This is a genomic window from Ancylobacter crimeensis (assembly GCF_023016805.1).
Classification (GTDB): Bacteria; Pseudomonadota; Alphaproteobacteria; order Rhizobiales; family Xanthobacteraceae; genus Ancylobacter; species Ancylobacter crimeensis.
In genome coordinates this window covers 116,977-173,952 of sequence record NZ_JALKCH010000008.1, presented here as the reverse complement: position 1 = coordinate 173,952, position 56,976 = coordinate 116,977, and the positions used below count along the sequence as shown (strand labels likewise).

General features: G+C 69.6%; 49 protein-coding genes (1 of these 49 only partly in view). 24 read left to right on the top strand and 25 right to left on the bottom strand.

Translation table 11 applies throughout. The features are described 5' to 3' along the window. From pstC to MWN34_RS13845, 3 genes are all read right to left on the bottom strand, one after another. A protein-coding gene (gene pstC / locus MWN34_RS13855) for a phosphate ABC transporter permease subunit PstC (protein WP_425532119.1) crosses the window boundary here: on the bottom strand, positions 1-587 show its 5' portion. 382 nt of this gene lie to the left of the window's left edge; 587 of the gene's 969 nt are visible here — the first part of the coding sequence; the start codon lies at positions 585-587; its stop codon lies off the left edge, out of view. Positions 588-756: 169 nt separating this feature from the next. Beyond that, positions 757-1,803 (bottom strand): phosphate ABC transporter substrate-binding protein PstS, encoded by a 1,047-nt coding sequence (pstS, locus tag MWN34_RS13850; protein ID WP_247029886.1) that lies wholly within the window; start codon positions 1,801-1,803, stop codon positions 757-759. A gap of 135 nt (positions 1,804-1,938) precedes the next feature. Further along, a complete protein-coding gene (locus MWN34_RS13845; protein WP_247029885.1) occupies positions 1,939-3,264 on the bottom strand; it encodes an ATP-binding protein in 1,326 nt (441 codons plus the stop codon). A 278-nt stretch (positions 3,265-3,542) separates the two neighbouring features. Between MWN34_RS13845 and MWN34_RS13840 the strand changes: the two genes are divergently transcribed. Beyond that, positions 3,543-4,232, top strand: a complete 690-nt coding sequence (locus MWN34_RS13840) for a hypothetical protein (RefSeq protein WP_247029884.1) — start codon at positions 3,543-3,545, stop codon at positions 4,230-4,232. A gap of 98 nt (positions 4,233-4,330) precedes the next feature. Here MWN34_RS13840 and MWN34_RS13835 read toward each other — a convergent pair whose 3' ends face one another. Both MWN34_RS13835 and MWN34_RS13830 read right to left on the bottom strand, forming a co-directional pair. Next, positions 4,331-5,500, bottom strand: coding sequence for a putative bifunctional lysylphosphatidylglycerol flippase/synthetase (locus tag MWN34_RS13835; RefSeq protein WP_247029883.1), 1,170 nt, complete (start codon positions 5,498-5,500; stop codon positions 4,331-4,333). A 226-nt stretch (positions 5,501-5,726) separates the two neighbouring features. Continuing rightward, positions 5,727-7,613 (bottom strand): potassium transporter Kup, encoded by a 1,887-nt coding sequence (locus tag MWN34_RS13830; protein ID WP_247029882.1) that lies wholly within the window; start codon positions 7,611-7,613, stop codon positions 5,727-5,729. A gap of 597 nt (positions 7,614-8,210) precedes the next feature. Between MWN34_RS13830 and MWN34_RS13825 the strand changes: the two genes are divergently transcribed. Beyond that, positions 8,211-8,933, top strand: a complete 723-nt coding sequence (locus MWN34_RS13825) for a TetR/AcrR family transcriptional regulator (protein ID WP_247029881.1) — start codon at positions 8,211-8,213, stop codon at positions 8,931-8,933. Between the two features lie 292 nt (positions 8,934-9,225). On the opposite strand, the gene MWN34_RS13820 is transcribed toward MWN34_RS13825, so the two are convergent. After that, positions 9,226-9,765 carry a DUF6101 family protein gene (locus MWN34_RS13820; protein WP_247029880.1) on the bottom strand — a complete coding sequence of 180 codons (540 nt, stop codon included), beginning with the start codon at positions 9,763-9,765 and terminating at the stop codon, positions 9,226-9,228. A 473-nt stretch (positions 9,766-10,238) separates the two neighbouring features. Between MWN34_RS13820 and MWN34_RS13815 the strand changes: the two genes are divergently transcribed. The 5 genes from MWN34_RS13815 to lpxK all read left to right on the top strand — a co-directional run bounded on the left by MWN34_RS13815 (position 10,239) and on the right by lpxK (position 14,633). Continuing rightward, entirely contained in the window at positions 10,239-11,126 is an 888-nt protein-coding gene (locus MWN34_RS13815) for a 3'(2'),5'-bisphosphate nucleotidase CysQ (RefSeq protein WP_247029879.1), read from the top strand. 81 nt (positions 11,127-11,207) lie between these two features. Next, positions 11,208-11,462 carry a DUF4170 domain-containing protein gene (locus MWN34_RS13810; protein ID WP_247029878.1) on the top strand — a complete coding sequence of 85 codons (255 nt, stop codon included), beginning with the start codon at positions 11,208-11,210 and terminating at the stop codon, positions 11,460-11,462. 15 nt (positions 11,463-11,477) lie between these two features. Further along, the gene (locus MWN34_RS13805; RefSeq protein WP_247029877.1) at positions 11,478-12,215 is read left to right on the top strand and encodes a lysophospholipid acyltransferase family protein; all 738 of its coding nucleotides are present in this window, start codon (positions 11,478-11,480) and stop codon (positions 12,213-12,215) included. Beyond that, entirely contained in the window at positions 12,208-13,530 is a 1,323-nt protein-coding gene (locus MWN34_RS13800; RefSeq protein ID WP_247029876.1) for a 3-deoxy-D-manno-octulosonic acid transferase, read from the top strand. The genes MWN34_RS13805 and MWN34_RS13800 overlap by 8 nt, the downstream gene beginning before the upstream one ends. 101 nt (positions 13,531-13,631) lie before the next feature. Continuing rightward, positions 13,632-14,633, top strand: coding sequence for a tetraacyldisaccharide 4'-kinase (gene lpxK, locus MWN34_RS13795; protein WP_247029875.1), 1,002 nt, complete (start codon positions 13,632-13,634; stop codon positions 14,631-14,633). A 15-nt stretch (positions 14,634-14,648) separates the two neighbouring features. On the opposite strand, the gene MWN34_RS13790 is transcribed toward lpxK, so the two are convergent. Both MWN34_RS13790 and xseA read right to left on the bottom strand, forming a co-directional pair. Continuing rightward, a complete protein-coding gene (locus MWN34_RS13790; RefSeq protein WP_247029874.1) occupies positions 14,649-14,873 on the bottom strand; it encodes a DUF2093 domain-containing protein in 225 nt (74 codons plus the stop codon). Between the two features lie 82 nt (positions 14,874-14,955). Beyond that, positions 14,956-16,578, bottom strand: coding sequence for an exodeoxyribonuclease VII large subunit (gene xseA, locus MWN34_RS13785; RefSeq protein ID WP_247029873.1), 1,623 nt, complete (start codon positions 16,576-16,578; stop codon positions 14,956-14,958). A 137-nt stretch (positions 16,579-16,715) separates the two neighbouring features. Between xseA and mutS the strand changes: the two genes are divergently transcribed. From mutS to MWN34_RS13770, 3 genes are read left to right on the top strand one after another with little or no spacing between them, the layout of a single operon-like run. Further along, entirely contained in the window at positions 16,716-19,529 is a 2,814-nt protein-coding gene (gene mutS / locus MWN34_RS13780; protein ID WP_425532113.1) for a DNA mismatch repair protein MutS, read from the top strand. 49 nt (positions 19,530-19,578) lie between these two features. Continuing rightward, positions 19,579-19,824, top strand: coding sequence for a type II toxin-antitoxin system Phd/YefM family antitoxin (locus MWN34_RS13775; protein WP_247029872.1), 246 nt, complete (start codon positions 19,579-19,581; stop codon positions 19,822-19,824). After that, entirely contained in the window at positions 19,814-20,095 is a 282-nt protein-coding gene (locus MWN34_RS13770) for a type II toxin-antitoxin system RelE family toxin (RefSeq protein ID WP_247029871.1), read from the top strand. The genes MWN34_RS13775 and MWN34_RS13770 overlap by 11 nt, the downstream gene beginning before the upstream one ends. Positions 20,096-20,637: 542 nt before the next feature. Here MWN34_RS13770 and ppdK read toward each other — a convergent pair. Further along, complete coding sequence (gene ppdK, locus MWN34_RS13765) at positions 20,638-23,316, bottom strand: pyruvate, phosphate dikinase (RefSeq protein WP_247029870.1); 2,679 nt, start codon at positions 23,314-23,316, stop codon at positions 20,638-20,640. Between the two features lie 264 nt (positions 23,317-23,580). Between ppdK and MWN34_RS13760 the strand changes: the two genes are divergently transcribed. Then, complete coding sequence (locus MWN34_RS13760) at positions 23,581-23,976, top strand: DoxX family protein (RefSeq protein WP_247029869.1); 396 nt, start codon at positions 23,581-23,583, stop codon at positions 23,974-23,976. A 183-nt stretch (positions 23,977-24,159) separates the two neighbouring features. Here MWN34_RS13760 and MWN34_RS13755 read toward each other — a convergent pair whose 3' ends face one another. From MWN34_RS13755 to MWN34_RS13685, 15 genes are all read right to left on the bottom strand, one after another. Beyond that, positions 24,160-24,318, bottom strand: coding sequence for a DUF3096 domain-containing protein (locus MWN34_RS13755; RefSeq protein WP_247029868.1), 159 nt, complete (start codon positions 24,316-24,318; stop codon positions 24,160-24,162). 301 nt (positions 24,319-24,619) lie between these two features. Beyond that, on the bottom strand, positions 24,620-26,875 hold the full coding sequence (gene glyS, locus MWN34_RS13750) for a glycine--tRNA ligase subunit beta (RefSeq protein ID WP_247029867.1): 2,256 nt from the start codon (positions 26,873-26,875) through the stop codon (positions 24,620-24,622). A gap of 99 nt (positions 26,876-26,974) precedes the next feature. Then, positions 26,975-28,207 carry an NAD(P)/FAD-dependent oxidoreductase gene (locus MWN34_RS13745; protein WP_247029866.1) on the bottom strand — a complete coding sequence of 411 codons (1,233 nt, stop codon included), beginning with the start codon at positions 28,205-28,207 and terminating at the stop codon, positions 26,975-26,977. A 107-nt stretch (positions 28,208-28,314) separates the two neighbouring features. Beyond that, positions 28,315-29,274: a glycine--tRNA ligase subunit alpha gene (locus tag MWN34_RS13740; protein ID WP_247029865.1), complete on the bottom strand. Its 960-nt coding sequence runs from the start codon at positions 29,272-29,274 to the stop codon at positions 28,315-28,317. Positions 29,275-29,577: 303 nt separating this feature from the next. Next, complete coding sequence (locus tag MWN34_RS13735) at positions 29,578-30,057, bottom strand: glutathione peroxidase (protein ID WP_247029864.1); 480 nt, start codon at positions 30,055-30,057, stop codon at positions 29,578-29,580. A 632-nt stretch (positions 30,058-30,689) separates the two neighbouring features. Next, entirely contained in the window at positions 30,690-32,372 is a 1,683-nt protein-coding gene (locus MWN34_RS13730) for an ABC transporter ATP-binding protein (RefSeq protein ID WP_425532118.1), read from the bottom strand. A gap of 32 nt (positions 32,373-32,404) precedes the next feature. Further along, positions 32,405-33,349, bottom strand: coding sequence for an acetamidase/formamidase family protein (locus tag MWN34_RS13725; RefSeq protein WP_247029863.1), 945 nt, complete (start codon positions 33,347-33,349; stop codon positions 32,405-32,407). A gap of 129 nt (positions 33,350-33,478) precedes the next feature. After that, positions 33,479-35,017, bottom strand: a complete 1,539-nt coding sequence (locus MWN34_RS13720) for an ABC transporter substrate-binding protein (protein ID WP_425532117.1) — start codon at positions 35,015-35,017, stop codon at positions 33,479-33,481. A gap of 173 nt (positions 35,018-35,190) precedes the next feature. Then, positions 35,191-36,111 (bottom strand): ABC transporter permease, encoded by a 921-nt coding sequence (locus MWN34_RS13715; protein WP_247029861.1) that lies wholly within the window; start codon positions 36,109-36,111, stop codon positions 35,191-35,193. A gap of 4 nt (positions 36,112-36,115) precedes the next feature. Next, entirely contained in the window at positions 36,116-36,958 is an 843-nt protein-coding gene (locus MWN34_RS13710; protein WP_247029860.1) for an ABC transporter permease, read from the bottom strand. Positions 36,959-36,963: 5 nt separating this feature from the next. Further along, on the bottom strand, positions 36,964-37,557 hold the full coding sequence (locus MWN34_RS13705; RefSeq protein ID WP_247029859.1) for an ANTAR domain-containing response regulator: 594 nt from the start codon (positions 37,555-37,557) through the stop codon (positions 36,964-36,966). Continuing rightward, positions 37,554-38,714 carry a transporter substrate-binding protein gene (locus tag MWN34_RS13700; RefSeq protein WP_247029858.1) on the bottom strand — a complete coding sequence of 387 codons (1,161 nt, stop codon included), beginning with the start codon at positions 38,712-38,714 and terminating at the stop codon, positions 37,554-37,556. Before MWN34_RS13700 ends, MWN34_RS13705 begins: the two co-directional genes overlap by 4 nt. A gap of 245 nt (positions 38,715-38,959) precedes the next feature. After that, positions 38,960-39,610, bottom strand: coding sequence for a response regulator transcription factor (locus MWN34_RS13695; protein WP_247029857.1), 651 nt, complete (start codon positions 39,608-39,610; stop codon positions 38,960-38,962). Further along, complete coding sequence (locus MWN34_RS13690; protein ID WP_247029856.1) at positions 39,607-41,238, bottom strand: LapD/MoxY N-terminal periplasmic domain-containing protein; 1,632 nt, start codon at positions 41,236-41,238, stop codon at positions 39,607-39,609. Before MWN34_RS13690 ends, MWN34_RS13695 begins: the two co-directional genes overlap by 4 nt. Beyond that, a complete protein-coding gene (locus MWN34_RS13685; RefSeq protein ID WP_247029855.1) occupies positions 41,235-41,954 on the bottom strand; it encodes a hypothetical protein in 720 nt (239 codons plus the stop codon). The genes MWN34_RS13690 and MWN34_RS13685 overlap by 4 nt, the downstream gene beginning before the upstream one ends. Positions 41,955-42,445: 491 nt before the next feature. On the opposite strand from MWN34_RS13685, the gene MWN34_RS13680 reads away from it, so the two are divergent. From MWN34_RS13680 to MWN34_RS13625, 12 genes are all read left to right on the top strand, one after another. Next, a complete protein-coding gene (locus tag MWN34_RS13680) occupies positions 42,446-44,350 on the top strand; it encodes a methanol/ethanol family PQQ-dependent dehydrogenase (protein WP_247029854.1) in 1,905 nt (634 codons plus the stop codon). A gap of 271 nt (positions 44,351-44,621) precedes the next feature. Continuing rightward, positions 44,622-45,524: a methanol oxidation system protein MoxJ gene (gene moxJ, locus MWN34_RS13675; RefSeq protein ID WP_425532116.1), complete on the top strand. Its 903-nt coding sequence runs from the start codon at positions 44,622-44,624 to the stop codon at positions 45,522-45,524. A gap of 125 nt (positions 45,525-45,649) precedes the next feature. Beyond that, positions 45,650-46,240 carry a cytochrome c(L), periplasmic gene (moxG, locus tag MWN34_RS13670; RefSeq protein WP_247029852.1) on the top strand — a complete coding sequence of 197 codons (591 nt, stop codon included), beginning with the start codon at positions 45,650-45,652 and terminating at the stop codon, positions 46,238-46,240. Between the two features lie 142 nt (positions 46,241-46,382). Further along, positions 46,383-46,697: a methanol dehydrogenase [cytochrome c] subunit gene (locus tag MWN34_RS13665; RefSeq protein WP_247029851.1), complete on the top strand. Its 315-nt coding sequence runs from the start codon at positions 46,383-46,385 to the stop codon at positions 46,695-46,697. A 678-nt stretch (positions 46,698-47,375) separates the two neighbouring features. Continuing rightward, positions 47,376-48,473, top strand: a complete 1,098-nt coding sequence (locus MWN34_RS13660; RefSeq protein ID WP_247029850.1) for an AAA family ATPase — start codon at positions 47,376-47,378, stop codon at positions 48,471-48,473. After that, positions 48,470-49,438 (top strand): DUF58 domain-containing protein, encoded by a 969-nt coding sequence (locus MWN34_RS13655; RefSeq protein ID WP_247029849.1) that lies wholly within the window; start codon positions 48,470-48,472, stop codon positions 49,436-49,438. The genes MWN34_RS13660 and MWN34_RS13655 overlap by 4 nt, the downstream gene beginning before the upstream one ends. Before the next feature lie 3 nt (positions 49,439-49,441). Then, the gene (locus tag MWN34_RS13650) at positions 49,442-50,479 is read left to right on the top strand and encodes a nonribosomal peptide synthetase MxaA (RefSeq protein WP_247029848.1); all 1,038 of its coding nucleotides are present in this window, start codon (positions 49,442-49,444) and stop codon (positions 50,477-50,479) included. After that, a complete protein-coding gene (locus MWN34_RS13645) occupies positions 50,476-51,573 on the top strand; it encodes a vWA domain-containing protein (protein WP_247029847.1) in 1,098 nt (365 codons plus the stop codon). The genes MWN34_RS13650 and MWN34_RS13645 overlap by 4 nt, the downstream gene beginning before the upstream one ends. Next, positions 51,570-52,196, top strand: coding sequence for a hypothetical protein (locus MWN34_RS13640; protein WP_247029846.1), 627 nt, complete (start codon positions 51,570-51,572; stop codon positions 52,194-52,196). The genes MWN34_RS13645 and MWN34_RS13640 overlap by 4 nt, the downstream gene beginning before the upstream one ends. After that, positions 52,193-53,206, top strand: coding sequence for a VWA domain-containing protein (locus tag MWN34_RS13635; RefSeq protein ID WP_247029845.1), 1,014 nt, complete (start codon positions 52,193-52,195; stop codon positions 53,204-53,206). Before MWN34_RS13640 ends, MWN34_RS13635 begins: the two co-directional genes overlap by 4 nt. A gap of 5 nt (positions 53,207-53,211) precedes the next feature. Then, complete coding sequence (locus tag MWN34_RS13630; RefSeq protein WP_247029844.1) at positions 53,212-53,742, top strand: SRPBCC family protein; 531 nt, start codon at positions 53,212-53,214, stop codon at positions 53,740-53,742. Positions 53,743-54,028: 286 nt separating this feature from the next. Beyond that, entirely contained in the window at positions 54,029-54,880 is an 852-nt protein-coding gene (locus MWN34_RS13625) for a YncE family protein (RefSeq protein WP_247029843.1), read from the top strand. 108 nt (positions 54,881-54,988) lie between these two features. Here MWN34_RS13625 and MWN34_RS13620 read toward each other — a convergent pair whose 3' ends face one another. After that, positions 54,989-55,417: a nucleoside deaminase gene (locus tag MWN34_RS13620; RefSeq protein WP_247029842.1), complete on the bottom strand. Its 429-nt coding sequence runs from the start codon at positions 55,415-55,417 to the stop codon at positions 54,989-54,991. Positions 55,418-55,545: 128 nt separating this feature from the next. On the opposite strand from MWN34_RS13620, the gene MWN34_RS13615 reads away from it, so the two are divergent. Next, positions 55,546-56,976, top strand: a 1,431-nt coding sequence (locus MWN34_RS13615) for a pseudouridine synthase (protein WP_247029841.1), incomplete at its 3' end; no start/stop codon positions are given.

Here is a 56,976-nt window from a genome sequence, read left to right as displayed (position 1 = left end):
AACATCGCGGTGATGAAGGGCAGGATCATCAAGGCGAGGATCAGGCCGGCGGTCAGCATGCCGGCGCCGAGCGGCGGGCCCTGGAACAGCGCGCCGATGACCGGCAGCGGGCCGAGCCATTCGATGAGCGGGGGCTGGATATAGGCCGCGATCAGCGGCACCACGATGAAGAAGCCCCACATGCCGTAGATGATGGAGGGGATCGCCGCCAGGAGCTGCACCGCCACGCCGATCGGCCGGCGCAGCTTCATCGGCGCGATCTCGGTGAGGAAGAAGGCGATGCCGAAGGACAGCGGCAGCGCCACGATCACCGCGATGATCGCGCTGAACAGCGTGCCGAACACCATGACGCCGGCGCCGAACTTCTCGGTGACCGGGTTCCACGAGGTGGACCACAGGAAGGCGGCACCGAATTCCTTCAGGGCCGGCAGGCCGCCATGGAACAGCATGGCGATGATGAGGCCGAGCAGGACCAGAACGAACAGGCCGCTGGCCCAGAGCAGGCCGACGAAGATCGGGTCGCTGATGCGCCCGGTCGGCTTGTGCGCGAGCTGGCCGGACGGCGAGGCGCCGAGAGTGGCATCCATATGGGCCATGTAAGCGGGGTCCTTAGCGCTTGATCCCGGAAGACCGCGACGCAGGGAGCGAGGCGGAACGGACGGCGAAGACGAAAAGCGGACGAGACGGAAAAGGACGGGCGGCACGGAAGACGGGCGGGCGGCGCCGGGCGCGCCGCCCGCCTCGCGCATCAGGCGATCAGTTCGACCACACGGCCTTGCCGTCGGCCTTCACTTCGTCCTGCCAGGCCTTGCGGATATCGCCGACAACCGCGTCGGGCAGCGGGATGTAGTGCAGCTTCTCGGCAATGGCGTCGCCGTCCTTGCCATAGGCCCAGTCGAAGAACTTCATCACTTCGGCCGACTGCGCGCCATTGGCGGGGTTCTTCGGCAGCAGGATGAAGGTGGCCGAGACGATCGGCCAGGCGTCGGCGCCGGCGGTGTCGATCATCGAGGCGTTGAAGTTCTTCGCGGTCTTCCAGTCGGCGGCGGAAGCGGCGGCCATGAAGGTCGACACGTCCGGCTTCACCACCTTGCCCGCCTTGTTGAGCAGGTTGGTGGTCGCCAGCTTGTTGGCGGCGGCATACACATATTCAACGTAGCCGATGGCACCCTTGGTGTTCTTCACCGTGCCCGCGACGCCCTCATTGCCCTTGGCGCCCGCGCCGGCCGGCCACTGCACCGAGGTGGCGGCGCCGACATTGGACTTCCAGTCCGCGCTGGCGGCGGCAAGGTAGGAGGTGAACACGTAGGACGTGCCCGAGCTGTCCGAACGGTAGACCGGCACGATCGCGGCGGCGGGGAGCTTCACATCCTTGTTCAGCTCGGCGATCCGGGGATCGTTCCACTTGGTGATCTTGCCCTGGTAGATGTCGGCCAGCACCGGGCCGGACAGCGTCAGGTGGCCGTCGGCCACGCCCTCGACGTTCACGATGGCGACCACCGAGCCGATCACGGTCGGGAACTGCAGCAGGTTGTTGCTGGCGAGCTTGTCGTCGGCCATCGGGGCATCGGACGCGCCGAAATCGACGGTGCGGTTGATGATCTGGTTCTGGCCGCCGCCGGAGCCGATCGACTGATAGTTCACGCCGACGCTCGCCTTTTCCTTGTAGGCCGCGCCCCACGCCTGATAGGCCGGCGCCGGGAAGGACGCGCCCGCGCCGTTGATGTCGGCGGCCTGCGCGAAGCCGGCAAGCATGGTGCCGCTCAGAAGGACGGCGACGCCGAGGATCTGGGTGAATTTCACGGGTCTTCTCCTTAGCTCGTGAATCCGGCTGCGTTCCGGGCATGGCCGGAGGCGACGGAGTAAATCGGTCACGCGGAACTCATAGCGGTCCGGCGCCAAGGTTCTATGACGGCTGCATTACGCCTTCATGACAGTCTAAGCGGCTGAAGATACTTCTGTTTTCTCGTCCTTCGGAAAACGTGCCGACAGCCGTACCGAAAAGGTCGCCCCCTCGCCCGGCCGACTCTCGATCACGAGGCGGCCGCGATGGCGGGCGACGATGTGCTTGACGATGGCAAGCCCCAGGCCGGTGCCGCCCTGCTCGCGGCTGTGCGCGGTGTCCACCCGATAGAAGCGCTCGGTGAGGCGGGGCAGGTGCTCGGGCGCGATGCCGGGCCCGTAGTCCCGGACCCCGACGATGGCCTCGCCGCCGTCGCGGACGAGCGTCACGGTCACCTCCTCGCCCGCCCCGCCATATTTCAGCGCGTTCTCGACCAGGTTCTCGAACACCCGGATCAGTTCGTCGCGGTCGCCGCGCGCCATCACCGGGCCCGCGGGCGGGACGAAGGCGATGGCGACGCCGCGCTCCAGCGCCAGCGGGGCGAGGGCGTCGCGCACATGGTTCACCACCGCGACGAGGTCGACCTCCGCCTCGGGGCGCATATGGGCCGTCATCTCGATGCGGGACAGCGAGAGCAGGTCGTCGATCAGCCGCGACATCCGCCGGGCCTGCTCGCCCATGATCTTGAGGAAGCGCTCGCGGGCCGGCGTGTCGTTGCGCGCCGGACCCTGCAGGGTCTCGATGAAGCCGGAGAGCGAGGCGAGCGGGGTGCGCAGTTCGTGGCTGGCATTGGCGATGAAGTCGACCCGCATCTGCTCGACCCGGCGCTGCTGGGTGAGGTCGCGCAGCACCAGCAGCGTCGCGTCGGGCTTCCGCCGCTCGCCGGCGGGCCCGAAGCGGATCGGCACCACGCTCGCCTGCAGCCAGCGGTCGAGCGGCACCCGCTCGGCGAATTCCACCCGGCGCGGCTCGCCGTCGGCGCTCGCCGAGCGCACCGCCTCCAGCACCTCGGGCACCCGCACCGCGAAGGAGACCGGGTCGCCGACCCGCACGCTCGCCACCGTGCGCGCCGCCTCGGCATTGGCCACCAGCACCGTGCCGCGGGGATCGAGCAGCAGCGCCGCCTCGGGCAGCGCCTGCACCAGCGCGCCGAGCCGGCTGTCGACCGGCGCCGGCGCCGAGAGCGTGGTCTCGGCGGTACCGAATCGCGCCAGCGCCCGCGCCACGGGCCGCCGCCGGGCGGGGATAAGCGCCCCCACCAGCAGGCCGGCGCCGATCAGCAGCGCCACCGCCACGGAAAGCCCCCCCGCCACGACCGCGCCCGCCAGCACGATCGCGCCGGCCAGAAGCACGCCCTGCGCCGCGGCGAGGCGCGCCGCGAGGGAAGTCCCGGAACCGGTAGGGGTCTCGTTCGCCGACATCGCTTCCCAAATCCACCGCCCGCACCATCCTTTATGGCACCAAAGCGGCCTTTCATGCTTAAGACGAAGAAGGGCCGGCTTTCTCGCCGTCCCGGCGGCTGCTAGAGCATCGGAGCGGGGGCCGGCCGGCCCTGCAGCTTGAAGACACTCTAACCTGTTGAGTCACGTGATCTTTCCAGTCCGTTTCTATCCCGTCCGGTCGGAAAGATCCCTAGCCCTCCAGTTGACACATGGTGCACGGCTTCCTGATGACGATGAAGCCCCGAGGCGGCGGACCCATGACGAATAACGACGTTCCGGCCACCGGCCGGGCCGGTGCATCCTGCGCGCGCGCCTCCCGCACGGATCGGCGCCGCGCGATCCCGCTTTCCATGGGGGCTGGGCTTGCCGCGCTGCTGCTGTCGGCACCGCTCGCGCGCGCCGAGCCGGTGCCGCGCCCGCGGACCGACTATGCGCTCTCCGGCCGCGTCGCAGCCGACAAGGTGGTGGTTTCCATCGTCTCGGTAGGACCGCGTCTGCGGGTGGATGTCGGCGTGGCCGGCAAGGGGTCGGTCACCGGCTTCCTCGACCGCGGCTCCTCCAAGATCCTGCTGACCGCCGACATGAAGGCCGTGCGCGGCAATGCGATCGAGGTCGAGCTGCCGATGGATTATCTGTTCCTCGACTTCCCCGAGGAGGCCGAACGGCTGAAGCGCGACCGCGTCGCGGACGAGGTGTGCGACGTGTGGCGGACCAATACCAGCTCCGGCACGGTGGACGCCTGCATCACCCCGGACGGCATCGTGCTCCGGGCGCAGACCTATTTGCGCGACCAGCCGCAGACGCTGTTCGAAGCGCTCACCGTAACCCGCGGGCCGCAGCAGCCCGGCGCGGTCGAGCTGCCGTCCAACGTCAAGCTGAGACGCATCCCGAAGGGCCTCGACGGCCTTCTGGGCCTCGACGCCATGCTACCGAACCTGACGCGCTGAAGCCGTTTTCGGTCAGGTGCGTGCGCTTGCCCGGACCACCGGAAAAGGCGGGATGCGCACGAAGGCGGCTCGGATATGAGCGGCCCGGACGCAACGCCTCAGGGCGTGGCGCCATGGGCCTCCCCCGCCGGGTGCTTGGCCGGCTTCGCAACCTCCTTGGCGGCCTCGCGCGCGGCCTCGCCGGCGAGGGGAAGCCGGGTCGGCGCAGGCCGTTCGGGAGCGGGGGCGGCCGCGGCCGGTGCGGCGGCAGTCGGCGAGAGGGCGGCCGACTGGCCGAGGGCGGCCATGTCCATCCGGCGGGCGGCGCGGCTCACCAGCAATTCGCGGACGCCGAGCGTGACGAGGGCCAGCGCGAAAGGCACGACGTAATAGAGCAGCCGCAGCAGGAGCAGCGAGCCGAGCAGCGCCTCCGTCTCGAATTGCGGCAGCGCGACCAGCATGGCCGCATCGAACACGCCGAGCCCGCCCGGCGCGTGCGAGGCGAAGCCGAGCAGCGTCGCCGAGATGAACACGACGCCGAGCGCGATGGGGTCGATATAAGGCTGCGCCGGCATCAGCACATACATGGCGGCCGCGCAGAAGGCGAGGTCGACGATGCCGATCAGCACCTGCAGCGCGGTCAGCCGGGCGCCCGGCAGGGTTACGGTCCAGTTGCCGGCGCCGACCCCGATGCGGCGCGGGCGCAGCCCGACCCAGATCACATAGGCCGCCAGCGAGGCGAGGAGGCCGATCCCGATCAACCGGTTGACCCAGGGCGGAAGCTGATCCACCGCGCTGGCCGCCCAGGGCTCGATGGTGACGCCGAGGCCGAGCACCGCCATGTTGCCGAGCCAGAAGGTGAGCCCGGTGACGAAGCACAGCTTCGCCACGTCGATCGCCCCGAGGCCGTGGGCCGAATAGATGCGGTAGCGCACGGTGCCGCCGGTGAAGGCGGAGAAACCGACATTGTGGCCGATGGAATAGGAGGTGAAGGAGGCGAGCGCCGCCGTGCGGTACGGCACCGCGGGCCGACCGATGGTGCGCAGCGCGAACCAGTCATAGAAGGTCAGGGTGAAATAGGCACACGCCACGAAGCCGGCGGCCAGCGCGATGCGCCAGGGATCCTTGGCGGTGAGGGCGGCGAAGACCTCGTGCGGCCTTATGTTCCGCAGCATCTCGTAAAGCACGACTGCGGCGATGCCGATGATGACGAGGCTCGCGACCACCCCGACGGCATGCCATCCGATACGGGCGCGCAGAAATGCGCCGATCGCCTTCAACTTACCCATGCCGTGCCGGCCCGTCCCGTCCTGCTTGCTGGAAGAAGGCCGCCCGCTCCCGGAACTGCCCTATCGTCAGATCGTCTGGCGGCATTGTTAACACGGCCCGGACGAGGGGCGCGCGCTTCGTGCCGTGACGTGGTGGCTTTTTCGTCGCACATCAAGGTGAACGCTTGACGTAGCCGGGCTGCGCCCGACGCAATCCCGGCGACAGCGCCCTTCCCGCCCGCTTCCGTCACAGCCGCACCGGGTAGCCGATCTCGATCGTGCGGGGGCGCGGCAGGCCGAACCGGTCGACCGAGCGCTCCGCATTGCGGGCGAGGAAGGCGAAGATGTGGGCCAGCACGTCCCGCACCGCGCGGATCTCGTCCGGCGGCACGATGCGCTCATGGCCGATGAGATAGACGGAATCGTCAGGGTCCACCCCCTGCGCATGCAGGGCCGGGTCCAGCACCGCCGGCACGTCGATCTGCTGCATGTAGCCGAAGCGCAGGTCGACGCGCACATGGTCCGGGTCGAGCGCGGTGACCCGGACGCGGTCGTCCACCCCGACGCGCGGACGCGAGGCGATCCACACCGAGACGATGACGACCTTGGAGAAGCGCACGTTCAGCAGGCTGGAAAGCCGGCTGAGGGCCACCGGCGTCATCGCGCCGGCGCGGGAGAGGAAGATCGCGGTGCGCTCGCTGGTCGCCGTGCCGGGCGGGCGCGGGCGGGCGATGAACTCGTCCAGCGGTTCGGTGAAGCGGCGCTGCTGGATGCCGAGGCCCTCCAGCCCGCGCCGCCAGCTCACCATGACCAGCAGCACCACGCCGGCGATCATGAGGGGCAGCCAGCCGCCGTCGTGCAGCTTGGTGAGGTTGGCAAGGGCGAAGGAGACGTCGATCATCGCCAGCCCGCCGGCGAGCAGGATGAGCGCGGGCAGCGGCCAGTTCCAGCTCCGCTTCACATAGGCGACGAACAGGATGGTGGTCGACACCATCGCCATCGCCACCGCGATGCCATAGGCCGAGGCCAGCCGGTCGGAGGAGCCGAAGGACACCACCACCGCGAGGCAGGCCAGCATGAGCAGCCAGTTCAGCCGGCCGATATAGATGTGCTGGTCGTTGTGCTCGCTGGTGTAGCGCACCCGCATCGGCGGCAGGTAGCCGAGCTCGATGGCCTGCTTGGCGAGCGAGAACACGCCGGTGATGATGGCCTGCGAGGCGATGACGGTGGCCGCCGCGGCGAGAATCAGCAGCGGCAAGTCGATGATGTCGGGCGAGAGATCGTAGAACGGATTGCGCACCGCCACCCGGTCATGCAGCACCGTGGCGCCCTGGCCGTAATAGTTCAGCAGCAGCGCCGGCATGGCGACGCAGAGCCAGGCCCTGGTGATGACCGGACGGCCGAAATGGCCGAGATCGGCATAGAGCGCCTCGCCGCCGGTGATGGCGAGGAAGGTGGCGCCGAGAATGGCGCCGGCGATCATCGGATGGCCGATCAGAAGGTTGATGCCGTGCCGCGGAGCGGCGGCGAACAGCACCTCCGGCGCCTGGAAGATGCCGTAGATGCCGATGCCGCCCAGCGAAACGAACCACAGCAGCATGATCGGCCCATAGAGCGCGCCGATCTTCTCCGTTCCGGCCTGCTGCGACAGGAAGACGCCGGCGATGACCAGAACGGTGGCCGCAACGATCCAGTGGTCGAGGGCGGGCGCCACCACCTCGAGGCCTTCGATCGCCGAAAGCACGGACATGGCCGGGGTCAGCACGCCGTCGCCGATCAGCATGGCGGCGCCGATCAGGCCGGCAACCAGCAGCCACATCCGCCCGCCGACCGCGCTGCGCTGCAGGTCGAGCAGCGTCAGAAGGGCAAGGATGCCGCCTTCGCCGTCATTGTCCGCCCGGAGCACGAGCAGCACATATTTGATGGTGACCGAGAGGATGATCGCCCAGGTGATGAGGGACAGGAAGCCCAGCACGTCGGCCTGGGTGAAGGTCGTCGGACCGATCGCCAGCAGCCCCTGCCGGAAGGCATAGAGCGGACTGGTGCCGATATCGCCGAAGACGACGCCGAGGGCGGCGATCTCGGCGGCGAAAGGCAGCGAGCGCCCCTTCCTCTCGAACATCGATTCGGACATCACGGTCTCAACACGATCCCGATGGAGAGCCGTTCGAGGTGGAGGGGAGGCAAGCGGCGCGCCTGCCCTGCAAGCCGTTCCGGCCGCGACCCTTGCACATCATGTGGACGCTGGATGTTCATCAGGATCGTCTGGCGGCTGCCGCGAAGTGAGGCCGTCGCACCAATACTCTGCCCGCGCGATCCCGCCAAGTGGGCGCGCGATCAAACTCGTCCGTGCGGGAAAAGACAGGGGTGCCGCCAAAGGGCGCGCGGCCATCCAGCTGCGGGCGGGCGCCGGATGGGCTGAGGGAGGAGAGCTGGGGGGCGGAATCGCTCTCCTCCCTCTACCATCGATGGAGCCCGGTTCGCAGGCTTGCGGGAGCCTGCGGAGCCCCACCGCGGTTGTATGGAACATAGAAGGCCTCGTTTCGTCGATCAAGGGTAAACTGAACAGTTCGGTCAACAATCTGTGACGGTGTTTTACGGGGCCCCCTCGTGCTCGTGCTGTCGCCCGGCTTGCCGCCCGCTGCGGCATCTGGCTTATTCGTGGATGGCGCTACGCTAAGCGGTTCGCGCCTCGAACCGCCGCACCTTCCTTATGGGAAACGCTTGAGGCATGACCGCGTTCCGCACCGCTAGCGACATCGCCGGACCGGCCGGGGCGGCGCCCTGCGCCGCGACCTGCGACGGCGCAGCCGCACCGGGCGACACCGTTGCCGGCGAGATGGGCGCGCTGGATTCGGAAAAGCGCCGCCAGATCCTCGCCGGCGCCCGCAACGTGTTCCTCGCCCTTGGCTTCGATGCCGCCCGCATGGCCGAGATCGCCCGCGTCGCCGGCGTCTCCAAGGGCACGCTCTATGTCTATTTCACCTCGAAGCAGGAGCTGTTCTCGGCCCTCGTCGACGAGGAGTGCCACCAGACCGCCGACCGCATCTACACCGCCGAGGATGCCGGCACGGTTCGCGAGGGGCTGACGCAGATCGGCCGGTCCTATGTCGCGGCGATGATCCGGCCCGAATACATCGCGACGCTGCGCATCGTCATTGCCATTGCCGACCGCTTTCCCGAGATCAGCCACCAGTTTCTGGAATCCGGGCCCGCCGCCGGTGCCGCCCGGCTCGCCGCCTGGCTCACCACCCGCGCGGCGCGGGGCGAGCTGGCAGCGCTGCCCGATCCCGAACTGGCCGCCTGGCAATTCCTCGTGGGCTGCCATGCCCCGCTGGTGATGCCGATGCTGTTCGGACGTTCCGATGCGCCGGGGCCGGAACGGGTCGAGCATGTGGTCAGCCATATGGTGGGCGCATTCCTGCGATCCTGGGGATCCCGCCCGGCCACCTGAAGCCTCGGGCCCCTGCCAAGGCCCGGTACGAGGGACACCGGCATCGCTCGCCACGCATCTGCTCCCGTGACGGCAAGGACAGCGCCTTCGAAGCGATGACGGCCCATCACCACGAGACCCGGCCCGGCAGCAGTGGCGCGGGCATCGCCCGGGACGTGCCGGACCATCCCGAATGGTGGCTGGAAGCACGGCCTCGGCGCCCGGTTGCGGCGAGGCGGGGAGCGGGATGCGGCAGATCGTCCACCGGCCGCCGCAGCGTGTCGCCGTCCCGATGCCCGCGGCCGGGCGTGAATCAGGCGCGCACCGGATGCCGCGCCGGCGCGGAGCTGGCACGTCGCAGCGCCACGGAGCGGGCGCGGCCGATCCGGGACAGGCGGCGGCGCCGCTGTACGGCACCGGTCACCACCGCTCCGAGCATCGTGGTCGCCGGCCGATAGGCGCCGTCCGGTCCTTGCGCCAGCATGGGCAGCGCGAGACGGGCACACCAGAAGCGCCACGCGGCGACGAGGTCGGCATCGTCCGGCGCCGCATGGAGGGTGACGGCCAGCGCGGGATCGGCATGGGGCAGCAGCAGGGCGACGCCGTGCCCTTGCCCGGTCCCGAACCGCACCGCCGCGATACCTTCATAGGAGGCGAGCGGCACGATGCGGCACGCGTCCCGCCCGCCGACGAGGCGCGTGAGCGCGAGGCTCCGCCCGACGATCTCCACCCGGCACAGCCCGTCATCGGCTCGCCCGTCCCGCTGGCACAGCACCAGCGGCGCGGCCCCGGCGAAAGGCGCGCAGGGCGCCGGCTGCGCGGGAAGGCTCCCGCCCATCACTGTGTGACGCATTGTCGGTCTCCCTGCCGGTTCTTCGCCGGATCATCTCCGGCGCGGCTCATCGGCCCCGGTCATGGGCACACCATGGCGCCGGCCCTCTGCCCATCGGCTTAAGGGACATGGTTGAGACTTCCTTCGCCGTCCGAACCGACCCGGAAAGCCGCGTCATGCTTGCCGATTCCTTGCCGGCACGGGGCCGCCGCGTATCGCCGCGCTACCCCTTCCCCGTCATCGCGGCCGCAGCGCAGCGGAGAGCCGGGATCGTGGAGCGCCGGGATCCCGGCTCTCCGCTGCGCCCATGGAACGGCACGGCAGCAGGTGCCCGGGAGCCGGGATGATCCCGGCCCTTCCGTTCGCTTCTCGCCGGGGGACGGTGGGCGCACGGGCTCCTCCTTTCCTCCCCGGCGCTTGCGCCGCACCAGATGCACGGCACGGCTGCGCGCATTCGGCTTGCATGTGGGTGTGCGCCCGCTTAACTCCGAAAGATGGCAGATGAAATCAAGACGGGCCCGCGCTCCGGCGCAACTTCCGGCGCCGGTCCCGGCGCGGCCGACGCGCGGCCCTACCCCCGAACGGACGATACCGACCTCATCGCCGACCCCGCCATCGCGGCGCGCCATCTCGCAGATGCGGCGGTCGCCGGCGGAGCGGTGGCGGTCGCGATGTTTCGCGGCGGTATCCGGTCGTGGTCGAAGGACAACAACTCGCCCGTCACCGAAGCCGACCTTGCGGTCGACGCCATGCTGCGCGAGCGCCTCACCGGCCTCGCCCCCGATTATGGCTGGCTCTCCGAGGAAACGGCGGACAATCCCGAGCGTCTCGGCCGCAGGCGGCTCTGGATCGTCGATCCGATCGACGGCACGCGCTCCTACATGGCGGGGCGGCCCGACTGGTGCGTCGCGGTCGCCCTGGTCGAGGACGGGCGGCCCATCGCCGGCGCGCTCTATGCCCCGGTGACCGACGAGCTGTTCATCGCGTTTGCCGGCGGCGGCGCTACCCGCAACGGCCTGCCGATCGCGGCCGGCACCCGGCAGGAGCTGGCCGGAGCCCGGCTCGACGCGCCGCCGCCGCTGTTCGACCGGGTGCAGGCGGTCGCGCCCGTCGCGCGTGGCGAGCGGGTGCATTCGCTGGCGCTGCGCAATGCGCGGGTCGCGACCGGCGAGCTCGACGCCGCGCTGGCCTCGCCCAATGCGAATGACTGGGACCTTGCCGCCGCGGACCTTTTGGTGCACGAAGCGGGCGGGCTGCTCACGACGCTCTCCGGCAACAGGCTCGTCTACAATGCGTCCGTGCCGCGGCACGGCGCCCTGGTGTCCGCGGGCGCTTCGCTGCACCCCTCCGTGCTGGACGCGGCACGGCGCGGGACCTCATGATGGCGATGTGCGACGTGGCCAAGGGACGAGTTGGCCGAGGGACGACATGACAATGTGTGATCCGGCGATCGGGACGGAACGATGAGCGCGAAAACCAATCCCCAGCTTCTGCATCTGGTCTTCGGCGGCGAGCTGGAATCGCTGGACGGCGTGACCTTCCGCGACATCCAGGATCTCGACATCGTGGGCATCTACCCCAATTACGCCACCGCCCACGCCGCCTGGAAGGCCAAGGCCCAGCAGAGCGTGGACAACGCGCATATGCGCTATTTCGTCGTGCACCTGCACCGCCTGCTCGACCCGGAAACCGGCGTCTCGACCGGCGCCGCGAACTGACGGCCGGCTCTTCGCATGTGGCGTCGCCTGCGTACCTCGCCGACCGTGCGGTCCCTGCTCGGCCGGACGATGGCTTCCTATCTGCGTTTCGTCTGGCGCACCAACCGCGTGGTGATGGAGCCGGCCGATCTGTATGAGCTGGCCGACGCCCAGCTGCCGATGATCCTCACCTTCTGGCACGGGCAGCATTTCCTCACGCCGTTCCTGGTGAAGCCGCACCATCGCGCCAAGGTCATGATCTCGCGCAGCTCCGACGCCGACGTGAACGCCATCGCCGCGCAGGCGCTCGGCATCGGCACCATACGCGGCTCGGGCGCGGCGGGGCGCGACTTCCGGGTGAAGGGCGGCTTCAGCGCGACGGTGGAGATGATCCGCAGTCTGGAGGACGGCTGCAATGTCGCCATGACCGCCGACGTGCCGAAGATCTCGCGCATCGCCGGGCTCGGCGTCGTCACCATCGCCAAGCATTCCGGCCGGCCGATCTATCCGGTGGCGATTGCCACCTCGAACCGCATCCTCGCGAAAAGCTGGGACCGCGCCGCGATTCATTTGCCTTTCGGCAAGGCGGCGGTGGTGGCCGGCGACGGCGTGCTGGTGGCGCCCGACGCCGATACCGCGACGCTGGAGGCCGCCCGGCAGGAATTGCAGCGCCAGCTCGATCTCATCACCGCACGAGCCGAGGAACTGGTGGGGCGCAAGGCTCCTCCGCCGCGACCCCGCGTGCCCGCCCCTGCCGGCTCCACCGATGACTAGGCGACCGACCACGCTGCCCTTGCGGCTCTACCGGCTCGGCATGCAGCTCGCCACGCCCTTCGCGAAGGCGCTGCTGCGTCCGCGCATCCGGCGCGGCAAGGAGGATCCGACGCGCCTGCCCGAGCGCTTCGGCCTTGCCTCCCGCGCCCGCCCGTCCGGGCAACTCGTCTGGGTGCACGGGGCCAGCGTCGGCGAGATGATCGCGGTGCTGCCGCTGATCGATCGCCTCAGGGCGCGCGATTTCGAAGTGCTGCTCACCACCGGCACCGTGACCTCGGCGAAACTCGCCGCCGACCGGCTGCCGCCGGGCGTGATCCACCAGTTCGTTCCACTGGACGCTCCGCGCTTCCTTACCCGCTTTCTCGGCCACTGGCGGCCCGACCTCGTGGTTCTGGTCGAATCCGAGATCTGGCCGAACCTGCTGCTCGAGGTCAGCGAGCGGCGCACCCCGCTCTTCATGGTCAATGCGCGGATGTCGGCGCGCTCTTTCGCCCGCTGGCAGCGCACAGCGCGCAGTGTGAAAAGCCTGCTGCGCCGCGTCGACCTCTGCCTCGCGCAGGGGCGCGACGATGCCGAGCGCCTCGCCCGGCTCGGCGCGCCGCGGGTCTCGGTGACCGGAAACCTCAAATTCGACGCCCCGCCTCCGCCCGTGGCTGACAGGACGCTGGAGGCGCTGAAGGCGGCGCTCGCCGGGCGCGAGGTGTTCCTCGCCTGCTCGACCCATGCCGGCGAGGAGGACGCGGTGATCGCCGCCCATGCCGCCCTCAAGACACGCATCCCCGACCTCATCACCCTCATCGCTCCACGCCATCCCGAGCGCGGCATGGAGGTGCTGCGGCTCGCCACCGGCACCGGCCATCCGGCCGTGCTGCGCAGCGGCGGCTACCTGCCGGACCGCGGCACCGACATCTATGTCGCCGACACCATCGGCGAGCTCGGCCTGTTCTACCGGCTGGCGCGGCTCGCCTTTCTCGGCGGCTCGCTCATCCGCCATGGCGGCCAAAACCCGATCGAGCCGATCAAGCTGGGCTGTGCCATCCTGCACGGCCCGCACGTCATGAACTTCGCCGAGATCTATAGCCGGCTGGACCAGAGCTACGGCGCCGAGGCGGTGACGGACGCCGACAGCCTGGCGAAAGCGGCCTATGCTCTGATCACCGACGAGGCCCGCCGCCTTCGCACGGTGAAGGCCGGGCAGGCCACCGTGGCCGCGCTCGGCGGGGCGCTGGAGCGGACCATGGCAGCGCTCGATCCCTATCTGGTGCAGATCCGCCTGGAAAAGCACACATTGAAGGACCGGGAGTCCACCCGGTAGAGCGTTGTCGGACACCGCTCAAGCCATCTGAATCCGGACCGGCCGCGGACGACGGCAGGCCGGGCGCAGGCCCAGCCCAACGCCGCAGCGCGGGTGAAACGATGCAGGCACCGCCCTTCTGGTGGCACCCCCGGCCCACTCTCGCGGCGAACCTGCTGCGCCCCCTCGGCGCGCTCTATGGCGCGGTGGCGGAGCGGCGGCTCGGCCATCCCGGCCATGCCCCGCAGGTGCCCGTCATCTGCCTCGGCAACCCCACGGTGGGCGGCGCCGGCAAGACGCCGTCCGCCCTCATGCTCGCCCGCCGGCTGCAAGGGCTGGGCAGGCATCCGGTCTTCCTCACGCGCGGCTATGGCGGGCGGCTGCCGGGGCCGCTGCTCGTCACCCCGCGCGGCATCGCGGCCGATCTCGGCGACGAGCCGCTGCTGCTCGCCCGCCTCGCGCCCACCGTCGTCGCCCGCGACCGCGTCGCCGGCGCGGGGCTCGCTCTCCAGGCCGGGGCGGATGTCATCGTGATGGATGACGGCTTCCAGAACCCCGCGCTCGAGAAGCGCCTGTCGATCCTCGTCCTCGACGCTGCGGTCGGCATCGGCAACGGCCTGTGCCTTCCGGCCGGCCCGATGCGCGCGCCGCTCGCCCCGCAGCTCGCGCGGGCGCAGGCACTGCTGCTGGTGGGAGACGGAACCGCAGGGGACGAGGTGGCACGCCACGGCCGCGCGAAGGGGCTCGCCGTGCTGCGCGGACGGCTCGCGCCGGACGCCGAGGCCGCGAGCCGGCTGATCGGGCGCAGGGTGCTTGCCTTCGCCGGCATCGGCCGGCCGGACAAGTTCTTCGCGACCCTGCGCGGCATCGGCGCGCTCGCGGTGCGGACGCAGCCTTTCCCGGACCATCACGCCTTCCGTGCGGCGGAAGCCGGCGACCTGCTGCACCGCGCGCAGGCGGAGGACCTCACGCTGGTCACGACGGAGAAGGATGCGGTGCGGCTGACCGGCACCCCGGCGGGCGACATCCTCGCCCCGCATCTGGAGGTTCTGCCGGTGCGCCTCGTCCTGGAGCCGGAGAGTGCGGAAACGCTCGACACCCTCATCGCCCGCGCGCTCGCCTGAGGGCCGCCGGACGGCTCAGCGGCGAACGCGGTCCGGGTGGAGGCGGGTCAGCACCGCCTGCGGCGTGGCATAGGCTTCCTGCAGATCGACGCTCCAGTAGCGCAGTTCCTCCAGCGGGATCGGCTGGCCGGTAACGGCGCAACGCACGAAGGTGCCGGGCCGCACGATGCGGAAATCGCCGTCCAGATAGCGGATCTCGGCCTCGCCGGTTGCGGGCGGGAAACGTTCGAAGCGGTTCATGCCGCACTCATCCTTGTCATCGGTCGATGGTCAATATGGGCGGCGCGCACCGCCGCCACAAGCGCACCCTTCAGCGCCCGCCCTATTCGAACAGGTTCGTTTGCGCCGGAGGCTCCTCGCCCTCCCGGGTCCGGCGCGGGCCGCGGCGGGGGGTGGGGGCGCGGCGCCGGCCGGGATCGGGCGGAACGCTCTCCGGCAACGGCTCCCCGGCGATCGCCCCGACGCTGCCATCGGCGAATTGCAGGGCCAGCGCCATGCCGGGCGCCACATCCGCCGCGAGCCGCACCGGCTGGCCGGCGCCGTCGCGCACCAGCGCGAAGCCGCGCGCCAGCACGCCGCGATAGGAAAGCGCGGTGAGAAGCTGCGCCAGCGCATCGAGCCGCCTGCGCCGCGCCTCGCTCTGCTGGGAGGCGCAGCGTCCGAGCCGCTCCGCCAGCGCCGCCAGCCGGTCCTGCCCGCGCGCGATGCGGTTGGCCTGCCCCTGTCGCCCAAGCTCCAGCCGCGCCTCTATGCGGGTCAGGCGCATGCGGTGCGTGCCCGTGCTGCGGGTGAGGCCGCGCGGCAGCCGGTCGCCCAGCGCGGCAACCCGTTCGCGGCGGCGGGCAAGCGCCCCCAGCAGCGTCTGCGGCGAAAACCGCGCCTCGGCCCGGGTGAGGCGCAGCCGATGCGCCCCCGCATTGGCCTTCAGGGCGCGCGGCAGGCGCTGGGCGGCGATGTCGAGCCGCTGGCGCGGCAAGGCGAGCAGCTCTTCCGCCGCCGGCAGATGCCGGGCGAGGTTGCGCAGATCCGAACGGCGACGCTCGGCGGCACGGGCGAACGCGGCGAGCCTCCGGGCATGGAGGCTGCCGACCTCCGCCAGCAATTCGCCGCGTACCGGCACCGCCATCTCGGCCGCGGCGGTCGGGGTCGGGGCGCGGATATCGGCGGCGAAATCGATCAGCGTCACATCGGTCTCGTGGCCGACGGCGGAGATCAGCGGGATCCGGCTCTCGGCGGCGGCGCGCACCACCGCCTCCTCGGAAAAGCCGAGCAGATCTTCCAGCGAGCCGCCGCCGCGCGCCACGATCAGCACGTCCGGGCGCGGCACCGGGCCTCCGGGGGCGATGGCGTTGAAACCGCGGATCGCAGCCGCCACCTCGGCGCCGCTCGTATCGCCCTGCACCCGGACCGGCCACACCAGAACCCGGCGCGGGAAGCGGTCGGACAATCGGTGCAGGATGTCGCGGATCACGGCGCCGGTGGGCGAGGTGACGACCCCGATCACCTGCGGCAGGAAGGGCGGGCGGCGCTTGCGCGTCGCGTCGAACAGGCCCTCTGCAGCGAGGCGGCGCTTCCTTTCCTCCAGCATCGCCATGATGGCGCCGGCGCCGGCGAACTCGATCTGGTCGATGACGATCTGGTAGGACGACTTGCCGGGGAAGGTGGTGATGCGGCCGATGGCGACCACCTCAAGCCCCTCCTCGGGCCGCACCTTCAGCCGCGCCATGGTGCCCTTCCACACCACCGCGTCGAGCCGGGCATTCGCGTCCTTCAGCGAGAAATAGGCGTGGCCGGAGGAGTGGGGGCCGCGATAGCCGGAGATCTCGCCGCGCACCCGCACATGGCCGAAGGCGTCCTCCACCGTGCGCTTGAGCGCACCGGAGAGCTCCGAGACCGACCAGTCGGGAGCGTTGGTGACAGGGGAATCGGGGGTCGCTTTGGCCATGGCTTCTCCATAACGGCATTTGCCGGTGACGGAAATGCGGGCCGGCTGGCGGCAAGATGCCCTTCTGCGGGGAAAACGGCCCTCGGGGCGCCGCTTCGGGCTTGCCATCGCGCCCGCTCTGCTGCCAGCGTCCGGCCATGGCCAGCGCCCTCTCCGCCCCGCCCCGTCCCGACGCCGACACCCCCGACGCCCGCAAGGGTCAGGAAGGGAAGGACGAGACGCGCGTCTCGCCGATGATGGCGCAATATATCGAGATAAAGACCGCCAACCCGGACAGCCTGCTGTTCTACCGGATGGGCGATTTCTACGAGCTGTTCTTTGCCGACGCCGAAGCCGCCTCGCGCACGCTCGGCATCGTGCTGACCAAGCGCGGCAAGCACCAGGGCGCCGACATCCCGATGTGCGGGGTGCCGGTGGAACGGGCCGAGGAATATCTCCACAAGCTCATCGCCGCCGGCCACCGGGTCGCGGTGTGCGAACAGCTGGAAGATCCCGCCGAAGCCCGCAAGCGCGGCAGCAAGAGCGTGGTGCGCCGCGACGTCACGCGCCTCGTCACCCCCGGCACCCTGACCGAGGACTCTCTTCTCGACGCCCGCCGCGAGAACGTGCTGGCGAGCCTCGCCCGTGCCAAGAGCGGCGAGGACGGCGCCGGCGACGGCTATGCCTATGCACTTGCCTTCTGCGACATCTCCACCGGCACCTTCCGCGTCTCCGAAACCGACCCCGCCCGGCTTGCCGCCGACCTCGCCCGCATCGAGCCCGCCGAACTGCTGGTGCCGGACGCGATCTATGACGAGCCGGCCTTCCGCGAACTGTGGCGCACGCTGCCCGCGGTGACCCCGTTGCCGAAGGAGAGCTTCGACGGCGCCACCGCCGAGCGGCGCATCGCCGGCTTCTTCCAGGTGGCGACGCTGGACGCCTTCGGCGCCTTCTCGCGCCCGGAACTCGCCGCGGCGGGCGCCATCGTCGCCTATGTGGAGCGCACCCAGCTCGGCAACCGCCCCCCGCTCGCCCCGCCGGTGCGCGAGAGCGGCGGCGCCGCCATGGTCATCGACCCGGCGACGCGGGCGAACCTTGAAATCCTGCGCACCACCTCCGGCGAGCGGGCGGGCAGCCTGCTCGCGGCGGTGGACCGCACCGTGACCTCCGCCGGCGCCCGGCTGCTGGCACGCCGGCTCGCCGAGCCGCTGACCGCGCCCGCCGCCATCGCTGGCCGCCTCGATTCGGTCGAGCACCTCGCCGACCGCCCGGCCCTGCGCGACGCCCTGCGCGAGCGGCTCGCCGGCGCGCCGGACCTTGCCCGCGCTCTCGCCCGCATCGCGCTGAATCGCTCGGGCCCGCGCGACCTTGCCGCCATCGGCCGCGGATTGATGGAGGGCGCGGCGATCGCCGCCATGATCGCCGCCGAGGGCGCACCCGAGGAGCTGATGGAAGCCGCCCGCGACCTCGCCGCCCCGCCGCCCGCCTTGCCGGCGACGCTTCTCGCCGCGCTCGCCGACGAATTGCCGCCCTACCGGCGCGATGGCGGCTTCGTGCGGGCCGGCTTCGACGCCGACCTCGACGCCACCCGCGCCCTGCGCGACGAGAGCCGGCGCGTGGTGGCGGCTCTGGAGCGGCGCTATGTCGAGGAGAGCGGCATCCGGACCCTCAAGATCCGGCACAATGCGGTTCTGGGCTATTTCGTCGAAGTCTCCGCCCAGCACGCCGACAAGCTGCGCGAGCCGCCCTTCGCGAGCGTCTTCGTGCATCGCCAGACCATGGCGGGGGCCGTGCGCTTCTCCTCCGTGGAGCTGGGCGAACTGGAGGCCAAGATCGCCAGCGCCGGCGAACGGGCGCTGGCTCTGGAGCAGACGATCTTCGACCGGCTGGCGAGCGAGGTGCTGGCCGGCGCCGATCATGTCCGCGCCTGCGCCGCCGCGCTGGCGGTGATCGACGTCGCGAGCGGCCTCGCCCGGCTCGCGGTGGAGGAGAACCATGTCCGCCCCGAGGTGGATGACGGGCTCGACTTCTCGATTCTGGGCGGCCGCCACCCGGTGGTCGAGCAGGCGCTGCGCCGGGATCCGCTCGCCTCCGGCGGCCCCTTCATCGCCAATGATTGCGACCTCTCGCCTCCCGCGCGGGCCAAGGCGGGACGCATCTGGCTGGTCACCGGCCCCAACATGGCGGGCAAATCGACCTTCCTGCGCCAGAACGCGCTCATCGCCATCCTCGCTCAGGCCGGCTGCTTCGTGCCCGCGGCCTCCGCGCGGATCGGCATCGTCGACCGGCTGTTCTCGCGCGTCGGTGCGGCGGACGACCTGGCACGCGGGCGCTCGACCTTCATGGTGGAGATGGTCGAGACCGCCGCCATCCTCAACCAGGCGACCCGCCGCTCGCTCGTCATCCTCGACGAGATCGGCCGCGGCACCGCGACCTTCGACGGCCTCTCCATCGCCTGGGCCAGTCTCGAGCATCTGCACGAGACGAATGCCTGCCGCGGCCTGTTCGCCACCCATTTCCACGAGCTCACCGCGCTCGCCCAGCGCCTCAAGCGCCTCGTCAACGCGACGGTGAAGGTGAAGGAGTGGGACGGCGAGGTGATCTTCCTGCACGAGGTGGTGCCGGGGGCGGCGGACCGTTCCTACGGCATCCAGGTCGCCAAGCTCGCCGGCCTGCCGGCGGCGGTGGTGGAACGCGCCCGCGCGGTGCTGACGGAACTGGAAAGCGCCGACCGCGCCGCCCCGACCCAGCGCATTCTCGACGACCTGCCGCTCTTCGCCAGCCTGAACCGGGCCCCGCCCGCCGCGCCGGCGGCAAGCGCCGACCCGGTGGCGGAAGCGGTGAAGGCCGCGCTCACCGGCATCGACCCCGACGAACTCACCCCCCGCGAGGCGCTGGAGGCGCTGTACCGGCTGAAGGGGCTGGCGAAGGGGGGTGAAGGTAGAGCCGGACCTTGTCATTTGCTGACCTGAAGACAGCCCCTATATTCGTCCAGAATTCCGGATCAATACGAGGCTTGCCATGCAGCGCGTCGAAGCGGAGATGGCCGTCAGCGTCTCCGAACTGAAGAAGAACCCCACCGCCATCGTCGAGGGCGCGCGCGGCGGTTCGGTCGCGATCCTCAACCACAACCGGGTCATGGCCTATATGGTCCCTGCCGAGACCTATGAGGCGATGATGGACGCGCTCGACGACCAGTCCCTCATCGAGATCGCCCGAGCGCGGGCCGGCGAGACGACGGTGCAGGTAAAGCTCGATGAGCTATAGCCTCGCATTCCTGCCCTCCGCGCTTAAGGAATGGGAGAAGCTCGGCGCCACCTTGCGCGCGCAGTTCAAGAAAAAGCTCGCCGAGCGGCTGGAACACCCCCGCGTCGAGGCCGACGCCCTGCGCGGCATGGCCGATCATTACAAGATCAAGCTCCGCGCGGCGGGCTATCGGCTGGTCTACCGGGTGGAGGACACGACGATCACGGTCGTGGTGGTGGCGGTGGGCAAGCGCGAACGCGGCGAGGTGTATGAGGCAGCGAAGCGGCGGTGAGTTTTATGAATTCACAAACGGGAAAGACCCCGTTGGTCCCAGCAAAGCCTAAGCTAAGTAAGGCTCCATCCACGCAATCCCCATAATCCACAAATACTAGAAATGGTGGTTACGTCGACTACTCGTGACTAACACTTGGCGTAGCTCTGAGAGTCGCTTCTTCTATCGTCAGGATGCAAAAAGGGCTGCCCGGAGCTTGCACCTCCGAACAGCCCTGCGTCCGAGCCCACATGGAACCTGGTCGGACCGTGGGCGGCGTGCGCCATTGGACAACCGGACTATGCGTCCGGAGCGATTCGCGCGTCAAGGTCCGACCATGAGTCAATGTCGATTCAGGTGGACTATGCTTAAGCACAAAACTGGTGAGAAATGCCCTGCCAGCGGCGTCTGGAAGGTCGATGACCTTTACGACACCACCACGGCACCGATTGCCAAGGACAACACATTCCCGCCCTATAAAGGCAAAGCGGTCTACTGGGTCCTCATCCAGTACGCCTGACAGCCGAACAAAACGGGGCGGCCCATGGCCGCCCCGATCCGTCTCACGCCTGGCTCGCCGCCTTCGTCTTCAGCGCCGCCTGCGCCGCGGCGAGGCGGGCGATGGGGACGCGGAAGGGCGAGCAGGACACATAGTCCAGCCCCACTTCATGGCAGAACGCCACCGAGGCCGGGTCGCCACCATGCTCGCCACAGATGCCGAGCTTGATGTTCGGGCGCGTCTTGCGGCCGCGCTCGGTGGCGATCTTCACCAGTTCGCCGACGCCCTCCACGTCGATCGACACGAAGGGGTCGACCTCCATGATGCCCTTGGACACATAGGGGCCGAGGAAGGTGCCGGCGTCGTCACGCGAGATGCCGTAGGTGGTCTGGGTCAGGTCGTTGGTGCCATAGGAGAAGAACTCCGCCGTCTCGGCGATCTCGTCCGCCTTCAGCGCCGCGCGCGGCAGCTCGATCATGGTGCCGACCTGATAGGTCAGCCTGGCGCCCGTTTCTTCCTCCACCTTCTTCGCGGTGGCGTCGATGACCTCTTTCACCAGGTCGAATTCGCGCTTGCCGGTAATGAGAGGCACCATCACCTCCGGCACCACCGGCTTGCCGGTGCTCTTCTCCGCGGCCACCGCGGCCTCGAAGATGGCGCGGGCCTGCATCTCGGCGATCTCCGGGAAGGCGATGGCGAGACGGCAGCCGCGGAAGCCGAGCATTGGGTTGAACTCGTCGAACTCCTTCTTCCGCGCCGCCAGCTTCTGCGGCGAGACGCCGAGCGCCTCGGCCACTTCCGCGATCTCGGCCTCGGTGTGCGGCAGGAACTCGTGCAGCGGCGGATCGAGCAGGCGGATCGTGACCGGCAGGCCGTCCATGATCTCGAACAGCTCGACGAAATCCTGACGCTGGAAGGGCAGCAGCTTGGCGAGAGCCGTGCGCCGGCCGGCCTCGTCGTCGGCGAGGATCATCTCGCGCACCGACTTGATGCGCCCGGCATCGAAGAACATGTGCTCGGTGCGGGAAAGGCCGATGCCTTCGGCGCCGAAGCTCTTGGCGGTGCGGGCATCGAGCGGGGTCTCGGCATTGGCGCGCACTTTCAGCTTGCGCACCGCGTCCGCCCAGCCCATCAGCGTGCCGAACTCGCCGGAAAGCTCCGGCTGCAGCATCGGCACGGCCCCGGCGATCACCTGTCCGGTGCCGCCGTCGATGGTGAGGATGTCGCCCTTTCTCAGCGTGACGCCGCCCGAGGTGATGGTGCCGTTGGCATAATCCACCCGGATGGTGCCGGCGCCGCACACGCAGGGCTTGCCCATGCCGCGCGCCACCACGGCGGCGTGCGAGGTCATGCCGCCGCGGGTGGTGAGGATCCCTTCCGCAGCGTGCATGCCGTGGATGTCCTCCGGCGAGGTCTCGATGCGCACCAGGATGACCTTGCGGCCCTGGGTCTTGGCGAGCTCCGCCTCGTCGGCCGAGAATACCATCTCGCCCGAGGCGGCGCCCGGCGAGGCCGGCAGGCCCGAGCCGATGACGGCCTTGTCTGCCTTGGGATCGAGCATCGGGTGCAGAAGCTGGTCGAGTGCGGCAGGGTCGACGCGGGCGATCGCCTCTTCTTTCGTGATCACGCCGTCATGCGCCATCTCCACCGCGATGCGCAGCGCGGCCTTGGCGGTGCGCTTGCCGGAGCGGGTCTGCAGCATCCACAGCTTGCCGCGCTCCACGGTGAATTCGAGGTCCTGCATGTCCCGATAGTGCCCTTCCAGCACGCCGGCGATGCGCTGGAACTCGGTGAAGACCTCGGGAAGCGCGGTCTCCATGGAGGGCTTGTTCGAGCCCGCGGCGATGCGCGCGGTCTCGGTGATGTTCTGCGGGGTGCGGATGCCTGCCACCACGTCCTCGCCCTGCGCGTTGATCAGGAACTCGCCATAGAGCGCGTTCTCGCCGGTGGAGGGGTTGCGGGTGAAGGCAACGCCGGTGGCCGAGGTGTCGCCCATATTCCCGAACACCATGGCCTGCACGTTCACCGCGGTGCCCCAGCTCTCGGGGATCGCGTGGAGGCGGCGATAGACGATGGCGCGCTGGTTCATCCAGGAGGAGAACACCGCCCCGATGGCGCCCCAGAGCTGGTCGTGCGGATCCTGCGGGAAGGGGGCGCCGAGCTCGTGCAGGACGAGGTCCTTGTACTTGCCGACGATCACCTTCCAGTCCGCGGCAGAGAGGTCGGTGTCGAGAGTGTAGCCCTTCTCTTCCTTGAAGGCGTCCAGCACCTCCTCGAAATGGTGGTGCGGGAAGTCGAGCACCACGTTCGAATACATCTGGATGAAGCGGCGATAGCTGTCATAGGCGAAGCGGGCATCGCCCGAGGCCTCGGCCACCGCGTCCACGGTGCCGTCGTTGAGGCCGAGGTTCAGCACGGTGTCCATCATGCCCGGCATCGAGGCCCGCGCCCCGGAACGCACCGAGACGAGCTGCGGGTTCGCCGGATCGCCGAAGGTGCGGCCGGTCAGCGCGGCGATGTGCGCCAGCGCCGCCTCCACCTGCCCCTTCAGCTCGGCCGGATAGGTCTTGCCGTGGGCGTAATACCAGGTGCACACCTCGGTTGAGATGGTGAAGCCCGGCGGCACCGGCAGCCCGAGATTGGACATCTCGGCGAGATTGGCGCCCTTGCCGCCCAGCAGGTTGCGCATCTCGGCAGCGCCTTCCGCCTTGCCGTCGCCGAAGGTGTAGACCCATTTCGTCATGTGGTGCGAATCCGTATCGAGGAAATGATGAACATCGGCCCGTGCAATGGAAAATTGCTCAGGACCGGAAGTCACGTCAAAACAATGCGCTACCGCTCCCGCGGCAGCATGATCCCGATCGCTTTTCCAAGACTGTCTCTAGCCCGTCGTCTCCGCTGTCGCAATTCGTCTTTTGCAGTGCGGCATACTGTGCTGGATTGAAGAGGGCGGCCGAATTGGTCACCTTCCTGCCGGCCGGGTTTACGCACACAAGAGGGCTTGGACATGACGGAAACGACGACACTGGCCGCCTGGGCGCCGCGCATTCTCAGCGTGCTGCGCATCGCGGCGGGCCTGCTGCTGCTGCAGCATGGCTGCACCAAGATCCTGGGCTTTCCCACCACCCAGATGACGGGGGTGAGCCTCTCCTCCATGCCCGGCCTCGCCGGCATCATCGAGCTGGTCGGCGGCATCCTGCTGGTGCTCGGCCTGTTCACGCGGCCGGCGGCCTTCCTCGTGTCGGGCATGACAGCGGTGGCCTATTTCATGGTCCACGCACCCCAGAGCTTCTTCCCGATCATCAATGGCGGCGAACTGGCCGCGCTCTACTGCTTCGTGTTCTTCTACATCTTCTTCGCCGGCCCGGGCCCATGGAGCGTGGACGCGGCGATGCGGCGCTGAGGCGCCTCGGCGGAATCGCTGCGATTCCTGTCCCGATCGGCGTTGCTGCCGGCATCGGGGCGGGTTTCCGACGGTTCGCTCCCGGCCGGACGGACGGCAGACGCGCATGAGGCGGCGGACCACATACGCCGCCTCAGCGGCGACGCGCCGGCGCGTTCCGCTGGCGGCAGACCCTTTCGGACCTTACAGGTGCATCCCGCCCATATGGCCCATGAGGCCGACCACACCGATGAAGATCAGATAGATCGCGACGATGAAATTCAGCAGCCGCGGCATCAGCAGGATGAGGATGCCGGCGATCAGCGCCACGATGGGCTGCAAGGTGATGACGTCGATCTGCATGGGAAGCTCCGCTCTGGCGCCGGCCACGGAGAGCGAAAAGGCCGGCCGGCGACATAACAGCCGGAGGTAGCCGACGGTTCCCGTCCATGCCGGCACCCCTTGCAGGAAGCGGCAGGACGCGACTTCATCCGGCGATCGCGACATGCTGCGCCGCATGCGCAGGATGCCGGGCGGATGCCGGGCGCCCGCCTGCCGGCCGTGCGGCCGAACCATCCCGCGCCAATACGCCGCACCTTGCGCGCGGCACGTCATGCTGCACCGCAGGATCCACGCGAGGTCCGCGCAGATCCGTCAATCTGCGTCAGCCCTCGATTCGCTCAAAATCGGCGATGGCGCGGGTCACCCGGCGGATCGCCGCCAGCAAGGCGAGACGGTTGGCGCGCAGCGCGGGGGCGCCCGCATTCACCGTCACCTTCTCGAAGAAGGCATCGACCGGGGCGCGCAGCGCCGCGATCGCTGCCAGCGCGCCCTCGAAATCCTCGGCCGCGAGCCGTGCCGCGATCACCGGTTCGGCATCGGCCATCGCCGCGCCCAGCGCACGCTCCTCCGCCTCGACGAACAGCGCCGGGTCCGGCGCGCCGTCATGGGAAACGCCGTCCTTCTTCTCCTCGATGCGCAGGATGTTGGCGGCCCGCTTGGTGCCCGCCAGCAGGTTCTTGCCGTCCTCCGTGCCGAGGAAGCGCGACAGCGCCTCCACGCGCTTCACCACCAGCAGCAGGTCGTCCTGATCCGGCAAGGCGAACACCGCGTCCACCAGATCGTGCCGCGCTCCGCTCTCGCGCAGATGCACCTTCAGCCGGTCGCCGAAGAAGGCCAGCAAGTCCGCGGTCGCCTCGGACGCGAAGGCCGTGCCGCGGGCCTTAACCTCCTCCTGCGCCTGCTCATAGGTGATGCCGCGCGTGCCGACCGCGATGGTCTCGATCAGCCGGCGTTCAAAGCTGAGGTCGAGCACGGTGTCGAGGCTGTCGCCGGTACGGCGGCGCTCGGCGGTCACCGAGAGGCCGGCGCCGAAGCGCCCGGCCAGCAGCTCCGCCAGCGGCAGCCGTAGCCCGTTCTCCAGCACCATGCGGATGACGCCGAGCGCGGCGCGGCGTAGCGCGAAGGGGTCCTTGGAGCCGGTCGGCTTCTCGTCGATCGCCCAGAAGCCCACCAGCGTGTCGATCTTGTCGGCCAGCGCCACCGCCAACGAAACCGGCGCGGTCGGCACCGTGTCGGTCGGGCCCTGCGGCTTGTAGTGCTCCTCGGCAGCGGCGGCGATCTCTTCCGGCAGGCCTTCGAGGCGGGCGTAATAGCGCCCCATCAGGCCCTGCACCTCGGGAAACTCGCCGACCACTTCGGTGCGCAGGTCGGATTTCGCATAGAGCGCGGCCTGCTCGGCCAGCGCCAGGTCGGCGCCGACCACGGGCGCCAGCGCCCGGGCCAGCTCGGCGATGCGCTGGATGCGGTCATATTGCGAGCCGAGCTTCTCGTGGAAGGTCACATTGCGGAACTTCTCCAGCCGCTCGGCCAGCGGCACGCTCGCATTGGTGCGGCGGTCGGTGTCCCAGAAGAACTTGGCGTCGGAGAGCCGGGCGCGGATCACCCGCTCATTGCCGGCAACGATGGCGGCGCCGCCATCGGTGGCTTCCAGATTCGACACGAGGACGAAGCGGTTGGCGAGCCGGCCGGTGGCTGGGTCCTTCAGCACGAAGCACTTCTGGTTGGCGCGGATGGTGGCGCGGATCACCTCGTCGGGCACGTCGAGGAAGCTCGCGTCGAACGCGCCCATCAGAACCACCGGCCATTCCACGAGGCCGGCGATCTCGTCGAGAAGGCCGGCATCCTCGACCAGCTCCAGCCCCTGCGCCAATGCGAGATCCTTGGCGTCGGCGAGGACGATGTCCTTGCGCCGCTCGCGATCGGCCACGACCTTGGCCGCCTCCAGCTTGGTCAGCCAGTCGTCGAGCCGGCGCACCCGGATGTCGCCTTCGCTGAGGAAGCGGTGGCCGCGGGTCACGTCGCCCGAAGCCAGCCCGTCGACGTCGAAGCGAACTACTTCCGGCTCCTCGGTCTCCGGGCCGAAGGTGCACAGGATGGAGCGCAGCGGGCGCACCCAGCGCAGCGCGCCGGGCTTCGCCGAGGCCTTGCCCCAGCGCATCGACTTCGGCCACGGGAAGCTGCGGATGATCTCCGGCAGCACCTCGGCGATCACTTCCGGCGTCGGCCGGCCATGCTTGTGGATGCGGGCGACATAGAACTCGCCCTTCTTCGGGTCGCTCTCGACGCTCGCCTGATCGAGCGAGGCCAACCCCGCCGCCTTGAGAAATCCGTCGATCGCCGCCTGCGGGGCGCCGACGCGCGGGCCCTTGCGCTCCTCATGCCGGTCCGGCTGCGCCGCCGGCAGGCCATGCACCGCCAGCGCCAGCCGGCGCGGGGTGACGAAGGCCTTCGCCCCTTCATAGACCAGCCCGCGCTCGACCAGCGCATCGGTGACGAGCTTGCGGATCGCCTCCGCCGCCCCCGGCTGCATCCGGGCGGGAATTTCTTCGCAGAACAGTTCGAGGAGGAGATCGGGCATGGGACGGGTTTTCCGTGCGCGGCGGCGGGCGAGGCGATGCGCGCCGTCTAGCACGCAGCGCCGCGCCCTGTCACGGCACCGGCCCCATCCCGACGGCGCTCAGGGTGCCGGGCGGTCGAGCGCGACGTCGGCATACCAGGCCTCGCGCTCGCCCGCGATCATCCGCGCGAGGAGGCGCGAGGCGAGGAAGGAGAAGGTGATGCCGTTGCCGCCATAGCCATAGGCGGCATAGATGTGCGGATTGTCCGGCACCTCGCCGATCAGCGGCAGGCCGTCGCTGGTGCGCGAGAACGCCCCGGACCAGACCAGCTCGGCCCGCGCCAGAGCCTCCGGCCGCAGCCCGGCCAATCCATCGAGGAGCGCGCGGACCTTGTCCGGCGCGAGGGCAAGACGCTGCTCGCGGTCGGCATGGCCGTCCTCGTCCTCGCCGCCGATGACGATGCGCCCGCCGACGGTCGAGCGGGCATAGAGATAGGTTTCGCAGGCTTCCCAGACCAGCGGCTCGCCCGGCCACACCCCGCCCGGCGGCTGCGGCGGCGTGGCGAGCGCCCAGCTCGCACCGGTGCTCTGGAGATCGGAGCGGACGATATCCGGCATCACATAGCCGGTGGCCAGTACCACGGCCTTCGCCTCGATCTCGTGGCCGTCCACAAGGCCGATCCGCGCACCGCTTCTGTGGCTCTCATAGGCGACCGCCTCGCCGGCGAAGATGCGCGCCCCGTGCGCCGCCGCCGCCGCCAGCAGTCCGTGGGCGAGCAGGAGCGGGTCGGCATCGGCCGAATCCCCGGAGAGGATCGCGCCCTCACGGGCGATGCCGAAGGTGGAGAACAGCGTCGCCGCGTCGAGATAGGTGCCGGGCAGCCCGGCGCGCTGGCGGGCCGCATGCTCGGCCCGCAACTGCGCGGCGCCGATATCCTGCGCCGCGAGATAGAGCGAGGTTCGCGCACGAAGACCGCAGGCGATGCCGCGCTCGCGGACCAGCCCGGCCAGTCCCGCCACCGCCGCGTGGCTGCGGCGATAGAGCGTCGCGGCGCGTTCGAAGCCATAGAGGTCGGCAAGCTCGACGAGGCGCCGGTCGATCTCCCACAACAGCATCGCGGTGGAGGCGACCGTACTGCCGAAGCCCGGACGCTCCCTATCGACCACGACGACGCGCTGGCCGAGAGAGGCGAGATGCTCGGCGATGAAGGCACCGCTGATTCCCGCGCCGATCACCGCCACGTCGCAGGACAGGCTGTCCTTCAGCGCCGGCAGGGCGGGCACGGCACCTGCGCTCCAGGGCGGCGCGCCTTCGCGCAGATCCTGCTGCTCGGTGGTTTCGGCGTCGAACATAAGCGGGCTCTCGTTGCGGGAGGTGTAGCGAGAACCCGCAAGGGGAGCGTTGGTTTCAGCGTTGCGGTGGCGCCCGCCAGTGGCGCCCGCGACCCCGTCTGCGCGGATCAGGCCGCACTGGCGCCGCAAGGCGCGCCCGCCCCGCCCGCGGCGGTGGCGAGCCAGGCGGCGCCGCAGGCCTTCGCCAGTTCGCGCACCCGCAGGATGTAGCTCTGCCGCTCGGTCACCGAGATGACGCCGCGGGCATCGAGCAGGTTGAACACGTGGCTCGCCTTGATGCACTGGTCATAGGCCGGCTGCGCCATCAGGTGGCGGGTGCGGTCGGCGTTCCAGCCGGCTTCCAGATACTGCGCCGCCGCCTTCTCGGCCATGCGGAACTGCTCCAGAAGCATGCTCGTGTCGGCGTGCTCGAAATTGTGCCGCGAATATTCCTGCTCGGCCTGCAGGAAGACGTCGCCATAGCTGACCTTGTCCTCGCCCTCGCGGCCGTTGAAATTGAGATCGTAGACGTTCTCGACCCCCTGCACATACATCGCGAGGCGCTCCAGCCCATAGGTCAGCTCGCCCGCCACCGGGGCGCATTCGAAGCCGGCCACCTGCTGGAAATAGGTGAATTGCGAGACTTCCATCCCGTCGCACCAGCACTCCCAGCCGAGGCCCCAGGCGCCGAGCGTCGGGCTCTCCCAGTCGTCCTCGACGAAGCGCACATCGTGCAGCTTCAGGTCGATGCCGATGGCGTCCAGCGAGGCGAGGTAGAGTTCCTGAAGGTCCGGCGGCGAGGGCTTCAGGATGACCTGATACTGGTAATAATGCTGCAGGCGGTTGGGGTTCTCCCCATAGCGCCCGTCCTTCGGCCGGCGCGAGGGCTGCACATAGGCCGCCTTCCACGGCAGCGGACCGAGCGCGCGCAGCGTGGTCGCCGGATGGAAGGTGCCGGCACCGACCTCCATGTCATAGGGCTGCAGGATGACGCAGCCCTTGTCCGCCCAGAAGCGCTGGAGCGCGAGGATGAGCCCCTGGAAGGAACGGTCGGGGCGCATGTGCGACGGGAGCGTGGGATCGATCATGGAGAGCCGGACGGTTGGAAGGACGGTGGAGGCGCCACCTGAAGACAGGTCGTATCCAGAGCGGTTTCTGGAATTTTCCGATATCTGTGAGGGACGCATAGGGAAAAATCCCGTGCGCAGCAACCTTGTCTTTCCACATCCCGCGATGGTCGAGGCCCGCCTGCCCATCCACGCCGCTCCCGCCCGCCCGGTCGAAGATGTGGATGCCCGGCCTGCGCCGGACATGACCCCGCTCAGGGCAATGCTGCCAACGTTCTCACCGGGTACTCCGCGCGATCCCGGCTCTCCGGCGGCCTGCGACCCTCACAGCAGCCGCTCGATCTCCGCCTTCAGCGCTTCCGGCTTCGTGGTCGGGGCATAGCGATCCACCACCTTGCCGTCGCGGTCGATCAGGAACTTGGTGAAGTTCCACTTGATCGCCTCACTGCCGAGCAGGCCGGGCGCCTCGCTTTTCAGCCAAACGTAAAGCGGGGCGGTGTTCTCCCCGTTCACATCGATCTTGGCGAACATGGGGAAGGTGACGTCATAGGTCAGCTTGCAGAAGCTGGCGATCTCCTGCGCGTCGCCCGGCTCCTGCCCGCCGAACTGGTTGCAGGGAAAGCCCAGCACCACCAGCCCCCGCTCGCCATAGGCCCGCCACAGCGCCTCCAGCCCCTCATATTGCGGGGTGAAGCCGCATTTACTGGCGGTGTTCACGATCAGCAGCACCTTGCCGCGATACTCCGCGAGCGGCACGTCCCGGCCGGCAAGGTCGGGCACGGTGAAATCGGTGAGGTTGGACATCGGCGAATCCGGGAACGGGGAAGGGCGCGTGGATCATGCCCGAGGCGGGGCGGATTTGGGAGGGCGCGATCTCCCGGCCGCTTCCGCCGTCATCCCGGACGGACGGAAGAGCGATCCGGGATCGCACGCGCATGCGGCGGACAAGCCCGGCTCCGCGCTGCGCTCCAGCCGGGATGACGGCTGAGGAAGGTAGGTGGAAAGCGGGCCGGCAACGGGTCTTTGCCGCCACGCCGGTCGAAGACCTGTCTGGCGACCGCAGGTGTGGGTGCGGAAGGCGTCGTCGCCTGTGCTCTCGATGCCATTGCCCGGACAGACCGCAAGGGCCGGGATGACGGCCGGAGGGCGCCACGGGAAAGCGGATCGGCAAGATGTCGTTCCCGCCCACTGCAGCACCCCATCTCACATCATGCCGGCCAGCCCGGGAATGGCGGCATCCAGGCGCGCAAAGGCGACCGGGACGGGCGGAGCGGCAAGAGACCGTGCCAGGAGGACGCCCCGACGAGAGTCATTCACCGTTTCACGGAATCGATGAATAGCTCCAACCTATTGAGTGGTCGTATTTTCTTCACGCGAACCGGCATCCACTTCGCGCGAAAATAATCGAGGCACCCGGAACAGACCCGCCCCCCTTCTCACCCCGCCTCGGCGAGGTGCCGGCGCGTCGGGTCGGGCATCGGCACGGCGGCGATCAGCTCGCGCGTATAGGCCTCGTGCGGGGCCTCGAAGATGGCGCGGCGCGTGCCGTATTCCACCAGGCGGCCGGCGCGCATCACCGCGACCTCGTGGCTCATCTTCTCGATCACCGCCATGTCGTGGGAGATGAAGAGATAGGCGAGGCCCATCGTCTCCTGCAATTCCAGCATCAGGTCGAGCACCCGCGCGCGCACCGAAACGTCGAGCGCGGCGACGCTCTCGTCGGCCACGATCAGCTTCGGCTCCAGCGCCAGCGCGCGGGCGATGCAGATGCGCTGGCGCTGCCCGCCGGAGAATTCGTGCGGATAGCGCGTGGCGTGGTCCGCCGTGAGCCCGACCCGCCTCAAGAGCGCAGCGACCCGCTCCCGGCGCTCGGCCCGGTTCCCGATGCCGTGGATCACCAGCGGCTCGGCGATGGCGGCGCCCACCGACATGCGCGGGTCGAGCGAGGCATAGGGATCCTGGAAGATCATCTGCGCGGCCCGGCGCAGCGGGCGCATGGCGCGGGGCGAGAGACCGGCGATCGCGGTGCCGTCCAGCACCACCTCGCCGGTGAAGGGAATGAGCCCGAGCGCCGCCTTGCCGGTGGTGGACTTGCCCGAGCCCGATTCGCCGACGAGGCCGAGCGTGCGGCCACGCTTCAGCGCGAAGGAAACGCCTTCGACGGCGCGCTGCGCCTCGCCCCTCCGGCCGAACAGGTTGCGCGCCCCGCCATAGGAGACGGAGAGGTTGTGCACGGACAGCACCGTCTCCTCGCCCGCCTCGTTCTCCCCGCCGGTTTCGAACCGGGTCGGCAGGGGGGTGACGCGCGGCGGTCCGTCGGTGCCGGCGCGGGCGCCGAGCCGGGGCACGGCGGCCAGCAATTCGCGGGTATAGGCCTCGCGCGGAGCGGTGAAGAGCGGCACGACGTCGGCCTGCTCGACGATGCGGCCGGCCTTCATCACCGCCACCCGGTCGGCCATCTCCGCCACCACGCCCATATCGTGGGTGATGAGGATGATCGAGGTGCCGAACTCGCCCTTCAATTCACGCATCAGCTTCAGGATCTGCGCCTGCACCGTCACGTCGAGCGCGGTGGTGGGCTCGTCGGCGATCAGAACCTTGGGCCGGCAGGACAGCGCCATGGCGATCATCACCCGCTGGCGCATGCCGCCCGAAAGCTCGTGCGGATATTGCCCGAGCCGCCGCGCCGGATCGCTGATATGTACCGCCTCGAGCATCGCCCGCGCGCGCGCCAGCGCGTCCTCCGCGCCCTGATGGACGCGGATCGCCTCGGTGAGCTGGTCGCGGATCGTCATCACCGGGTTGAGCGAGGTCATCGGCTCCTGGAAGATCATGCCGATCTCCCCGCCGCGCAGCCGGCGCATCGCCCGTTCCGGCAGGCCGACGAGGTCGCGCCCGTCCAGCCGGATCGCGCCGCCGGTCACCCTCAGCGACGCTTTCGGCAGCAGCCCCATGATGGCGAGCGAGGTGACCGACTTGCCCGAGCCGGATTCGCCGGCGAGGCACAACGTCTCGCCGGGCCGGAGCGCGAAGCTCACATCCTCCAGCACCCGCGACAGCCCGGCGGGGGTGCGCGCATCCACGGTGAGATGCGCGACCTCGAGAACGGGCGCAGGCAGGGCGAGGGCGGGGGTCGGACGCGGCGTCAGGGTCACGAGAACACGATCCGCGGGAAGTAGAAGGAGACGACCCAGTTCGGCATGTCGACGATCTCGCTGATGCGCAGATCGCCGCACACCGAGCAGAGCATGTAGGCGTCCACCGGGTTGAGGCCGTGCTCGGCGGCGAGCAGGTCCACCATCCGGGCCACCGCCTCGCGGGCGCCGGTCATCAGGTCGGGGCCGATGCCGGTGGTCACCTCATAGCCGGCGGCATCGAGATGGCGGGTCACCGGGCTGGGGGTGGTGAAGCGCGGGCTGGCGAGCTTCGCGTCCTTCACCAGTTCGAGGGTCGCCTCGACATCCATCCGGCTCTCGATCGCGGTGCCGCACACCTCGCCGTCGCCCTGCGCGGCGTGGGTGTCGCCGATGGAGAACAGCGCGCCCTCCACCTCCACGGGGAGATAGAGCGTCACGCCCTCGGACAGGTCGCGGATGTCGAGATTGCCGCCCACCCGGCGCGGCGGCACGATGGAGTGCAGTCCCGGCTCGGCCGGGGCGACGCCGATGGTGCCGGCGAAGGGCTTCAGGGGCACCCGGCCGCCCGGCCCGTACAGCGCGGGAACGCTCGCCGACGTGTCGTAGCTCCACACATGCAGCGCCGGCTCAAGGAACTGGTCGGCCAGCAGGCCGAAGCCGGGAATGTTCGCGGTCCAGCCGATGCCGGAGGGCACGAAGCGGCGGATCGTCACCTTCAGCGCGTCGCCCGGCTCGGCGCCCTCGACGAAGACGGGTCCGGTCACCGGGTTGATCTTGCCGAAGTCGAGCGTCTTCACGTCCTCGACCGTCGAGCCCGCGCCGAGCTGGCCGGCGGAGGAATCCGCGCATTCGAAATGGATCGTCGCGCCGGGCTTCGCCGTCAGGGCGGGCGGGAAATCGCGATTCCAGCCGAAATGCTGGGACGCGCGGTGGATGGTGTGATGGCAGGCGACGCACATGGCCGGCACCTCGGTTTCGGAAGCGGGAACGCGGCCCGGCGGGGCCGCGTTGCGGGGGCGCGGGGGAAGAACGATGCGGTCATCCCGGCCGGCGCGCGGAGCACAGCCGGGATGACGGGAATGAAGGCCTTACTTCACGAAGATCGCGTCGTAATTGATGACGCGGGTGGGATCGACATAGATCTCCGCCGGCCCGCCCATGCGCTTCGACTTCGCCACGATGCGGCGCTCGTTGAACACCGGAATCCACGGCGCGTCGGCCATGATGTCGGTGAAGACCTTGCCCCAGGCCGCCTCGCGCTCCTTCACCTTCGCGGGGTCGGACATCGAATCGGCCGCGACCGCGCGCGCCTGCAAATCCTTGTTGCAGTACCAGGACCAGTTCCAGCCGCCCGCCACCGCGCCGGCGCAGCCGAGGATGGGGCCGTAGAAGTTGGACGGATCCGGGAAGTCGGCGATCCACGCCATGCCGCCCGACCAGATCATCGGGGCCTCGCCCTCGGTGCCGCCGGCGGCGATGACGTTGGCCTGCGCCAGCGCCTTGATCTCCGCCTTCACGCCGATCGCGGCGAGATCCTGCTGGATCGCCTGCGCGATACGCGGCTGCGGATCGGTGTTGGTGGAATAGAGCACGGTGGAGAAGCCGTCCGGCAGGCCCGCTTCCTTCAGCAGTTCCTTGGCCTTGGCCGGATCGTAGGCATAGCCCTTGAAGTCCTTGTCATAGCCCGGCATCAGCGGCGGCAGCGGCTGGTTGGCCGGGGTCGCGCGGCCGTTGACGATGCGCACGATGCGATCCTTGTTGATCGCCATGTTCAGCGCCTGGCGCACCTTCACATTGTCGAGCGGCTTGATCTTCGTGTTCAGCGTCACATAGCCGGTGTGGAGCTGCTCGCCGTCCACGATCATGCCCGCCGCGTCCGGCGACTTGGTCATTTCGAGGAACTTGGCCGGGGGCACGCCGTCGCCGGCGATGTCGACCTCGCCCTTCTGCAGGCGCAGCACCGCCACCAGCGGCTCCTGCCCGATCTCGACGGTGAAGCTGTCGATGAAGGGCACGCCCTTCTGGAAATAGTCCTTGTTCTTCACGAAGGAGAGCTTCTGCCCGATCACCCAGTCCTTGAGGATGAAGGTGCCGGAGCCAACCGGCTTCTTGCCGAAATCGGCGCCCTCGGCCTCCACCACTTCCTTCGGCACCACCGAGGCGAAGTTGATCGCGAGGACGTGCAGGAAGGTGGCGTCGGGGCGGGAGAGCTTGAAGGTCACGCTGTCGGCGTCGGTGGTGATGCCCGACAGGCCGTCCGCCTTGCCGGCGCTGAACTCATCGAAGCCCTCGATGGCGCCGAAGAAGCCGGCTCCGGGGCCCTGGGTCTTCGGGTTCACCGCGCGCTCGATGGAATATTTCACGTCCGCCGGCACGACCTCGCGGCCATTCGAGAATTTTACGCCCTTGTGCAGCTTGAACACATAGGTCAGCCCGTCCGGGGAGACGGTGAAGCTCTCGGCCAGCGAGGGCACCAGATTCGGCGTGCCGGGCGTGTAGTCCATCAGCCGCGAGAACAGGCTCTTGATCATCGACCAGTTCTGCCAGTCATAGCCGATGGCCGGGTCGAGGGTGGCGATGTCGTCCTTGTAGGTGACGACGATGTCGCCGCCGGGCGTCTGCGCCATGGCAGGGGCCACGAAGCCGGGCGCCAGCACGGCCGGGGCGAAGGCGATAGCGACGGCCAGCACCGAGGAACGCAGCAGCCGGCTGCGGCTCAGGGGCAGGGACGGAAGCCGCGACAGGGTCTTCAGCATGCTCAGATACCCTCTGTTCAGTTTGCTTATGGTTCTCGGAAGGCTCAGCCCGCACGGATGCGCGGGTCGATCAGTGGTGCGGTGAGGTCGGCGACGAGGTTGCCGATGACGATGGCGGCGGCGGAGACCAGCGTGACGCCCATGATGATCGGGATGTCCACCTGCTGGATCGCCTGCCAGGCAAGCTGGCCGATCCCCGGCCAGCCATAGACGGCCTCCACCACCACGACGCCGCTCATGAACTGGCCGATGTCGATGCCGATCATGGCGATGGCGGGCAGGATCGCGTTGGGCAGGGCATGGCGCAGCACGATGCGCCGGCGCGACAGGCCCTTGGCGCGAGCGGTGCGCACATAATCCTGGTTGAGCACGTCGATCATGGAGGAGCGCACGATGCGCGCATACCAGCCGGCTCCGAGGATGCCGAGGGTGGCTGCCGGCAGCACGATGTGCGCCGCCGTGCCGTAGCCCGACATCGGGAACCAGCCGAGCGTGGCGGCGAACACGTAGAGCAGCAGCAGCGCCACCAGGAATTGCGGGGTCGAGACGCCGACGAAGGACAGGCTCATGACCAGCCGGTCCACCAGCCCGCCGCGGCGCAGCGCGGCAAGGATGCCGAGGCTGACCCCGATGACCAGCTCCATCGCGATGCCCGCGGCCATCAGCGTCAGCGTCGCCGGCAGGCGGGCGAGGATGAGGGGCGCGACATCGGTCTTCTGGGTGAAGGACCGGCCGAGGTCGCCCTGCAGCAGATTGCCGAGATAGTGCCAGAACTGCACGAGCAGCGGCTGGTCGAGCCCGAGCTGGTGACGGATGTTCGCCACCGTCTGCGCGGTCGCCGACCGCCCGGCCAGCAGCACGGCAGGATCGGCCGGCAGCGCGTAGAGCAGCACGAAGGTGATGGCGGCCACGCCGAGCAGGATGAGCGCGGACTGGACGAGGCGCTTGGCGAGAAGGGCCAGCATGGCGTCAGCCCCTCCCGCGCTGGGTCGGGTCGGTGATGTCGCGCAGCGCGTCCCCGACGAGGTTGAAGGCGAGCGCGGTCATCAGGATCGCCGCGCCGGGGAAGAAGACCAGCCAGGGCGCCTGCTGGAAATAGCTCTGGCTCTCGAACACGATGTTGCCCCAGGAAGGCTCCGGCGGTTGCACCCCGATGCCGAGGAAGGACAGCGTCGCCTCCAGCAGCACCGTGGTCGCGATGCCGAGCGTGCCCCACACGATCGCGGTGGGCACCAGATGAGGCAGGATGTGCAGCACGAGGATGCGCAGATGGCCCGCTCCCATCGCCCGCTCGGCGAGGATGAAGTCGCGTTCGGCGAGCGAGCGGGTCTCGGTGTAGACGATCCGCGCCACCTGCGCCCAGTTCACCAGCGCGATCACCAGCGCCACGATCCACAGGCTCGGATGCAGCAGCGCCGCCAGCACGATGGCGAGCAGCAGGGCGGGGAACGCCATCATCAGGTCGGTGAAGCGCATCAGCGTGCCGCCGACCAGACCGGAAAAATAGCCGGCTATCGTCCCGATGAGCAGGCCGATCAGCACCGCGATGCCGTTGGCGACGAGGCCGATCAGCAGCGAGGTGCGCGCGCCATAGAGCAGGCGCGAGAAGAGATCACGGCCCAGCGTGTCGGTGCCGAGCGGAAACTGGTGCGAGGGCGGCAGCGGCGCGCCTTCCAGCGAGAGCCCGTCGAACATCTGGGCATCGGGCTGGTAGGGCGCGATCAGCGGGGCGAAGAGCGCGCCGGCCAGCACGAGCGCGATGACGATGAGGCCGATCAGCAGCGAGGGACGGCGCAGGAGCGTGCGGAACATGTGACTCACCCCGCTTCCGGCAGGTGGCTGCGCCCCGCCAGCACGCTCGCCGCGGCCTGCTCCACGGTGAGCCGGCGGTCCATCGCGAAGCGGCGCAGCCGGCGATAAGCCTCCTCTTCGTCGAGGCAGTGGCGCGCCGCGATCATGTCCACCGCCCGCAGCACCGCGCCGCGCAGCCGCAGCCGCTCCTGAAGCGCCTCGATCTTCGCCCGCGCCGCGGCACGCTCGGCGAAGATGTAGAGCGCCAGCACCAGCGCCGGATAGACCGCGGCCGCATTCACCGGCTTGGCGATGAGGGCGCCGGCCCCCTGCGCGATGGCGAACGCGATGCGCCCGGGCGCCTCGGAGGCGAGCAGCGCCACCACCGGACAGCGCGCCTCCTCCGCCGGCCAGGGCAGCAGGCCGTTCCAGCCCTGGTCGGCATCCACCAGAACGACGTCGAAGCGCTCCTCCGGCCGCAGCGGCGCCCAGCGCTGCTCGACCTCCAGCCCGATCACGCGAAGCTGTCGCTCCAGCCGCGCCACCGCCTCGTCCGGGCGGTGCAGGATGAGGGCGCGGCGGCCGACGAAATGGGGGGTGGTGACGCCCGCGCCGCTCATGACACCACCCGCAGATGCGTGGGCGCGGCGATCCGGCTGCCGGACCGGACGCCGGTGAGATAGGGATCGGCGGCGACCGGGGGACGCGAGGCGATCACGTCGAAGCCGCCTTCCGCGTTGATCCGCCCGAGATGGAAGGGCAGCGCCGCATGGTTGGTGCGCGGGTCGATGCGGATCGGCCCCTGCACCGTCGGGTGCACCGGCCCGCACACCGCCCGGCGGACCGCCGCCGGCTCGTCGGTGCTCGCCGCGCGGATCGCCTCGGCACAGAGCCGGACCGCCGCATAGGCCCCGGAGAAGAAGGAGGAGAAACGCCGCCCGGCCCCGAACCGCGCCGCCGCCTGCGCCCGGAAGGCGCGGCTCTCGGGTAGGTCGAGGCTGTCGAACCAGCAGGCCGCGGCGAGCTGGCCCACCCCCGCGCCGTCGGGAATCTCGGGCAGCTCGCATTCGGTGAGGTCGCAGCTCACCACCGGGCAGGCCTCGGGGCGGAAGGCGGGCTCCTCACGGCCCAGCGCGCGCATCGCGGCGAGGAAGGCGTAGCTCGACGGGCCGATGAGGTTGTTGAGAATGAAGGAGGGCCGCGCCGCGCGGATCTCGGCGATCAGCCGGCCGATCTCGGTTTCCTCGATCGGCAGGAAGCGCTCGCCCGCCACCTCGCCGCCGGCCGCGTCCAGCAATTCGCGGGCGAGCCGGTTCATCTCCCAGCCCCAGACATAATTGGCGCCGAGCAGGAACACCCGCCCGCCATGGCGCGGGATCAGGTGCTCGAACAGCGGCAGCAGATGCTGGTTCGGGCAGGCGCCGGTGTAGATGATGTTCTCATTGGCCTCGAACCCCTCATAGGGGCAGAGATACCAGAGCAGCGCGTCGTGCTTCTCGACCAGCGGCGTCACGTCCTTGCGGGCGGCGGAGAGCGCGGTGCCGACGATGTGGCGGCAACCCTTCTCGCGCAGCAGCGCGCGGGCAAGGCTCACATAGCGCCCGGCCTCGCCCGCCGGATCCGCGAGCACGAGTTCGACCGGCAGGCCCCTCCCCTTCAGCGCCTCTTCGTTCAGCGCCTCGGCCGCGAGCACCGCGCCATCCGTGCAGTCCCGCCCGAAGGCGCCATAGGGCCCGGTGGTGGAATAGAGGATGCCGATGCGGATCGGGTCTGTCATCGCGTGTTCGGTCGTCCGGTGGCGGCGCGGGTGCAGAACGCAAAAACCCCACGGACACGCCTCCCGTCATGATGGCACATGACGCTGGCATGTTCGCGGGGCGCTGTTGCCCTCTGGCCTTTGCGGCCGATGTCGTTGGAGCGGTGAAGACAGCCGGAGAGCTGCCCACCGATTGAGCGTGATTAAAACACGATCCCGACGTCCGCTGTCAACCGCCTGTCAGCGGCTCTCCGCAATCCTTTCGTTCAGCGCGCGGCGGCGCCGGGCGAGGAGGAGACATACTGGATGGAGCGGCGGATCAGCTCCGGCAGGCTGGTGGCGCCGAGCTTCGCCTTGAGCTGCGAGCAGGTGTTCGCCACCGTCTTGTAACTGATGCCGAGTTCGTCGGCGATCTGGGTGTAGGTCTTGCCCTCGGCGAGCAGCGAGATGGCCTGCAATTCGCGCGGCGTCACGTCGGCGAGGTTGGCGCTGCCGGCGCTGCGGCCCAGCATCGCGACCTGCAAAGCGAGTTCGTGGCTGAGATAGGGCTGGCCGCGGCGCACCTTCTCGAACGCGTCGATCAGCCCGCCCGAGGAGGTGTCCTTCAGCACATAGCCGGTGGCTCCCGCCTCCAGCGCGCGACTGGCGATCACCGGGTCGCCGTGCATGGAGAAGACGAGGATGGGCGTGCGCGCGCTCTGGCTGCGCAGCCTGCGCACCAGCATCAGCCCCGAAAGCCCGTTGCCGTGCAAAGCGAGGTCGACGATCACCACGTCCGGCTTCTCGCGGCGGAACTGCCGGTAGCCGCTGATCACGCTGCTCGCGGTCAGCACCTTCTCCACCCCCGCATCCTCGAGGAGCCGCGCGCAGCCCTGCAGGACGATGGGATGGTCGTCGATCACCAGCACGCTGGTCATGAGGTGGCGGTCTCCTTGCGTCGTGGACCCGCCGCGTCGGGCCGGTATCCGGTGAGGTGCCCGGTCAGGAATCCGGGACGGGCGGGACCTTCGCGGTCCACCTGGCCGCCTTCGGTGACCGGGATCTCGACCTCCACGCGGGTGCCGGGCCAGCGCCCGCGGGTCGAGGCCTTGCGGATGCTCCAGCGCCCGCCGAGCGCGGCCACCCGCTCGCCGATGCCGGTGAGCCCGTAGCCCGCCTCGGCGCCGGGCCGGATTCCGGTGCCGTCATCCTCCACCACGAGGGTCAGGGTCGGGCGATCGGAAAGCCCGGTCTCGGCGAGGCGCAGCACCACATGGCGGGCAGCGCCGTGGCGCACCGCATTGGTCACGCCCTCCTGCGCGCAGCGATAGATGGTGAGGCCGACGCCTTCCTCATAGCTGCGGGTCATGGGGGTACTGGTGAGGGTGAAGCTGCGGTCCGGCACGGTGCGGCCGAAATCGGCCAGCAACTCGGCCAGCAATTCGTTGAGCGGCACATGGCCGAGCGCCATCGGGCGGATGGAGCGCAGAAGCCGGCGGTTGAGGAGCTGGATCCGGTCCACGATGTCGGTCGCGGTCGCGGTGCGCTCGGCGAGGCGGGCGGCCAGAACCGACTCGGCGCCCTCCGCCAGGCGGGCGACCGATTCGAGATTGGCCCGCACCCCGAAGAGGCAGGGACCCAGCTCGTCGTGCAGCTCGGCGGCGATGCGGGCACGCTCGTCGTCCTGCACCGTCACCAGCCGGCGGGTGAGGCGCTCATTGTCGGCACGGGCGAGTTGCAAAGCTCCGGCCAGCGCGTTGAAGCGGGCGTTGATGGCCTCGAATTCGCGCATCCTCGGCCGGCCGAGCCGGTGCTGAAAGCGCCCCGCCTCCAACGCCTGCATGCCGGCGGACAGGTCGCGCAGCGGCGCGAACAGCCGGCCGAGCGCGATGTAGAGCGCGGCGAGGATGGCGACATTCACCACCAGCGCCAGCATGGTGAGGCTCGACATGTCCTCCCACACCTCGGCGATCTCGTCGGCGCTCTCGCCGGAGACGAGCACGCGGCCGAGCTGGGTGGTGCCGTCATGGATCGAGATCTCGCGGCTCATCGGCGCCACGTCGACGAGCCGGGTGAACCAGGCCGGCACCTCGGAAATGACGGCATCGCGCTCGCCGTCGCCGTCCACGTCATCGCCCCGCGCGAGGCTGCTCTCATTGGGCGTGACGTCGAGCACCCGGCCCTTGGCGTCCTCGATGCGGATGCGGACATGGCGCAGCCCGCCGATGTGCAGCGGCAGCTCCGCCAGCGAGGCGCTGGCCCCGCCCCGCGCGGCGAGGCGCTGGACCTGACCCTCGACGAATCGCGCGGCGATGGCGAGCGAGGCACTGATCTCGACATTGGTGGCGCGCCTGGCATTGGCCACCACCAGCGCCGCCGCGCCGAGGCCGGCCACGAGATTGGCCGCCACCAGCACCGCGAGAACCTGCACCCGCAGCGAACGCGCACGCCACAGCACGGTCCAGGGCTCGCGCAGGAGGCGACGCAGCAGATGCCCGCCGCCGCGGCGCAGGCGCATCATCGGGCCGCCGCGCGCCGGCCGCAGGACACCCGAGGTCGGGCTCATGGCTGGTCACCCGGCGAGGGTAGCGGAGGCGAGGGCACGGCCGGCCGCACGTCCGGCGGCATGCCCTCGGGCGACACCGCCGCCGGGCGCCCCACTTCCGCGGGCTTGGACGGCAGCGGATCGGACCGGCTCCGGTTGGCGGAGGGCGGCGCCTGGGTCTTGAGCAGGGCAAGCGCAGCGTCGCGCTCCATGCCGCCGCGGCGCAGGTTGAAATAATACTGGCACACCGTGCCGAAACCGGCCCGCGCGCCCGGCACCGCCAGCGCCGAGAGGTCGGCCAGCAGCCGCTGCCCGGGCTCGGCGAGGTCCTTTTCGGCCAGCATTTCGGTGAGCTGGACCAGCCGGTTCGCGATCATCCGGCCGCTCTCGTCGAAGCGCGAATCGGCATCGGCCAGCAGCGTGTTCCAGCGTTCCACCGCCGGGTCCATCTCCGGCACGTCATGGCCGGCTTCGCGGCTGGCGAGCCAGCGGCCGGGGGTGGCACCGTCCATCTGGCCGAGGTGGCTGCGCCTGGCGAGATCGTCGGGCGCGGGGGTGGGCGCCTTCTCGCGGGTGGAAAGAACCGGGTCGCCCCCGTGGGGTGCGGCATCCTGCCGGTCCACCGCCCGACCGGCCTCGCGGGCCTGCGGCGACGCGGTCTGTCCGCGCGCCTGCGAGTCTTCCTGCTCGCCGCAGCCGGCCAGCAGGCAGGCGGCCGAAAGCGCAAGCATCTTCATGAGGATGCGCGATATCGACAGAAACCGTGCGTGGCGACGAAAAGCCGGCATCGACGTATACTTATGCTCTTCTTATGAATATTGACTGCACCAGAGTGCCGCACCTCACCTATAGGTGCTCTCATTGCCGTCCGCACGCAAGCCGCGGAACCCTTCACCGGGTGCAAATGCCGCACAACCGGCTGCAAATACGGCTGATTTTTCCTCATTCCAAATTTCCGGCACGCGACCAACAGGCAAAACTTCCCGGAACGTTACCATCTATTCCCGGGTCTAATTGCCGAGCTTCCTCAAGACACGTCCCGTCGATCGCGCAAACTATTATGCAACAAGCAAGAATGACTTGAGAAATTCATAAGAAACCCCGCCGCCATGACCGAAGCGCGCCGTACCGCGGCCCGCCGGATCGGGGCTGTCGGGGCATAACAGCCCGGCCGTATCGAAGGATCGAGCCGGGCGCTCCTGGGACTGGAAACGCGAGGGAAGTCAAGATGACCCGATTGACGTCTTCGGTGTCCGCGTTGTCGCTCGTCGTCGCGCTCGGCGCGATGGTGGGAGCTGCCGGCATCACCCCGGCGGCGGCCAACGACAAGCTCGTCGAGCTGTCGAAGAGCACCGACAACTGGCCGATGACCGGCAAGAACTACAATGCCAACAACTACAGCGAGGCCAAGGAGATCACCAAGGAGAACGTCAAGCAGCTGCGTCCTGCCTGGTCGTTCTCCACCGGCGTGCTCTCCGGCCACGAAGGCACCCCGCTGGTGATCGGCAACCGGATGTATGTCCATACGTCCTTCCCGAACATCACCTATGCCCTCGATCTCGACGACCCGGGCCACATCGTGTGGATGCACAAGCCCAAGCAGCCCGCCACCGCCCGCGCGGTCGCCTGCTGCGACGTCGTGAACCGCGGCCTCGCCTACTGGCCGGGCGACGGCAAGGTACCGGCGCTCATCCTCAAGACCCAGCTCGACGGCAACGTCGTGGCGCTCAACGCCGAGACCGGCGAGGAGTACTGGAAGGTCGAGAACTCCGACATCAAGGTCGGCTCCACCCTGACCATCGCCCCCTATGTGGTGAAGGACGAGGTGATCATCGGCTCCTCGGGCGCCGAGCTCGGCGTGCGCGGCTATGTTACCGCCTATGACGTGAAGACCGGCGAGCAGAAGTGGCGCCGCTACGCCACCGGCTCCGACGAGGACATCGGCATCGGCGACGACTTCAACAAGGACAACCCGCAATACGGCCAGAAGGGCCTCGGCCTCTCCACCTGGGAAGGCGACGCCTGGAAGATCGGCGGCGGCACCAACTGGGGCTGGTACGCCTACGACCCGGACACCAACCTGATCTATTACGGGTCGGGCAACCCGGCGCCCTGGAACGAGACCATGCGTCCGGGCGACAACAAGTGGACCATGACCATCTGGGGTCGCGACGTCGACACCGGCATGGCCAAGTTCGGCTACCAGAAGACCCCGCACGACGAATGGGACTATGCCGGCGTCAACGTCATGATGCTCTCGGAGCAGAAGGACAGGACCGGCAAGCTGCGCAAGCTGCTGACCCACCCGGATCGCAACGGCATCGTCTACACTCTTGACCGGACCAATGGCGACCTCGTCTCGGCCGACAAGATCGACGACACCGTGAACTGGGTGAAGCAGGTCGACCTGAAGACCGGCCTGCCGCAGCGCGACCCGGAATTCGGCACCCGCATGGACCACAAGGGCCGCGACATCTGCCCCTCGGCCATGGGTTACCACAACCAGGGCCACGACAGCTACGATCCGACGCGCCAGACCTTCTTCATGGGCGTGAACCACATCTGCATGGACTGGGAGCCCTTCATGCTTCCCTACCGTGCCGGTCAGTTCTTCGTCGGCGCCACCCTGAACATGTATCCCGGCCCGAAGGGTGACCGGCAGAACTATCTGGGTCTGGGTCAGGTGAAGGCCTATGACGCGATCAACAACAAGTTCAAGTGGGAAGTCATGGAGCGCTTCGCGGCCTGGGGCGGCACTCTTGCCACCGCCGGCGGCGTGATGTTCTACGGAACGCTGGACGGGTTCATCAAGGCCCGCGACAGCGACACCGGCGAACTGCTCTGGAAGTTCAAGCTGCCCTCCGGCGTGATCGGTCATCCGATGACCTTCACCCACAACGGCACCCAGTATGTCGCGATCCTGTACGGGGTCGGCGGCTGGGCGGGCGTCGGCCTGGTGTTCGACCTGAACGACCCGACCGCCGGTCTCGGCGCGGTGGGCGCGTTCAAGAACCTCCAGCACTACACCCAGATGGGCGGCGGCGTGATGGTGTTCTCGCTCGACGGCAAGGGTCCGTACTCGGATCCGAACGTCGGCGAATACTCCACCAAGGTGATCCGCGCCGCCAACTGATCCGCGCTCACCGGATCGTCGGCCGAAACGCCGCCTGACCACCCGCCGCCGCCTCTCCCCCGGCGGCGGGTGGTTCCCGGTCCCCGGACCGTGACGACGCCGCCGGGCCGACACGTCGCGGCCCGCACGACAGCTCTCTTCAAGATCCTGCTCCTCTTCAAAATCCCTTGCCCCCGAGAGCCCTGAGGCCGCGGCAAGGTTCAGGTGGAACGCGCCCCAAGGAAGGAACCCGACCATGACCGTCAGCGTGACCCCCGCCAGCTCCGGTTCCATGCCCGCCTCCCGGCGCCGCCGGTCGCGATCCTTCACCGGAACGGCCGCCGCGGCGCTCGCCCTCGCTCTGCTGGCCGCGCCCGCATGGGCCGCCAATGCCGGCGAGCAGCCGGCCGCCGACGCCGCCGCACCCGCCCGTCCCGGCGAGCTGCGCATCTGCGCCTCCAATGTCGAGGCCCCCTTCTCCGAGAAGGGCGATACCGGCTTCGAGGACCGCATCGCCCAGGTGCTCGCCGAAGCCATGGGCCGCAAGGCGGTTTTCGTGCGCTCCGACCGTCCGGGCGTCTACATGGTCCGCGACATGCTCGACGCCAATAGCTGCGACGTCGTGATGGGCGTGGACGCCGGCGACGAGCGCGTCGCCACCTCCAAGCCCTATTACCGCACCGGTTACGTGTTGGTGACGCGGACCGACCGCAACATCACCGCCAACCGGTGGGACGACCCGAAGGTGAAGGAGCAGACCCGCTTCGCCCTCCGCTTCTACTCGCCCGCTGAAGCCATGGTGAAGCGCCTCGGCCGCTACGAGGACAACGCCGCCTACATGTATTCGCTGGTGAACTTCGTCTCCCGCCGCAACCAGTGGGTCCAGGTCCCGGGCGACCGTCTCGTCAGCGAAGTGGCCAAGGGCGACGCCGACGTCGCCATCGCCTTCGCCCCCGAGGTCGCCCGCTACGTGAAGACCTCGACCGTGCCGCTCACCATCACGGTGATGGCCGACGACTTCTCCGCGACCGAGGGCGGCCCGAAGATCCCGCTGCACTATGACCAGTCGATCGGGGTGCGAAAGGACGACACCGCGCTCCTCGGCGAGATCAACGCCGCGCTGGAGAAGGCCCGTCCGCAGATCGACAAGATCCTCTCGGACGAGGGCATCCCGGTCCTGAAGCCCAATAGCTGAGACAGCGGCGTCGGGCGGGCCGCATTTCGCGTCCTTCTGCCCTCCCGCGCCCCGTCCCGGTTTCTGCACCACCCGGCCAAAGCCAGGCCTCAAGAGCCAAGCCCCCGCGAAAAGGCCCACTATCGATGAAGAGACGTTCTCTGGCGAAAACCGCCGCCGCGTTCCTGCTGTTCGGTACCCTCGGCTACGGCGCCTACAATTCCAGCGCCCTCGCCGAACTGATGTTCACCAACACCGTCACCGGCGAGCCGCTGGACTTCAGCCAGGCTCCCGAGGAAGGTCGCGACACTCCGGCAGTGAAGCACTTTCTGGAGACCGGCGAGAATCTCTATATCGAGAACAAGCTCTGCCTTCCCAAGGGCGAGGAGTTGTTCCTCACCATGTGCTCGGGCTGCCATGGCCATTACGGCGAGGGCAAGATCGGGCCGGGCCTGAACGACAGCTACTGGACCTATCCCGGCAACGCCACCAACAAGGGCATCTTCGAGACGGTCTATGGCGGCGCCACCGGTCAGATGGGCCCGATGTACGGCGCGCTGAACCTCAACGAGATGCTGCTGGTCATCGCCTGGGTCCGCCATTTCTACAAGGACGACGTGAAGGATGCGACCTGGCTGACGCCGGAGCAGCAGAAGGCCTTCAAGGCCTTCAACCACGACACCAATCCGATCCAGCCTTCCGACGTCACGCCGCCCGAATGCGGCGGGACGGGCTGAGGGCGAGCCGAGCCTCGCAGACGCGCCCAGACCCTCCCGGCGCGCCTGCGGCACCGGCGCGATGTTCCACCAGGACATCCGCCGCACCGAAGGAGAGCGCCACGAGGCGCCGTACCCACCCGGAAACGATCAGGAGAGATGCATGACCACCTCGATTTCGCGCCTGCTTCCCATCTCCACCGCCTTGGCCCTGGCGGGTGTCGTCGGCTTCGCCGCGCTTGCCCCGGCGCTCGCCTATGACGGCACCAACTGCCGCGCCCCCGGCAATTGCTGGGAGCCCAAGCCCGGCTTCCCCGCCGTCATTGCCGGCAGCAAGTTCGACCCGAAGCACGACCCCAAGGAACTCGCCAAGCAGTCCGAGTCCATCAGGGGCATGGAAGAGCGGAACGCCCAGCGGGTCGCCAACTTCAAGAAGACCGGCAAGTGGGAATACGACGTCAAGAAGATCGCCGACTGAGCCGCCCGGCCGCCGGGTGAGACAGCCGCTCGCCCCTGACAGGCTCCGGTCGGACCAGCCGGGGCAGGAACCTGCCGCAAAGGAACCTGCCGCGAAGAAACCTGCCGTGAAGGCCCGCCGGCCTTCGCGCAGGGCTCGCCTTCGCGGCAGGGGCGGCTTGCGTGGCGTCGTGCGGATCTGCCTGCGCGATGCATGGCGGCAAAAGGCTGGAGCGGACCCGGTGAACCGAACATCACCGGGCCTTCTTCCGGCCGCGCACGACTTTCATGAGATCCCACCCGAAGACGCCGGTGCTTCTCCGGCCCGGCGACGCGTTCCTCCGGTCGGCCTTCCCGGGCCTTACGGATATCGGTGGGCACTTGGCACGACCGCGGGTCGCTCCCGACCCGCGGTCGTGCCCTTTCCCCGACAAGGGCGTCACGTCATGCGCAGTCCGTGCCGAGCCGCATCCGCGGGGCGAACCTTTCTCGGGGAGAGCCATGCCCGGCACGCCCTTTCCCCGCACGCCCTCCGCCGGCACGCCCGCCGGCATTTGCGCCCTTCCCCTTTCCTTCCCCGGCCGTATCCCGGCCGCGCCGCACCAGGCCGTCCCGGCTCCGCGGCCGGCGCGCGCCTGCGTCCCGCCGGGGTCCTGCGGCCGCGCGGCTCCCGTGCCGTGAGCAAGGCCGGGAGAACGTGATGCAGACCCAGTCCGTTGCCTCGCCCGCCGCCGGATCCCTGGCCCCGTCCACGACCGGCCCGCAGCCCGGCACCTCCCTGCTCGCCAACCCCCTGCTCGCGACCTGGCGCGAGCGTGCGCTCGCCTTCGAGCGCGAAGTCGGCAAGGCGGTGCTCGGTCAGGAACGGGTCATCCGCCTCATCACCATCGCCACCTTCGCCCGCGGCCATGTCCTGCTGGAAGGCGATGTCGGCGTCGGCAAGACCACGCTGCTGCGCGCCGTCGCCCGCGCCATCGGCGGCTCCTTCTCCCGCATCGAGGGCACCATCGACCTGATGCCGGCGGACCTCGTCTACCACGCCCATCTCGGCGAGGACGGCAAGCCGCGCATCGATCCCGGTCCGCTGCTGAAACAGGCCGGCGACCTCTCCATCTTCTTCTTCAACGAGATCAACCGGGCCCGCCCGCAGGTTCATTCGCTGCTGCTGCGGCTGATGGCCGAGCGCACGGTCTCCGCCTTCAATCGCGACTATTTTTTCCCGCATCTCCAGGTCTTCGCCGACCGCAACCGGGTGGAGCGCGAGGAGACTTTCGAGCTGCCCGCCGCCGCCCGCGACCGCTTCCTGATGGAGATCGCGGTCGACATGCCGGCGCAGGCCGATGCGCGGCGCAGGCTGATCTTCGATCCGCGCTTCCATGATATCGACGCGCTGATGGAAGAGGTGCGCGAAGGCGTGCTGGACCCGACCCAGCTCGACACGGTCGCCCGCGCCATCCAGACCGGCGTCACCGCCAGCCCGGTGCTGGAGACCTACGTCACCGCGCTGTGGGATGCGGTCCGCGATCCCGCCGGCCATGGCATCGACATCCCCGGCGTCGAGATGGACCGCCTCGTCATGGGCGGGGCGAGCCCGCGCGGCATGTCCTACCTTGTGCGTGCCGCTCGCGTCCGCGCCTGGCTCGACGGCCGCGACATGGTGGTGCCGGAAGATATCCGCGCCGTCTTCCCGGAGGTGATGGCGCACCGCATCTTCCTCGACCCGGTCTACGAATTGCGGCGCGACGCGCTGGTGGCCGAGCTGATCGCCGGCGTCTTCGCGACGGTGCCCGCGCCATGAGAACGGGCGCAGCTGGAGCGGGCGCGGCCGGAGCGGGCTGGGAGAAGACCGCGGGCAGGGTCGGGACCGCGGGCGACAGGCCGGCGCGCCTCCGGCCCGCTCCGGCCGCGGCGCAGGCCCCCGCCGCGGGACCGCGCACGCTCGCCTATGCGCTGCGCTGGCGTCCGCGCGGCATCCGTCCCGGCGCCCATGCCGGCGGCGGCGAAGGCGGCGAGGGCGCGTTCCGCCGCCATGTCGAGCTGACCCGCAGCCCCGATCCGCGCCGGCTCGACGTGCTCGCCTCGCTGCGCGACCCCTTCGGCACGCTGCATGTGCGCCAATATGCACCGCGCCGGGCCATCGCGGTCGCGGCGCTGGTGGACCTCTCCGCCTCCATGCGCTTCGGCGGCCTCGTCGCAGGCCCGGTGACGGAGCTCTGCACCCTGCTCGCCGCCTCGGCGCAGGCCATCGGCGACAGCTTCGCCCTGCACGGGGCGGGCGCGGCCCCGCGCGAGGATGTCGATCTGCCCGCCGGCCGGCGCCGCGGCATCGAGACCGAGGTGCGCAGCCGCCTCGCCCGCGCCGAACCCGACGGCGCCGGCAGCGCCGGCCTCGTCGCCGCCGCCGAGCGCCTGCCCGCCCGACGCGGCATGGTCTTCCTCATCTCCGATTTCCTGATGCCGGCGGACGAGATCGGACGGCTCCTCGACGCCCTGTGGCGGCACGACGTGATTCCCGTTGTGCTGCATGACAGCGCCGCCGAGCGCGATCTGCCGCGCTGGGGCCTCGTGCAGCTCGCCGATCTGGAAACCGGGGCAAGACGGCTCGTCGTCATGCGCCCGGCACTGCGCGCGCGCTGGCGGGCCGCCGCCCGTGCGCGGCGCGCGGCGCTGGACGCGCTGTTCGCCGCCCACGGCGCGCGCGCGTTCCATCTGGTGGACCGGCTCGACGCCGACGCCCTCGCCCGCCATCTGTTGGAGGGCTGAACCATGCGCGCCCGCCTTTCTCCCCTCCTTGCGGCCGGCCTTCTCCTCGCACTGGCCATCGCGGCTCCCGCGCAGGCGCAGGTCAACACCCAGAGCGAGGAGCAGGAGCGCACCCAGGGCGCCGGCGCCGGGGACACCGCGAACGCGCCGGTTCTGCCGGCCGGCGGCCCGTTCCGCGCTCTCGACCTCTATCCGCCGCGCAATTTCGGCTATCTGCTGGGCGACGCAATCCGGCACGAGATCGAGATCGCGCTCGATCCCGCCTATCATATCGAGCCCGCCTCCCTGCCGCGGGCGCGGGCGCTCACCTACTGGCTGAACCTGCAGAATGTGCGGCTGGAGGATCTCGGCATCCGCGAGGGCACCCGTCGCTACCGGCTGTGGCTCGACTACCAGACCTTCTACGCCCCGCTGGAGCCGAAGCGGCTGGAGATCCCCGCACTGACCCTCACCGCCAGCGACGGCATTCGCAGCACCGATGCGAAGGTGCCGGCGTGGAGCTTCGTCATGACCCCGCTGCGCGAGGTCGCCGGCTCCGCCTCCGGCGAGGCGCTGCGGCTGCGCAGCGACATCGCCCCTGCGAACGTGCCGACCCGCAGGCTGGTCACAGCGACGATCGGAGCCGCCGGGGTGGCTCTGCTGGCGCTCGCCGCACTCGCCGCCCAGTTCGGCTGGGGGCCGTTCCGCCGGATGCGCGCGCGGCCCTTCGCGGCGGCGCTGCGCGCTATCCGCCGCGCCGGGCCGGAGCTGGACTCATCGTCCACCTCATCGGACTCACCGGTCTATCGCGACGCGCTGCTCGCCCTGCACCGCGCGCTCGACGCGACGGCCGGCCGCCGGGTGCTCGCGGAGGACCTTCCCGGCTTCCTCGACGACCACCCCGACTACCGGCCCGCCGCCCCCGAGCTGGAAACCCTGTTCGCCGCCTCCCGCCGCCTGTTCTTCGCCGCCGACGCCGGAAGCGCCGGCACCCTGCTGGCGCCGAAAGCCGTGCCCGGCCTCGCCCGCCGGCTCAGCGCCATCGAGAGGACCGCGGCATGAAGGGGATGCTTGCGGGACAGTTTCCGGGCGGCTTCGGCGTCGACTATCCCCTTGTCTTAGCTTTGCTTTTCCTGATTTCTCTGCCGCTGCTGAACTTGCCGCTGCTGCGCCAGCGCGCCCCCTCCCTTGCCCTCGCCCCGCCGGACCAGCTGTCCCGCATCGTCGCCGGCCTGCTGCGGGTGTCCGGCATGGTCGCGATCGCGGCGCTGGTGCTCGCGCTGGCGGGGCTGCACCGGCGCGAGCAGACCGTCGAACGGCAGGGCCACGGCGCCAACATCGTGCTGCTGTTCGACCGTTCCTCCAGCATGGACAACACCTTCGCCGAAACCACGCCGACCGGCGGCGAGGAATCGAAATCCCATGCGGCCAAGCGGCTGCTGAGCGAGTTCGTGGCCCGGCGCGAGCACGACCGCATCGGCGTCGTCGCCTTCTCCACCTCCCCGATGCCGGTGCTGCCGCTGACCGACCATCACGGCGCGGTGCAGGCCGCCATCGCCGCCATCGACCGGCCGGCGCTGTCCTACACCGATGTCGGCCGCGGCCTCGCCATGGCGCTGACCCGCTTCGACGCCGCCAGCGAGAACGCCTCGCGCGCGCTACTGCTGGTGTCCGACGGCGCCGCCGTGATCGACCAGAAGGTGCAGGAGTTCCTGCGCGACGAGATCCTGCGCAATCCCGTGCATCTCTACTGGCTCTTCCTGCGGTCCAAGGGCGCGCCCAGCATCTTCGCTCCGGCCCCGATCGGCGACGACACCCCGCAGGCCTATCCCGAGCGCCATCTGCACCTGTTCATGAAGAGCCTCGGCGTGCCCTACCGCGCCTTCGAGGCGGAAAGCCCGCAGGCGGTGGAACAGGCGATCGCCGAGATCGACCGGCAGGAAACCCATCCGCTGCTCTATGAAGAGCGCGTGCCCCGGCAGGATTATGCCCGTCTTCTGCTGGTGGTGGCGATTCTGGCGCTCGGCCTCCTGCTGTCGGCCAAACTCGCCGAGCGTCCCTTCGAGCGGCCGTTGCGAGCCACACCCGTCGCCCCCGGGCGCGCGGCTCACCCTGTCCGGACGCAGGATTCCGAATCCCAAAGGAGGGCTGCATGACGGCCGTGCCGATCCGCGCAGTCGCCGCCCCGCTCGCCACCCGGTTCCGCGGCCGCCTCGGCTGGCGCCGCCTGCTGATCTGGGCCACGGCCCTCGTGCTCGCCATCGCGGTCGCCGTCACGGCCGTCGATGGCTGGAAACTCGCCCGCGCCATGCGCACCAACGCCGATATCCATGCGCTGGTCGATGGCGGGAAGAATGTGGAGGTGCCAGCCGATGCGCGGCCCGAACTCGCCTTTGCCCGCCTGACGTTCCTGCTCCAGCGCGATCGGCTGGACGAAGCCCAGCCTGTGCTCTCCCACATCATGCGCACCGCGCCCCGCCCCCTCGTCGCCGCCGCACTCTACAACATGGCCAATAGCCGGCTCCACGCCGCCTTCGGGCATCTGGAAGGCAATGAGTTCGACGCCGCCGCGCCGCTCGTGCGCCTCGCCAAGGACGGCTACCGGCGGGCCCTGACCCTCGAGCCGGAGATGTGGGATGCAAAGTACAATCTCGACATCGCCATGCGGCTGGTGCGTGACTTTCCCAAGATCGACCAGGAAGGGGACGAGGAGGTCGGACCCGAACTCCTGAAAAATGTCTGGATCGAATTGCCCGGCCTTCCCAAGGGCCTGCCATGATGACGGGGTTTCTGTCCCGGTTCAGGGGCGACCCGGCCTTCTGGCTCCTACTGCTGGCGCTGGCGGCGGGCATCGTCGCGCTCGTGGCGCCCCGCATCGACCGGCAGCGTCACACCCGCGACGTGGTGATGGTGGTGGACATCACCGGCAGCATGAATGTGCGCGATACGACCCTCGACGGCGCGCCCGCCTCGCGGCTTGAAAGCGCCAAGCGCGCCATGCGGGCCCTACTGGCGGACCTGCCGTGCCGCTCGCGCGCCGGCCTTGCGATCTTCACCGAGCGCCGCGCCTTCCTGCTGCTGGAACCGGCCGAGGTCTGTGAAAATTTCGCCGCGCTCGATGCCGAGATCGCCGCGCTGGACTGGCGCATGGCGTGGGAGGGCGACAGCTACATCGCCCGCGGCGCGCAGGCGAGCTGGACACTCGCGCAAAGTCTGAACGCCGATCTCGTTTTCCTCAGCGACGGCCACGAAGCCCCGCCGCTGCCCTCCGACTCGCTGCCGCCCTTCGAGCGTACCGAGCCTGCGATTCGTGGGCTGATCGTCGGCGTAGGCGGGCTCGATCCGGCGCCGATCCCGAAATTCGACGATGAAGGCCGTGAGATCGGCTTCTATTCCGAGACCGACGTGCCGCAGGAGAACCGTTTCGGGCCGCCGCCCGCCGATGCCGAGCAACGCCCGGGCTACAATCCGCGCAACGCGCCCTTCGGTGGCGAGGCCGCGACCGGCACGGAACATCTCAGCGCGGTGCATGAGGAGCATCTGCACGCCATCGCCGACCAACTCGGCCTGTCCTATTTCCATCTGGCCGGACCGGAAAGCCTAGGACCGGCGGTGCTCGCCTCCACCACGCGGCGTCCTGCCACCGTGCCCGTCGACACCTATGGCTGGCCGGCGGGTCTGGCTCTGCTCGCCCTCGTCCTCGTCTACACCCTGTTGCCGGCATTGGCGCGCCGGCGCGACCGGCGGCCGACGCCGCTGCGTTCTCCTTCCCCCCGACCTTACGGATGATCCACATGAAGAAGCTGTTCCTGGCGGCGTTCGTCGCGCTGCTCGCCCTTCCGTCGCTCGCGACCGCCCACGGCCCCACCCCGCAGAAGGTCGAGGAAAGCATCCTCATCCCGGCGCCGCCCGACGCGGTATGGAAGGTGATGGGCAATTTCGGCAGCATCGGCGACTGGCATCCCGAGGTGAAGAAGGTGACCGCGACCGGCGACAACACCGCCGGCACCGCCTCGCGCACCATCACGCTGGAGAAGGGCGACATCACCGAAGGCCTCGACGAATACGACGCCGCCGACCACCGCTATGCCTACCGCATGTCCACCGAGAACATCGAGGCCCTGCCGGTGAGCTTCTACACCGCGGAAATCCAGGTGAAGCCGGCCGATGGCGGCAGCCAGGTGACCTGGGGCGGCCGCTTCTACCGCGCCGACACCACCAACGAGCCGGCCGAAGGCCAGGACGACCAGTCGGCCATCGACGCCATGACCGACTTCTTCAAAAAGGGCCTCGATGGGCTGAAAGCTAAGGTGGCCAAGCCTTGAGGAACAGTGTGAGAGACAGTCGCCCGGGCGATGACGGATCGAGACGCCGCTGCGTGAGGGACCGATCGTGAGACCGGGGACCATGGACCGTTGCGCCCGGGCTCTCCTGGCGCGCCGGCTTCGGGCTGTCGCGGGACAGCGTCCGGCCGTAGTCCCCGTGCTGCTCGCATTTTTAGCGGCATCCGTCCCTCTGTCGGCACATGCGCAGACGGCCCCTGCCGCCCCGGCGGCGGCGGCCGCAAAAACCGCCCCGACAACGCTCGCCGTCGTCTCCCAGCAGGCCGGCGTGCTGACGCTGCTGGACCTGCCCAGCCGGACGATCCGCGCGGAAATCCCGCTGGAGCGTGTGCCCGCCGCCATCGCCGCCAGCCCGGATGGGCGCACGGTTTATGTGACCCACCCCGATCTCGGCCTCGTCTCGCGGGTCGACGTCGCCGCGGGCAGGGTCACCACGACATTCAAAGCCGGCAAGGAGCCCTTCGGCATTGCCGTGACCGCGGATGGGGCGAGCCTCGTGCTTAGCGATTGGGAGTCGGATGCGCTGATCCGTGTCGATGCCGCTGACGGAAGAGAGACCGGGCGGGTCGCGCTCGGCAAGTCGCCCGCCGGCCTCGCGCTCGATCGGGCCCACGACATCGCCTATGTCGCGGATCGCGAGAGCAACGAGGTCAGCATCGTCGATGTCGCGGCGATGAAGCGCCTCGCCGCCGTGCCGGTTGGCCGCGCGCCCTTCGCGCTCGCGGTGTCGCCGGATGGCGCCCATGCCTACATCGCAAATGTGCAGAGCGGCGACCTTTCCATCATAGACGCCGCAACGCTGAAGGAGGCCGGACGCCCCAAGGTCGGGCTAATGCCCTATGGCGTCGCCCCGCTGGGCGCTGCGGATGACGGGAGTGGGCAGATCGCGGTCACCAACCAGCAGAGCGGCGAGCTTGCCCTTCTCGATCCCACCAGCGGCACGGTGGGTGCCCGTCTGCGCGGCATCGACTATCCCGAAGGCGTGGTCGTCGCCGGCGACATGCTCGCGGTCGCGTCCTGGGGCGAGGATGAGGTGGTGCTCACCGATGCCGGCGCCACCCGGATCCTGGCCCGCATCAAGGTCAGGGCCGGCCCGCGTATGATGGTGGCGCTGCCCTGAGAACCGCCTGGAGCCATTTATCGTTTCACGGAATCGATGAATGGCTCTAACCTATTGTCCGATCGCATTGTCTTCCCGCGAACCGGTACCCACTTCGCTCGAAATGCTCTAGCGGCGCTCGCGGAAGAAGGCGCGCAGCAGCTCGGCGCACTCCGCTTCGGCGAGCCCGCCGTAAAGCTCCGGCACGTGGTGACAGGTGGCCTGCGCGAAGAAGCGCACCCCGCTCTCCACCGCTCCGCCCTTGGGATCGGCCGCGCCGTAATAGACCCGGCGCAGCCGCGCCCAGGCAATCGCGCCCGCGCACATGGTGCAGGGCTCCAGCGTGACATAGAGGTCGCAGTCGGACAGCCGGTCGGTCCCGAGCCGCTGGGCCGCGGCACGCAACACCAGCATCTCGGCATGGGCGGTGGGGTCGGCATCCTGCCGCGTCCGGTTGCCGGCGGCGGCGATCACCTCGCCCGCGCGCACCATCACCGCACCGATTGGCACCTCCCCGCGCAAGGCGGCGGCGCGGGCTTCGGCGAGGGCGCGCTCCATGAAACCGGATCGTGAAGGCTCGGCCCGTGAAAGTCCGATGGACGCGGCGCGCGATTCCTGCTCAGTCAAAGGCTCGCCTCGCTTCGCCGAACGTGATAGCACCGCCGGCCCGATACCGGATCGCACCCATGCCGAAAAAGCTGCCGCCCCGCAAGGACCAGAACCGCGTTCCCCGCGCGCCCCGCGCCCTCGCCCCTGTCGAGCCGAAGGAGGCCGAGCGGGTCGCGAAGGTGATCGCCCGCGCCGGCCTCGGTTCGCGGCGCGAAATCGAGGAATGGATCGCGGAAGGCCGCGTCGCGGTGAATGGCGAGGTGCTCGAGAGCCCGGCCCGCACCGTGACCGCCCAGGACGCCATCACCGTGGACGGAGAGCCACTGCCAGCGAAAGAGCGCACGCGGCTCTACCTCTACCACAAGCCCAAAGGCGTGGTGACGACCAATTACGATCCCGAGGGCCGGCCGACCCTGTTCGAGATCCTGCCCCCCGGCCTGCCGCGCCTCGTCACGGTGGGGCGGCTCGACCTCAACACCGAAGGCCTGATCCTGCTCACCAATGATGGCGGCCTCGCCCGGGTGCTGGAACTGCCCGAAACCGGCTGGCTGCGCCGCTATCGCGTGCGCGCCAAGGGCTCGGTGATGCAAGACAAGCTCGACGCGCTCATCGCCGGCATCACCGTGGACGGCATCCAGTACGGCCCCATCGAGGCGACGCTCGACCGGGTACAGGGATCCAATCTGTGGCTGACGCTGGCACTGCGCGAAGGCAAGAACCGTGAGGTGCGCAACGTGCTCGGCGCACTCGGCCTCGAGGTCAACAGGCTGATCCGGCTCTCCTACGGCCCGTTCCAGCTCGCGGAGATTCCCGCCGGCGAGGCGCTCGAGGTACGCACCCGCGTGCTGGCCGACCAGCTGGGACCGGAGCTTTCCGCCGCCGCCGGCGCCGACTTCACGGGCCCGGTCTTCGACCATGCGGTTCCCGACGAGGAGGAGGAGCGCCCCGCCCGTGGCCGTGGCCACAGCGCCGAGGAGACGCGCCCCGGCGATGTCGAGAGCGCGCGCCCGCGCCGCAAGCCCATCGGCACCGAGACGACGCCCGAAAAGACCGTGAAGGCCGGTATCCTCTCCGACCGCAAGGGCCGAAAGTTTCTGGTGCAGCGCGTGCGCTCCAACGAGTCGCCGGAGCAGTCCGAAGAACCGCGTCGCGGGGATGATCGCCGCGGCGCCCGCCCGGAGACCGGGGGTGAACGCACCTTCCGCGCCCGTTCGGCTCGTCGCGACGACGACACCCGCGACGAGCGCCGCTCCCGTCCGCGCAATCTCCGTCCAGAGGACGGCGAGGGCCGCGAACGTCCGTTCCGCTCCCGCGGCCCACGCCGCGAGAGTGAGGGACAAGGCGAGCGGTCCTTCCGGCCCCGCACCCCGCGTCCCGAAGGTGCCGAGGGTGGCGAGCGTCCGTTCCGGCCCCGCACCCCGCGCCGCGAGGGTGAGGGACAAGGCGAGCGGTCCTTCCGGCCCCGCACCCCGCGTCCCGAAGGTGCCGAGGGTGGCGAGCGTCCGTTC

Excerpts from the sequence above, each read along its gene's own strand:
- moxG (WP_247029852.1), top strand. The coding sequence starts at position 45,650 with ATGAAGAGACGTTCTCTGGCGAAAACCGCCGCCGCGTTCCTGCTGTTC.
- xseA (WP_247029873.1), bottom strand. The coding sequence starts at position 16,578 with ATGGCCAAAGCGACCCCCGATTCCCCTGTCACCAACGCTCCCGACTGG.
- MWN34_RS13720 (WP_425532117.1), bottom strand. The coding sequence starts at position 35,017 with ATGGCGCAGACGCCCGGCGGCGACATCGTCGTCACCTACAAGGACGAC.
- glyS (WP_247029867.1), bottom strand. The coding sequence starts at position 26,875 with ATGCCCGATCTCCTCCTCGAACTGTTCTGCGAAGAAATTCCCGCCCGG.
- MWN34_RS13845 (WP_247029885.1), bottom strand. The coding sequence starts at position 3,264 with ATGTCGGCGAACGAGACCCCTACCGGTTCCGGGACTTCCCTCGCGGCG.
- MWN34_RS13830 (WP_247029882.1), bottom strand. The coding sequence starts at position 7,613 with ATGTCCGAATCGATGTTCGAGAGGAAGGGGCGCTCGCTGCCTTTCGCC.
- MWN34_RS13740 (WP_247029865.1), bottom strand. The coding sequence starts at position 29,274 with ATGATCGATCCCACGCTCCCGTCGCACATGCGCCCCGACCGTTCCTTC.
- MWN34_RS13700 (WP_247029858.1), bottom strand. The coding sequence starts at position 38,714 with ATGACAGACCCGATCCGCATCGGCATCCTCTATTCCACCACCGGGCCC.
- MWN34_RS13645 (WP_247029847.1), top strand. The coding sequence starts at position 50,476 with ATGAAGGGGATGCTTGCGGGACAGTTTCCGGGCGGCTTCGGCGTCGAC.
- MWN34_RS13705 (WP_247029859.1), bottom strand. The coding sequence starts at position 37,557 with ATGAGCGGCGCGGGCGTCACCACCCCCCATTTCGTCGGCCGCCGCGCC.
- ppdK (WP_247029870.1), bottom strand. The coding sequence starts at position 23,316 with ATGACGAAATGGGTCTACACCTTCGGCGACGGCAAGGCGGAAGGCGCT.
- MWN34_RS13680 (WP_247029854.1), top strand. The coding sequence starts at position 42,446 with ATGACCCGATTGACGTCTTCGGTGTCCGCGTTGTCGCTCGTCGTCGCG.
- MWN34_RS13825 (WP_247029881.1), top strand. The coding sequence starts at position 8,211 with ATGACCGCGTTCCGCACCGCTAGCGACATCGCCGGACCGGCCGGGGCG.
- mutS (WP_425532113.1), top strand. The coding sequence starts at position 16,716 with ATGGCCAGCGCCCTCTCCGCCCCGCCCCGTCCCGACGCCGACACCCCC.
- MWN34_RS13640 (WP_247029846.1), top strand. The coding sequence starts at position 51,570 with ATGACGGCCGTGCCGATCCGCGCAGTCGCCGCCCCGCTCGCCACCCGG.
- MWN34_RS13735 (WP_247029864.1), bottom strand. The coding sequence starts at position 30,057 with ATGTCCAACCTCACCGATTTCACCGTGCCCGACCTTGCCGGCCGGGAC.
- MWN34_RS13815 (WP_247029879.1), top strand. The coding sequence starts at position 10,239 with ATGGCAGATGAAATCAAGACGGGCCCGCGCTCCGGCGCAACTTCCGGC.
- MWN34_RS13620 (WP_247029842.1), bottom strand. The coding sequence starts at position 55,417 with ATGGAGCGCGCCCTCGCCGAAGCCCGCGCCGCCGCCTTGCGCGGGGAG.
- MWN34_RS13810 (WP_247029878.1), top strand. The coding sequence starts at position 11,208 with ATGAGCGCGAAAACCAATCCCCAGCTTCTGCATCTGGTCTTCGGCGGC.
- MWN34_RS13760 (WP_247029869.1), top strand. The coding sequence starts at position 23,581 with ATGACGGAAACGACGACACTGGCCGCCTGGGCGCCGCGCATTCTCAGC.
- lpxK (WP_247029875.1), top strand. The coding sequence starts at position 13,632 with ATGCAGGCACCGCCCTTCTGGTGGCACCCCCGGCCCACTCTCGCGGCG.
- MWN34_RS13655 (WP_247029849.1), top strand. The coding sequence starts at position 48,470 with ATGAGAACGGGCGCAGCTGGAGCGGGCGCGGCCGGAGCGGGCTGGGAG.
- MWN34_RS13835 (WP_247029883.1), bottom strand. The coding sequence starts at position 5,500 with ATGGGTAAGTTGAAGGCGATCGGCGCATTTCTGCGCGCCCGTATCGGA.
- MWN34_RS13770 (WP_247029871.1), top strand. The coding sequence starts at position 19,814 with ATGAGCTATAGCCTCGCATTCCTGCCCTCCGCGCTTAAGGAATGGGAG.
- MWN34_RS13725 (WP_247029863.1), bottom strand. The coding sequence starts at position 33,349 with ATGTGCGTCGCCTGCCATCACACCATCCACCGCGCGTCCCAGCATTTC.
- MWN34_RS13660 (WP_247029850.1), top strand. The coding sequence starts at position 47,376 with ATGCAGACCCAGTCCGTTGCCTCGCCCGCCGCCGGATCCCTGGCCCCG.
- MWN34_RS13715 (WP_247029861.1), bottom strand. The coding sequence starts at position 36,111 with ATGCTGGCCCTTCTCGCCAAGCGCCTCGTCCAGTCCGCGCTCATCCTG.
- MWN34_RS13685 (WP_247029855.1), bottom strand. The coding sequence starts at position 41,954 with ATGAAGATGCTTGCGCTTTCGGCCGCCTGCCTGCTGGCCGGCTGCGGC.
- MWN34_RS13800 (WP_247029876.1), top strand. The coding sequence starts at position 12,208 with ATGACTAGGCGACCGACCACGCTGCCCTTGCGGCTCTACCGGCTCGGC.
- MWN34_RS13650 (WP_247029848.1), top strand. The coding sequence starts at position 49,442 with ATGCGCGCCCGCCTTTCTCCCCTCCTTGCGGCCGGCCTTCTCCTCGCA.
- MWN34_RS13630 (WP_247029844.1), top strand. The coding sequence starts at position 53,212 with ATGAAGAAGCTGTTCCTGGCGGCGTTCGTCGCGCTGCTCGCCCTTCCG.
- MWN34_RS13790 (WP_247029874.1), bottom strand. The coding sequence starts at position 14,873 with ATGAACCGCTTCGAACGTTTCCCGCCCGCAACCGGCGAGGCCGAGATC.
- MWN34_RS13695 (WP_247029857.1), bottom strand. The coding sequence starts at position 39,610 with ATGACCAGCGTGCTGGTGATCGACGACCATCCCATCGTCCTGCAGGGC.
- MWN34_RS13710 (WP_247029860.1), bottom strand. The coding sequence starts at position 36,958 with ATGTTCCGCACGCTCCTGCGCCGTCCCTCGCTGCTGATCGGCCTCATC.
- MWN34_RS13755 (WP_247029868.1), bottom strand. The coding sequence starts at position 24,318 with ATGCAGATCGACGTCATCACCTTGCAGCCCATCGTGGCGCTGATCGCC.
- moxJ (WP_425532116.1), top strand. The coding sequence starts at position 44,622 with ATGCCCGCCTCCCGGCGCCGCCGGTCGCGATCCTTCACCGGAACGGCC.
- MWN34_RS13820 (WP_247029880.1), bottom strand. The coding sequence starts at position 9,765 with ATGCGTCACACAGTGATGGGCGGGAGCCTTCCCGCGCAGCCGGCGCCC.
- MWN34_RS13775 (WP_247029872.1), top strand. The coding sequence starts at position 19,579 with ATGCAGCGCGTCGAAGCGGAGATGGCCGTCAGCGTCTCCGAACTGAAG.
- MWN34_RS13690 (WP_247029856.1), bottom strand. The coding sequence starts at position 41,238 with ATGAGCCCGACCTCGGGTGTCCTGCGGCCGGCGCGCGGCGGCCCGATG.
- MWN34_RS13840 (WP_247029884.1), top strand. The coding sequence starts at position 3,543 with ATGACGAATAACGACGTTCCGGCCACCGGCCGGGCCGGTGCATCCTGC.
- MWN34_RS13745 (WP_247029866.1), bottom strand. The coding sequence starts at position 28,207 with ATGTTCGACGCCGAAACCACCGAGCAGCAGGATCTGCGCGAAGGCGCG.
- MWN34_RS13635 (WP_247029845.1), top strand. The coding sequence starts at position 52,193 with ATGATGACGGGGTTTCTGTCCCGGTTCAGGGGCGACCCGGCCTTCTGG.
- MWN34_RS13665 (WP_247029851.1), top strand. The coding sequence starts at position 46,383 with ATGACCACCTCGATTTCGCGCCTGCTTCCCATCTCCACCGCCTTGGCC.
- MWN34_RS13805 (WP_247029877.1), top strand. The coding sequence starts at position 11,478 with ATGTGGCGTCGCCTGCGTACCTCGCCGACCGTGCGGTCCCTGCTCGGC.